39 protein-coding genes are annotated in these 45,607 nt (G+C 63.8%); 17 read left to right on the top strand and 22 right to left on the bottom strand.

The window, feature by feature from the left end; translation table 11 throughout:
* Positions 1-162: 162 nt before the first annotated feature.
* The 6 genes from P0D70_RS27725 (at position 163) to ubiA (ending at position 4,969) form a co-directional block, all read left to right on the top strand.
* Positions 163-1,122, top strand: a complete 960-nt coding sequence (locus tag P0D70_RS27725; protein WP_091796691.1) for a LysR substrate-binding domain-containing protein — start codon at positions 163-165, stop codon at positions 1,120-1,122.
* 182 nt (positions 1,123-1,304) lie between these two features.
* The gene (locus P0D70_RS27720) at positions 1,305-1,442 is read left to right on the top strand and encodes a hypothetical protein (protein WP_408186812.1); all 138 of its coding nucleotides are present in this window, start codon (positions 1,305-1,307) and stop codon (positions 1,440-1,442) included.
* 92 nt (positions 1,443-1,534) lie between these two features.
* Positions 1,535-2,989, top strand: a complete 1,455-nt coding sequence (locus P0D70_RS27715; RefSeq protein ID WP_408186811.1) for a catalase — start codon at positions 1,535-1,537, stop codon at positions 2,987-2,989.
* An 86-nt stretch (positions 2,990-3,075) separates the two neighbouring features.
* The gene (locus P0D70_RS27710; protein WP_408186810.1) at positions 3,076-3,237 is read left to right on the top strand and encodes a hypothetical protein; all 162 of its coding nucleotides are present in this window, start codon (positions 3,076-3,078) and stop codon (positions 3,235-3,237) included.
* 152 nt (positions 3,238-3,389) lie between these two features.
* Positions 3,390-3,887 carry a Dps family protein gene (locus P0D70_RS27705; RefSeq protein ID WP_012431774.1) on the top strand — a complete coding sequence of 166 codons (498 nt, stop codon included), beginning with the start codon at positions 3,390-3,392 and terminating at the stop codon, positions 3,885-3,887.
* Between the two features lie 218 nt (positions 3,888-4,105).
* On the top strand, positions 4,106-4,969 hold the full coding sequence (gene ubiA, locus P0D70_RS27700; RefSeq protein ID WP_091796688.1) for a 4-hydroxybenzoate octaprenyltransferase: 864 nt from the start codon (positions 4,106-4,108) through the stop codon (positions 4,967-4,969).
* 95 nt (positions 4,970-5,064) lie between these two features.
* Here ubiA and proC read toward each other — a convergent pair whose 3' ends face one another.
* The 6 genes from proC to P0D70_RS27670 all read right to left on the bottom strand — a co-directional run bounded on the left by proC (position 5,065) and on the right by P0D70_RS27670 (position 12,149).
* Complete coding sequence (proC, locus tag P0D70_RS27695; protein WP_408186809.1) at positions 5,065-5,880, bottom strand: pyrroline-5-carboxylate reductase; 816 nt, start codon at positions 5,878-5,880, stop codon at positions 5,065-5,067.
* A gap of 78 nt (positions 5,881-5,958) precedes the next feature.
* Positions 5,959-6,657, bottom strand: coding sequence for a YggS family pyridoxal phosphate-dependent enzyme (locus P0D70_RS27690; protein ID WP_091796686.1), 699 nt, complete (start codon positions 6,655-6,657; stop codon positions 5,959-5,961).
* Positions 6,658-6,694: 37 nt separating this feature from the next.
* Positions 6,695-7,921 (bottom strand): glycolate oxidase subunit GlcF, encoded by a 1,227-nt coding sequence (gene glcF / locus P0D70_RS27685; RefSeq protein WP_408186808.1) that lies wholly within the window; start codon positions 7,919-7,921, stop codon positions 6,695-6,697.
* An 8-nt stretch (positions 7,922-7,929) separates the two neighbouring features.
* The gene (gene glcE / locus P0D70_RS27680; protein WP_091796684.1) at positions 7,930-9,018 is read right to left on the bottom strand and encodes a glycolate oxidase subunit GlcE; all 1,089 of its coding nucleotides are present in this window, start codon (positions 9,016-9,018) and stop codon (positions 7,930-7,932) included.
* 150 nt (positions 9,019-9,168) lie between these two features.
* Positions 9,169-10,662: an FAD-linked oxidase C-terminal domain-containing protein gene (locus P0D70_RS27675; RefSeq protein WP_091796683.1), complete on the bottom strand. Its 1,494-nt coding sequence runs from the start codon at positions 10,660-10,662 to the stop codon at positions 9,169-9,171.
* Positions 10,663-10,733: 71 nt separating this feature from the next.
* Positions 10,734-12,149, bottom strand: a complete 1,416-nt coding sequence (locus P0D70_RS27670) for an FAD-linked oxidase C-terminal domain-containing protein (protein ID WP_408186807.1) — start codon at positions 12,147-12,149, stop codon at positions 10,734-10,736.
* Positions 12,150-12,356: 207 nt separating this feature from the next.
* On the opposite strand from P0D70_RS27670, the gene P0D70_RS27665 reads away from it, so the two are divergent.
* Positions 12,357-12,911, top strand: a complete 555-nt coding sequence (locus P0D70_RS27665; protein WP_408186813.1) for a cob(I)yrinic acid a,c-diamide adenosyltransferase — start codon at positions 12,357-12,359, stop codon at positions 12,909-12,911.
* Between the two features lie 75 nt (positions 12,912-12,986).
* Here P0D70_RS27665 and P0D70_RS27660 read toward each other — a convergent pair whose 3' ends face one another.
* The 6 genes from P0D70_RS27660 to P0D70_RS27635 form a co-directional block, all read right to left on the bottom strand.
* On the bottom strand, positions 12,987-13,319 hold the full coding sequence (locus P0D70_RS27660; protein WP_408186806.1) for a helix-turn-helix domain-containing protein: 333 nt from the start codon (positions 13,317-13,319) through the stop codon (positions 12,987-12,989).
* A gap of 17 nt (positions 13,320-13,336) precedes the next feature.
* Positions 13,337-13,687, bottom strand: a complete 351-nt coding sequence (locus tag P0D70_RS27655) for a type II toxin-antitoxin system RelE/ParE family toxin (protein ID WP_408186805.1) — start codon at positions 13,685-13,687, stop codon at positions 13,337-13,339.
* A 188-nt stretch (positions 13,688-13,875) separates the two neighbouring features.
* A complete protein-coding gene (gene aroG, locus P0D70_RS27650) occupies positions 13,876-14,949 on the bottom strand; it encodes a 3-deoxy-7-phosphoheptulonate synthase AroG (RefSeq protein ID WP_408186804.1) in 1,074 nt (357 codons plus the stop codon).
* A gap of 378 nt (positions 14,950-15,327) precedes the next feature.
* Complete coding sequence (gene tldD, locus P0D70_RS27645; protein ID WP_091796678.1) at positions 15,328-16,794, bottom strand: metalloprotease TldD; 1,467 nt, start codon at positions 16,792-16,794, stop codon at positions 15,328-15,330.
* Positions 16,795-16,914: 120 nt separating this feature from the next.
* Complete coding sequence (locus P0D70_RS27640; protein ID WP_408186803.1) at positions 16,915-17,766, bottom strand: carbon-nitrogen hydrolase family protein; 852 nt, start codon at positions 17,764-17,766, stop codon at positions 16,915-16,917.
* 129 nt (positions 17,767-17,895) lie between these two features.
* Positions 17,896-22,092: a YhdP family protein gene (locus tag P0D70_RS27635; RefSeq protein ID WP_408186802.1), complete on the bottom strand. Its 4,197-nt coding sequence runs from the start codon at positions 22,090-22,092 to the stop codon at positions 17,896-17,898.
* A 185-nt stretch (positions 22,093-22,277) separates the two neighbouring features.
* Between P0D70_RS27635 and glnE the strand changes: the two genes are divergently transcribed.
* Positions 22,278-25,070 carry a bifunctional [glutamate--ammonia ligase]-adenylyl-L-tyrosine phosphorylase/[glutamate--ammonia-ligase] adenylyltransferase gene (gene glnE / locus P0D70_RS27630; protein WP_091796677.1) on the top strand — a complete coding sequence of 931 codons (2,793 nt, stop codon included), beginning with the start codon at positions 22,278-22,280 and terminating at the stop codon, positions 25,068-25,070.
* A gap of 58 nt (positions 25,071-25,128) precedes the next feature.
* Here the strand turns inward: glnE and recN are convergent, their stop codons facing one another.
* Positions 25,129-26,799, bottom strand: a complete 1,671-nt coding sequence (recN, locus tag P0D70_RS27625) for a DNA repair protein RecN (protein WP_408186801.1) — start codon at positions 26,797-26,799, stop codon at positions 25,129-25,131.
* A 72-nt stretch (positions 26,800-26,871) separates the two neighbouring features.
* Positions 26,872-27,774, bottom strand: coding sequence for an NAD kinase (locus tag P0D70_RS27620; protein ID WP_091796675.1), 903 nt, complete (start codon positions 27,772-27,774; stop codon positions 26,872-26,874).
* Between the two features lie 333 nt (positions 27,775-28,107).
* Between P0D70_RS27620 and hrcA the strand changes: the two genes are divergently transcribed.
* The 3 genes from hrcA (at position 28,108) to P0D70_RS27605 (ending at position 30,793) form a co-directional block, all read left to right on the top strand.
* Positions 28,108-29,127 (top strand): heat-inducible transcriptional repressor HrcA, encoded by a 1,020-nt coding sequence (gene hrcA / locus P0D70_RS27615; RefSeq protein ID WP_091796674.1) that lies wholly within the window; start codon positions 28,108-28,110, stop codon positions 29,125-29,127.
* 179 nt (positions 29,128-29,306) lie between these two features.
* Positions 29,307-30,377 (top strand): ferrochelatase, encoded by a 1,071-nt coding sequence (gene hemH, locus P0D70_RS27610; RefSeq protein WP_408186800.1) that lies wholly within the window; start codon positions 29,307-29,309, stop codon positions 30,375-30,377.
* Positions 30,378-30,385: 8 nt separating this feature from the next.
* Positions 30,386-30,793: an RNA-binding S4 domain-containing protein gene (locus P0D70_RS27605; protein ID WP_408186799.1), complete on the top strand. Its 408-nt coding sequence runs from the start codon at positions 30,386-30,388 to the stop codon at positions 30,791-30,793.
* On the opposite strand, the gene P0D70_RS27600 is transcribed toward P0D70_RS27605, so the two are convergent.
* Positions 30,765-30,926, bottom strand: coding sequence for a hypothetical protein (locus tag P0D70_RS27600; protein WP_012431795.1), 162 nt, complete (start codon positions 30,924-30,926; stop codon positions 30,765-30,767). The genes P0D70_RS27605 and P0D70_RS27600 overlap by 29 nt on opposite strands.
* 388 nt (positions 30,927-31,314) lie before the next feature.
* Between P0D70_RS27600 and grpE the strand changes: the two genes are divergently transcribed.
* From grpE to pabB, 5 genes are all read left to right on the top strand, one after another.
* Positions 31,315-31,899 carry a nucleotide exchange factor GrpE gene (gene grpE, locus P0D70_RS27595; RefSeq protein WP_091796671.1) on the top strand — a complete coding sequence of 195 codons (585 nt, stop codon included), beginning with the start codon at positions 31,315-31,317 and terminating at the stop codon, positions 31,897-31,899.
* 45 nt (positions 31,900-31,944) lie between these two features.
* Positions 31,945-32,391, top strand: a complete 447-nt coding sequence (locus P0D70_RS27590) for a thioredoxin family protein (RefSeq protein WP_408186798.1) — start codon at positions 31,945-31,947, stop codon at positions 32,389-32,391.
* A 153-nt stretch (positions 32,392-32,544) separates the two neighbouring features.
* Positions 32,545-34,506 carry a molecular chaperone DnaK gene (gene dnaK, locus P0D70_RS27585; protein WP_091796669.1) on the top strand — a complete coding sequence of 654 codons (1,962 nt, stop codon included), beginning with the start codon at positions 32,545-32,547 and terminating at the stop codon, positions 34,504-34,506.
* A gap of 271 nt (positions 34,507-34,777) precedes the next feature.
* Positions 34,778-35,920, top strand: a complete 1,143-nt coding sequence (gene dnaJ, locus P0D70_RS27580; RefSeq protein ID WP_091796668.1) for a molecular chaperone DnaJ — start codon at positions 34,778-34,780, stop codon at positions 35,918-35,920.
* Between the two features lie 25 nt (positions 35,921-35,945).
* Positions 35,946-37,874 (top strand): aminodeoxychorismate synthase component I, encoded by a 1,929-nt coding sequence (gene pabB, locus P0D70_RS27575; RefSeq protein WP_408186797.1) that lies wholly within the window; start codon positions 35,946-35,948, stop codon positions 37,872-37,874.
* Positions 37,875-38,030: 156 nt separating this feature from the next.
* Here pabB and panB read toward each other — a convergent pair whose 3' ends face one another.
* From panB to P0D70_RS27540, 7 genes are all read right to left on the bottom strand, one after another.
* Complete coding sequence (panB, locus tag P0D70_RS27570) at positions 38,031-38,846, bottom strand: 3-methyl-2-oxobutanoate hydroxymethyltransferase (RefSeq protein ID WP_408186796.1); 816 nt, start codon at positions 38,844-38,846, stop codon at positions 38,031-38,033.
* Between the two features lie 38 nt (positions 38,847-38,884).
* The gene (locus P0D70_RS27565; RefSeq protein ID WP_091796665.1) at positions 38,885-39,565 is read right to left on the bottom strand and encodes a deoxynucleoside kinase; all 681 of its coding nucleotides are present in this window, start codon (positions 39,563-39,565) and stop codon (positions 38,885-38,887) included.
* Positions 39,562-40,110, bottom strand: coding sequence for a 2-amino-4-hydroxy-6-hydroxymethyldihydropteridine diphosphokinase (gene folK / locus P0D70_RS27560; protein ID WP_091796664.1), 549 nt, complete (start codon positions 40,108-40,110; stop codon positions 39,562-39,564). Before folK ends, P0D70_RS27565 begins: the two co-directional genes overlap by 4 nt.
* A gap of 48 nt (positions 40,111-40,158) precedes the next feature.
* Positions 40,159-41,748 carry a polynucleotide adenylyltransferase PcnB gene (gene pcnB / locus P0D70_RS27555; RefSeq protein ID WP_408186795.1) on the bottom strand — a complete coding sequence of 530 codons (1,590 nt, stop codon included), beginning with the start codon at positions 41,746-41,748 and terminating at the stop codon, positions 40,159-40,161.
* Positions 41,745-42,431, bottom strand: coding sequence for a histidinol-phosphatase (locus P0D70_RS27550; protein ID WP_091796662.1), 687 nt, complete (start codon positions 42,429-42,431; stop codon positions 41,745-41,747). Before P0D70_RS27550 ends, pcnB begins: the two co-directional genes overlap by 4 nt.
* A complete protein-coding gene (gene hda / locus P0D70_RS27545; protein ID WP_091796661.1) occupies positions 42,424-43,194 on the bottom strand; it encodes a DnaA regulatory inactivator Hda in 771 nt (256 codons plus the stop codon). Before hda ends, P0D70_RS27550 begins: the two co-directional genes overlap by 8 nt.
* Before the next feature lie 72 nt (positions 43,195-43,266).
* The gene (locus tag P0D70_RS27540) at positions 43,267-44,343 is read right to left on the bottom strand and encodes an AI-2E family transporter (RefSeq protein ID WP_408186794.1); all 1,077 of its coding nucleotides are present in this window, start codon (positions 44,341-44,343) and stop codon (positions 43,267-43,269) included.
* Between the two features lie 101 nt (positions 44,344-44,444).
* Between P0D70_RS27540 and purM the strand changes: the two genes are divergently transcribed.
* Complete coding sequence (gene purM / locus P0D70_RS27535; protein WP_091796660.1) at positions 44,445-45,512, top strand: phosphoribosylformylglycinamidine cyclo-ligase; 1,068 nt, start codon at positions 44,445-44,447, stop codon at positions 45,510-45,512.
* The last annotated feature ends 95 nt before the right edge of the window (positions 45,513-45,607 follow it).

Genomic DNA, 45,607 nt, shown 5'->3' with positions numbered 1-45,607 from the left:
GACCAAAGACCAAAGACCAAAGACCAAAGACCAAAGACCAAAGACCAAAGACCCATAACCCAAACCCCAAAAGCCCCCCACACAACCCCAGGAGGTTGGCGAACCGACCCTATAGGTGTATAACTAGAACCTATCAAACTCATCGCACTGATTGGTCCCCCAATGACGCTCACCGAATTGAAATACATCGTCGCGGTTGCCCGCGAGCGGCACTTCGGCCGGGCCGCCGAAGCGTGTTTCGTCAGCCAGCCGACCCTGTCGGTCGCAATCAAAAAGCTCGAAGACGAGCTCAACGTCCAGATCTTCGAGCGCGGCACCAGCGAAGTGAGCGTCACGCCGATCGGCGAACAGATCGTCACGCAAGCTCAACGTGTCCTCGAGCAGACGCTCGCCATCAAGGAAATCGCCAAACAGGGCAAAGATCCGCTGATCGGGCCGCTGCGCCTCGGCGTCATCTACACGATCGGGCCGTATCTCTTGCCCACGCTCGTCAAGCAGATGATCAAGCGCGTCCCGCAAATGCCCTTGATGCTGCAGGAAAATTACACGCTCAAGCTGATCGAACTGCTCAAACAGGGCGAAATCGACGTCGCCATCATGGCGCTGCCTTTTCCGGAAACCGGCCTGATGCTGCGCCCGCTGTACGACGAACCGTTCGTGGTCGCGCTGCCGTCCGGTCACGCCTGGGAAAACCGCCCGAAAATCGACGCCGACGATCTGAAGCAGGAAACCATGCTGCTGCTCGGCAGCGGCCACTGCTTCCGTGACCACGTACTGGGCGTCTGCCCGGAACTGATGCGCTTTTCGCAAAACGCGGACGGTATTCAGAAGACCTTCGAAGGGTCGTCGCTGGAAACCATTCGCCATATGGTGGCGAGCGGCGTCGGCATTACCGTGCTGCCGCGCATGTCGGTGCACGAAGTCAAGCCGCACGCCGGCGGCATCGACGCCGGCCTGCTCAGCTACGTCGCCTTCGACGAACCCGTGCCGGATCGCCGCGTCGTGCTGGCCTGGCGCAAAAGCTTCACGCGCATGCCCGCCATCGACGCGATTTGCGATGCCATCAGCGCCTGCGATCTGCCGGGCGTCAAAAAGCTCGACTTGCCGGTCGCCGTCAACTAACGGTCACACCCGCTTCCAGGCCGGTTCGCCGCGCATCTGCGGCAGCCGGCCCGGCGCCCGTCATGGGTGTCGATAGCTGCAGCGCCTATCGAATAGATAAAATTAATCAAACACGATGATTCGATAGTATTGGTATAGTTTCCTCCATGGATCGCCCGATCCCACAAGACCTGGAGGAAATCATGACGCAACTGAACCCGCAGCCCGCTCAAGCCCTCGCCGCACAATCGGTCGCCGCGTCCGGTGGCTTTGTCGCGTCGATGCTCAGCATGCGCACCGTCGCGTTGTCCCTGCTGGTCGATCGGGCCTTGTCCGCATGACGCATCACGCACAACGCATGAGCCTCTGACATCAGTGCGCCGCGCGCCTCTCCCCCCATTCTGTTTCGATAAAAGCCATTCAGGAGTCACGCATGTCCGAACGTAAGCTCACCAATGCCGCCGGGGCACCCGTCGCCGACAACCAGAATTCGATGACCGCCGGCGCGCGCGGCCCGGTTGTCCTGCAAGACGTCTGGCTGCTGGAAAAACTCGCCCACTTCGATCGCGAAGTGATTCCGGAGCGCCGTGTCCACGCCAAAGGTTCGGGCGCTTTCGGCACGCTGAAGGTCACGCACGATATCTCGCGTTTCACGAAGGCGAAGGTGTTCGCGCAGGTCGGCAAGGAAACGCCGCTTTTCATGCGCTTTTCGACGGTTGCGGGCGAGCGTGGCGCGGCCGACGCTGAACGCGACGTGCGCGGTTTCTCGATCAAGTTCTACACGGAAGAAGGCAATTGGGACGTGGTCGGCAACAACACGCCCGTGTTTTTTATCCGCGATCCGTTGAAGTTTCCTGACTTCATCCACACGCAAAAGCGCGACCCGTACACGAACATGCGCAGCAACGTGGCCGCGTGGGATTTCTGGTCGCGTCATCCGGAGTCGCTCCATCAGGTCACAATCCTCATGAGCGATCGCGGCATTCCGCAAAACTACCGTCAGATGCACGGCTTCGGTTCACACACGTACTCGTTCATCAACGCGGCCAACGAGCGTTTCTGGGTGAAGTTCCATTTCAAGTCGATGCAAGGCATCGAGAACTTTACCGACGCAGAGGCCGCACAGGTGGTCGCGCAAGACCGCGAAAGCGCGCAAAGCGATCTGCTGACGAACATCGAGCAGGGCAACTTCCCGAAATGGCGCTTCGCCATACAGGTGATGCCGGAAGCCGAAGCCGCAACGTATCGCTTCAATCCGTTCGACATCACGAAAGTGTGGTCGCAGAAGGACTATCCGCTGATCGACGTGGGCACGATCGAGTTGAATCGCAACGCGGCCAACTATTTCGCCGACGTGGAGCAGGCGGCGTTCACGCCGGCCAACGTGGTGCCTGGGATCGGCTTCTCGCCGGATCGTCTGTTGCAGGGTCGTCTGTTCTCGTATGGCGACACGCAGCGCTATCGCCTCGGTGTGAACCACCACCAGATTCCGGTGAACGCATCGCGCGTGCCGAGCCCGCATTCGTTCCATCGCGACGGCGCGATGCGCGCGGACGGCAATCTCGGCGGCAATGTGAATTACGAGCCGAACCGGTTCGGCGACTTCGCGCAGGACGCCAACGCGTCCGAACCGCCGCTCGCGGCGGGCGCGGTGGATCGCTACGATCATCGTCTCGACGACGATTACTACACGCAACCCGCCATGCTGTTCGCGCTCTTCGATACGGCTCAGCGCGAGCGTCTGTTCGGCAACATCGCACGCCATATCAACGGTGTGCCGCAGGAGATCGTCGCGCGGCAGATCGAGCATTTCCGCCGCATCGACCCGGCTTACGCACAAGGCGTGATCGCGGCGCTGGCCGACCTCGCGGAAGGCAAAAACAGGTAAGCCGCCACGCAGCAGTTCAAGTGATGCAGCAAGGTGGGACGCATCTGCGTCCCGCCGGTATCGATACGAACCGAAGGAGCACGATCATGATGCAGATGATGATGGCCACATTGGGCGGCACGCGAGCCGCGCGCGGCGCGCAACAGCAGTACGCGTTGATGGCGCGTAAGGCCGTGGGTTTTGCGATCGCCACGAGCGGGTTCGCGGTGATCGCCGCGCAGGCGCTGCAACACGCGCTGGGCGGCTGATAGAAGGCGTGCCGTGGCTGCGGCAAGTGGCCACGCGTCATACGGGCGCAGCAGTTTTCTAAGCTAAACTGTCGGGCGTTCGTTATGTCGAGTTTGCTATCCGCAAACCGTCACTTGCCGACCGGTTCGTATCACTCTTTGAAGGAGTCATCATGGCCAAAAAAGAAGCCGCAGCAGCCGTACAGCACGTCAATATCGGGATCAGCGACAAGGATCGCAAGAAGATTGCAGAAGGGCTGTCGCGCCTGCTCGCCGACACTTACACGCTGTATCTGAAGACCCACAACTTCCACTGGAACGTGACGGGTCCGATGTTCAATACGCTGCACCTGATGTTCGAAACGCAATACAACGAGCTGGCGCTGGCGGTCGATTCGATCGCTGAACGGATTCGCGCGCTGGGCGTGCATGCGCCGGGCAGCTACAAGGAATTCGCCAAGCTGTCGTCCATTCCGGAAGCGGATGGCGTACCGGCTGCGGAAGAAATGATCCGCCAACTGGTGGAAGGTCAGGAAGCCGTGGTGCGCACCGCACGCGCGATTTTCCCGTCGACGGAAGCCGCCAACGACGAGCCGACCGCAGACCTGCTGACGCAACGCATGCAAACGCACGAAAAGACCGCGTGGATGCTGCGCTCGATGCTGGCGTAAGCGGTGCGCGCAGCGGGCGTTTCGCCCGGGTTTCAACGCGGTGCTTCGGTTCGGCGCCGGCGCTGAAACGTGATGCAAAGCAAGGCAAACAAAGCCTCCCCGCGCGGGAGGCTTTGTTTTTTGCGCCGCCGACTTGTCGGACTTGCTCACGCGGCGGCGACCCGCCGTCCGCATCCCGTAAAATAGCCGCACTGTCTCGCACTTCACCGATTCCGCCCATGTTCGCCCGACTTCCCCTGTATCTGCGCCTCGTGCGCATGGACAAGCCGATCGGCAGCCTGCTGCTGCTGTGGCCGACGCTCAACGCGCTGTGGATCGCGTCGGACGGTCGTCCGTCGTTGCCGCTGCTGGTGATCTTCACGGTGGGCACGGTGCTGATGCGCTCGGCGGGTTGCGCAATCAACGACTACGCCGACCGCGATTTCGACCGTTACGTGAAGCGCACCGAGAATCGTCCGATCACGTCGGGCAAGATCAAGGCGTGGGAAGCGGTGGCGCTGGCCGCCGCTTTGTCGTTGCTTGCATTTCTGCTGATCCTGCCGCTGAATACGCTGACCAAGGAACTCTCGGTGGCAGCGCTTTTCGTCGCCGGTTCGTATCCGTTCACCAAGCGCTTCTTCGCGATTCCGCAGGCTTATCTGGGCATCGCGTTCGGCTTCGGCATTCCCATGGCGTTCGCCGCGATTCAGAACCACGTGCCGATGCTCGCGTGGGTGATGCTGCTGGCCAATGTATTCTGGTCGGTGGCGTACGACACCGAATATGCGATGGTCGACCGCGACGACGACATCAAGATCGGCATCCGCACTTCGGCTCTGACGTTCGGCCGCTTCGACGTGGCCGCGATCATGCTCTGCTACGCGGTGACGCTGGGGATCTACGTGGGTATCGGCCTGATGCTCGGTTTCGGCGTGCTGTACTGGCTGGGTTGGGCGGCGGCCGCGGGCTGCGCGATCTATCACTACACGCTGATTCGCCATCGCGAACGGATGGCGTGCTTCGCGGCGTTCCGGCATAACAACTGGCTCGGCGGCGCGCTGTTCGCCGGTATCGCCGCGCATTACGCGGCGGCGTGGGTCTGATTTTCCCCAAGGGCCTTGGATTTCTTCGTCGCTAGCGCCGCGGCGGCTTGAATCGAACCGCTGCGGCGTTCAGTTCCAATGCGCTGCTTACGCGCTTATTCCCGGCCGAGTTCGTCGCCCATTTCTCTCGCGCGGGCGTCGGCGGCGAGTGCGCCGCGCACGATCGCATCCTTGATACCGCTCGCCTCGAACGACGCCAGCGCCGCCGCCGTGGTGCCGCCTTTGGATGTCACGCGTTCGCGCAGCAGGCTCGGCGGCTCGTCGGAATTCGCCGCCAGTTGCGCCGCGCCGGTGAAGGTCGCCACGGCCAGCGCGCGGCCTTGCGCTTCATCCATGCCGAGTTGGCGCGCGGCTTCCTGCAACGCCTCGATGAAATAGAACACGTAGGCCGGCCCGCTGCCCGAGATTGCGGTGACGGCGTCGATCTTCGCTTCGTCGTCGAACCAGACCGTTTCGCCGACCGCGCCGAGCACTTGCGACGCGAGCGCTCGGCCCGCTTCGTCCACACCTGCGGTCGCCACGAGACCCGTTACGCCCATGCCGATCAGCGCCGGCGTATTCGGCATGACGCGCACGATACGGTTGTGGCCGTTCAGCCAGCGCGACATGTCGCCCATGCGAATACCCGCGACGATGCTCACAGCCAGTTGCGACGCGTTCAGATGCGGCGCCAAAGACTCCGCGACGCTCTTCAGGATTTGCGGCTTCACTGCCAGCACGACGGCGTCGTAGGCGGCGAGCGCGGCATCCGCCGCGGCGCCGGTCTTGATGCCGAATTGCTGCTCATTGCGCTTGCGTGCGTCTTCGTTGGGATCGATTGCGTAGAGGTCAGCGGGCGCGACGCCACGCTTGATGAGGCCGCCGATCAACGCGGCAGCCATGTTGCCCCCGCCGATAAAAGCAATTTTCATGATGTTCCGAAGGAAGTGCAGTGAAGAGCCCAGCAGCCGGAAGAGGCTCGTGAGGCTCACTTAGAGCGCAGCTAGCGCTCAGTTAGAGTAATCTCGCGCGCCGAAGATGGCAGTGCCGACGCGCACGATCGTCGCGCCTTCCAGCACGGCGGCCTCGAGATCGCTCGACATGCCCATGGACAGTGTGTCGAGTTCGAGTCCGTCGTCGCGCAGACGCTCGAACAACTCACGCAACTGCCGATGCGGCACGCGTTGCTCGTCGATGCCGCCGGCCGGTTCGGGAATCGCCATCAGGCCGCGCAAATTCAGCTTCGGCAGGGCGGCGATCGCGTGCGCGACTTCCACCGCCTCGGGAATGCTCACGCCGCTCTTCGACGCCTCGCCGCTGATGTTGACCTGCAGACACACGTTCAGCGGCGGCAGGTTGTCCGGGCGTTGCTCGGAAAGCCGCTGCGCGATCTTCAGCCGATCGACCGAGTGTACCCAGTCGAAGTGCTCGGCGACGGGCCGTGTCTTGTTCGATTGCAAGGGTCCGATGAAATGCCATTCGATCGTGGCGCGCAGATCGGCGAGCGCCTCGATCTTGGTGATGGCTTCCTGCACGTAGTTCTCGCCGAACGCGCGTTGGCCGGCTGCGTAGGCGGCGCGCACGTCTTCGGCGGGGAAAGTCTTCGAGACCGCGAGCAGATGGATCGAACGCGTATCGCGACCGGCCACGTGCGCGGCCATGGCGATGCGCTGCCGCACCGCTTCGAGGTTGTGAATCAGATCGGGCATGACGGATCCAGAAGTCCAGCGAAAGTCGATTACCCGATTATACGGACAGCATGTGCTCGACCAGTTCGATCCAGTGCGCGACCGGCGTGGAGGTGCCGCTTTGCAGATGCGCAATGCAGCCCACATTCGCCGATACGATCACCTGCGGCTCCTGCGCCTGTAGCCGTTCGAGCTTCTGATCCCGCAACGCATACGAGAGCTTGGGCTGGGTCAGCGAATAGGTGCCGGCCGAGCCACAGCACAGATGGCTGTCAGCGGGCAGGCGCACTTCGACACCCAGCGCGGTCAGCAGATGCTCGACTTTGCCGCGTATCTGCTGACCATGTTGCAACGTGCAGGGCGGATGAAACGCGACCGTATGAACCGAGCGGCGCCGCGTGACCGAGACCAGCGGTTCTTCGAACTCAGGCAGGATCTCCGCGATGTCGCGCGTCAATTCCACCACGCGGCGCGCTTTTTCCGCATACGCCGGATCGTGGCGCAACAGGTGCGCGTATTCCTTGACCGTCGCGCCGCACCCGGACGCATTCATCACGATCGCCTCCACGCCCTGTTCGACGTACGGCCACCATGCGTCGATGTTCGCGCGCAGGTCGTCGAGCGCGTCGTCGTTGTAGCCCAGATGCAGACGGATCGCGCCGCAGCAGCCGGCGTCCGGCGCGATCAGCGTCTCGACGCCGAGCGCGTCGAGCACGCGCGCGGTGGCGACGTTGACGTTCGGCATCATCGACGGTTGCACGCAGCCCGCCAGCAGCAGCATCTTGCGTGGATGTTTCGCGGTCGGCCATTCGAGCGGACGCTGGCGCGCGGGCACCTTGTCGCGCAGCTTCTTGGGCAGCAGCGCCCGAAAATGCTGGCCGATGCGCATGGTCGGCGTGAACAGCGCGCTGTTCGGCACGAAGCTCGCGAGCAGCCGGCGCGTCAGGCGCTGACCGAGCGGCCGCGTGACTTTTTCTTCGGTGAGCTTGCGGCCGATTTCCACCAGCCGGCCATATTTCACGCCGGATGGGCAGGTCGTTTCGCAGTTGCGGCAGGTCAGGCAACGGTCCAGGTGAACCTGAGTGCTGCGCGTGACCGGCGCGCCCTCCACCATTTGCTTGATCAGGTAGATCCGTCCACGTGGACCGTCGAGCTCGTCGCCCAGTATCTGATACGTCGGACAGGTGGCCGTGCAGAAACCGCAGTGCACGCAATTGCGCAGAATGCCTTCGGCTTCGTCGCCGTCCGGCGTGTTGCGAATGAAGTCCGCGAGGTTGGTTTGCATCGCGTCGCTCAGAAGTCGGGGTAGAGACGGCCGCGGTTGAAGATGCGGGCCGGGTCGAAAGCGGTTTTCAGGCCGCGATGGATTTTCATCATCGGCGCGGGAAGGGGAGTGAATACGCCCGCGCCGCGGTCGTAGCCGTGGCCGGTGCGGAAGATCGTGGCGTGGCCGCCGGCCTGCTTGGCGCTGATGCGCACGGTTTGCGCGTCCGTATCCGTTATCCACCAGCGCTGGGCGCCGCCCCATTCCATGAGCTGCGCGCCGGGCAGTTGCAGCGGCTCCGTAATGGACGGCAACGCGAGGCGCCAGAGCGCGGCTTTCGGCGGAATGGCGGCGAAGAACGAGTCGGTCTGTTCGCGCAGTCCTGCCCAGAAGCGTTCGGCTTCGACCGCGTCGACGACTTCGCCGCCCAGCGACGTGCGCGCCGACTTGACCGCCGCCTCGGCGCCCGCGAGGCGCACGGCCAGCGTGCCATGACGCCAGGCACTCGCGGTAATCGGCAACGGCCGGCCGCCCCATTCGTTGAGCTTGCGGACCGCGTCGGTGCCGTTCATGTCGAATTTGAGCGTGGCTTCGGCCTGCGGCAACGGCAGCACCTTGATCGACAGTTCGAGGATCAGCCCGAGGGTGCCGAGCGAGCCTGCCATCAGGCGCGAGACGTCGTAGCCGGCGACATTCTTCACCACCTGGCCGCCGAAATGCAGCTTTTGACCCTGGCCGTTCATGATCACGGCGCCGAGCACGAAGTCGCGCGCGGCGCCGGCCGCGGGTCGACGCGGACCCGCGATTCCTGCCGCGATGCAGCCGCCGAAGGTGGCCTGTGACCCGAAGTGCGGCGGTTCGAAAGCGAGCATCTGATGGTGCTCGGCGAGCGTGGCCTCGATCTCCAGCAGGGGCGTGCCCGCGCGCGCGGTGATGACCAGCTCTGCCGGGTCGTACGCGATGATGCCGCGATAAGCGCGCGTGTCGAGGATGTCACCTTCCAGCGTCTGACCGTACCAGTCTTTGGTGCCGCCGCCACGGATGCGCAACGCGTGCCCTTCGGCGCTGGCCGAACGCACACGTTCCGACCACCCGGCGACGATGTCGTCCTCTTCCATGGTGTCCTGCTTCGTTGTGTTTCGGTTGATTGTACCGGGCGGGGGCGCTCTGGCAACCAGGAGCGGACCCGCATCGGGTAATCAGGGTGAAAGCAGGCAAAGCGGCGCGCGCGCGGGCTATGCGCGATGCGTCGGCGGGCAGGGGTAATGCTAGAAACGCGGCAAGTCCGGATGCGGCAGCAAGCCACCGCGCACGTGCATCTTGCCGTACTCAGCGCAGCGCGCTCGGGTGGGAATGCCTTTGTCGGGGTTGAGGAGGCCGGGTGCGTCGAAAGCGCGTTTTACCGCGTGGAACGCGTCGCGCTCCTCGGGCGAGAACTGCACGCACATGGAATTGATCTTCTCGATGCCCACGCCGTGCTCGCCGGTCACCGTGCCGCCCAGTTCCACGCACGCTTCGAGGATGTCGCAACCGAATGCTTCGGCCCGGTGCCACTCGTCCTGATCGTTGCCGTTGAACAGAATCAGCGGATGCATGTTGCCGTCGCCCGCATGGAAGACGTTGATGCAGCGCAGGTTGTAAGTCTTCTCCATGGCCTCGATGCGCGTCAGCAACGGACCGATACTGCGGCGCGGCACGGTGCCGTCCATGCAGTAGTAGTCGGGCGAAATTCGCCCGGCTGCCGGGAACGCGTTTTTGCGCCCCGACCAGAAGCGCAGACGTTCGTTCTCCGAGCGGGAAATCTGGATGCGCGTAGCGCCGTGTTCGCGCAGGACCGCGGTCATGCGGACGATTTCGTCGGCGACTTCTTCGGGTGTGCCGTCCGATTCGCACAGCAGGATCGCCGCCGCGTCGAGATCGTAGCCCGCGTTGACGAATTCCTCGACGGCGCGGGTGGCCGGCTTGTCCATCATTTCCAGACCCGCCGGGATGATGCCCGCCGCGATGATGCCGGCCACCGCGTCGCCGCCTTTCACCACGTCGTCGAAACTCGCCATGATGACCTGTGCGGTTTGCGGCTTCGGGATCAGCTTGACGGTGACTTCTGTGACGATCGCAAACATGCCTTCGCTGCCGATCAGCACGGCCAGCAAATCCAGGCCGGGCGCATCGGGCGCGAGCGAGCCGAATTCGACGATTTCGCCCTCCATGGTGACGGCGCGCACGCGCAGCACGTTGTGTACCGTCAGGCCGTATTTGAGGCAGTGAACGCCGCCGGAATTCTCCGAGACGTTGCCACCGATCGTGCAGGCAATCTGTGACGACGGGTCCGGCGCGTAATACAAGCCGTAAGGCGCGGCGGCCTCGGAGATGGACAGATTGCGCACGCCGGGCTGGACCGTGGCGGTTCGCGCGTACGAGTCGACTTCCACGATCTTACGGAAGCGCGCGAGTGAGACCACCACGCCGTGACGGATCGGCATGGCGCCGCCGGACAGGCCGGTGCCGGCACCGCGCGGCACGATCGGCACGTCGAGACGGTGGCAGATCTGCACGATGCGCTGCACCTGCGATTCCGTTTCCGGCAACGCGACCGCGAGTGGTAGACGCCTGTAGGCCGCGAGACCGTCGCACTCGTAGGCGACGGTGTCTTCTTCCCGATACAGCAAACAATGGGTCGGCAATACGGCCATCAGCGCCTGCACGACTTCGCGCTGGCGCTGGGCGAGTACTTCGGCCGTCAGTTCAGCGGGTGCGTTCATGTGACTTGTCTCCTCGTGCCTTTCAAGTCCCACGCGGCTGCTTGTCTTATGCAGCCGCGCCTGCAGACGCCTCAAGCTGCCCAGGTGAAGATCTTTCCCGGGTTCATCAGATTGTGCGGATCGAGCGCATGCTTGATGGAGCGCATGGTGTCGACCGCGACTTCACCGTGTTCTTCGAGCAGGAAGCCCATCTTGTGCAAGCCGACGCCATGCTCGCCCGTGCAGGTGCCGTCCATGCGCAGCGCGCGTTGCACGATGCGATGGTTCAGGCGCTCGGCTTCGACCAGTTCTTCCGGCTTGTTCGGATCGATCAGGATCGCGACGTGGAAGTTGCCGTCGCCGACATGGCCGACGATCGGGCAGGGTAGCGGCGAGTCCTTCAGGTCCTGTTCCGTTTCCTCCACGCATTCCGCGAGGCGCGAGATCGGCACGCAGACGTCGGTCGTGACCGCACGGCAACCGGGCTTCAGTTGCAGCATGGCGAAATAGGCGTTGTGGCGCGCGTTCCACAGACGGCTGCGGTCTTCCGGTCGCGTGGCCCATTCGAAACCTTCGCCGGCATTTTGCGCGGCGATGTCCTGGACCAGTTCGGCCTGCTCTTTCACGCCGGCCTCGGTGCCATGGAATTCGAAGAATAATGTGGGCGCTTCACGCAGCGTGAGATTCGAGTGGCGGTTGATCGAGCGGATAGCGAGCGAGTCGACGAATTCGACGCGCGCGATCGGCACGCCGATCTGGATCGTTTCGATGACCGCGCGGACCGCGTCGCCCATTGACGGGAACGCGCACACCGCGGCGGACACCGCTTCCGGTTGCGGATACAGGCGGACTGTAATTTCCGTAATCACGCCGAGCGTGCCTTCCGAGCCGACGAACAGGCGCGTGAGGTCGTAACCCGCGGACGACTTGCGGGCGCGGGTGCCGGTTTTGATCACGCGGCCATCGGCCAGAACCACGGTCAGCCCGAGCACGTTCTCGCGCATCGTGCCGTAGCGTACGGCGTTAGTGCCGGACGCGCGCGTGGCCGACATACCGCCAATGCTCGCGTCCGCGCCCGGGTCGATCGGGAAGAACAGGCCCGTATCGCGCAATGCCTCGTTCAACTGCTTGCGCGAGATGCCGGGCTCGACGGTGACCGTCAGGTCTTCGGCGTTGATTGACAACACCCGGTTCATTTCAGACAGATCGATCGATACGCCGCCCTGTACCGCGAGCAAATGCCCTTCCAGCGAAGAGCCGTTACCGTAAGGGATGATCGGGACGTTGTACTGGCCGCACAGTTTGACGACGTTTTGCACGTCTTCGGTGGTGCGGGCGAACACGACAGCGTCAGGCAGTTGGGGATCGAACGGCGACTCGTCGCGGCCGTGATGCGCGCGCACGGCTTCGGATACGGACACGCGGTCGGCGAACGCGGCTTTGAGCGCGCTCAGCAGCTCGGCGGGAAACGGCCGGCGCAGCGGGGCCGGCGGCACGGGATGATTCACGCATGTCTCCTGATAGGTGGGGCAATGCTGGTTTGCAGCATCTGTTTCATTTTACGCCGATCGCCCACGGGCCGGCGTTGGAGCAGGCGGGCGCTTCTATAATGGCGGCGACTTCACGATGCGCGCAATATGGATAAACGCGGTGCCCGATGAGCCGCGTTGGGATACATGGGGCCGCGCGTCGTCACTGAATGCATGGGAGATATGATGGGCAACCGCTTGAGCAAGATCGCTACCCGAACGGGCGACGACGGCACCACGGGTCTCGGCGACGGCACCCGTGTGCGCAAAGACAGCGCACGGATCGCCGCGATCGGCGACGTGGACGAACTCAACTCCAACCTCGGCGTACTGCTGTGTGAAACCTTACCGGACAAGGTTCGTGCGGCGCTGGTCGCGATTCAGCATGACCTGTTCGACCTTGGCGGCGAGCTATGCATTCCCGGCTATACGATGATTACCGACGGGCATCTCGCCCAACTCGACGACTGGCTTGCGGACTACAACGCCGACTTGCCGCCGCTGAAGGAGTTCATTCTGCCCGGCGGCTCGCGCGCGGCTTCGCTCGCACATGTGTGCCGCACGGTATGCCGGCGCGCCGAACGGGCAATTGTTGCGTTGGGGGAATACGAGACCATCAACGCCGCGCCGCGCCAGTATGTGAACCGGCTGTCGGATCTATTGTTCGTGCTTGCGCGCGTGCTCAACCGTGCGGACGGCGGCACTGACGTGCTGTGGCAACACGAGCGCGGCGCAGACTAGAGTCGAGCCGTGGCGATACGTGTATGACAGCGCGATGTTGCATGCAACACCATACGCGTTGGCGATCCATACACGTTAGCCGACCGCCAGCGTGACCGGCTTGCCGATCCGGCTCATCATTTCCACCAGCGTATCGATAGTGAACTTGGTGGTCTTCTTGTTGACCACGTCGGACACGCGCGGGCGCGACACCATCAGGATCTCGGCCGCCTCGGCCTGTTTCAGATGATGCTGTTCGATCCACGTGGACAGTTCTGTCATGAGTTGCTCCTTTAGCAGCCGCGTGTCGTTGATCTGTTTCTGCGACGCCGCGTGCAGCCGCTTCGCCTCTTCAGCGGAAAAGCCGAGCTCGAGGAACAGATTGGCGCCGGGCCTGCTTACGTGACGAATTTTGGTGTCGATCGTCATTGTTAGTTTTCCTATTGTTAATGGTGATGTGACCAGAGGTGGTGTGACCTGATTGCGCGATACCGCGTTTCGGCAATCTTCCTGTCGCGCGGACCCAGCTTCTGGCTTTTCTTCTGGAAGCAATGCAGCACGTACAGTGCTTCCACGAACTTGGTCACGTACATGACGCGATAAATGCCGTCTGCTTCCCTGATGCGAATCTCGCGCGTTCCGGGGCCGATCGAGTCAAACGGCTTCCAGTCGTCAGGGTCGAGGCCTGCCTGAATTTTGCCGAGTTGAAACCCCGCTCGACGACGCATTTCCTCGGGAAAAGCGAGTAAATCGCTATAGCTGGAGCCTAGCCAGCGAATTTCTTTTTCCTGCTCCATAGCCGCCTTTCATGTACAAAATCTTATACGCAACCTTCATCCCGGTCAAGTCGCATTCGACCCGGCCATAGGTTGTTAAGGTACCGAGGCGGTTAAGGGAGCACCATTCGTCCGTTCGGCTAACAAAAAACCCGGCTCACCATCGAGCCGGGTTTTTCCGTGCATCCGCTGCTGCAATCAGTGTGGGTTCAGTTGCCGCTGCCACGCGCCACACGACGTTGCTTCACTGCGTCGGCGAGGCCTTCCAGCACGGCGACGCTTTCGTCCCAACCGATGCACGCGTCGGTAATGCTCTGGCCGTACGTCAGCGCGCAGCCTTCCTGCAGATCCTGGCGGCCCGCCACCAGGTGCGATTCCACCATCACGCCGACAATCCGTTCGTCACCCGAAGCAATCTGGCGGCCGATATCCGCGCACACCGGAATCTGGTTCTCGTGTTTCTTCGAGCTGTTCGCGTGGCTCGCGTCGATCATCAGACGCGCGGCGAGACCGGCCTTGCCGATGTCCGCGCACGCGGCGTTCACGCTGTCCGCGTCGTAGTTCGGCGTCTTGCCGCCACGCAGGATGATGTGGCAGTCCTCATTGCCCGCGGTCGAGACGATCGCCGAGTGGCCGCCCTTGGTGACCGACAGGAAATGGTGCGGCTGGGAGGCGGCCTTGATCGCGTCGACGGCGATCTTGACGTTGCCGTCCGTGCCGTTCTTGAAGCCGACCGGGCACGACAAGCCCGAAGCCAGTTCGCGGTGCACTTGCGATTCCGTGGTGCGCGCGCCGATCGCACCCCACGAGATCAGGTCGGCGATGTACTGCGGGCTGATCATGTCGAGGTATTCGGTGCCGGCCGGCAGGCCGAGTTCGTTGATGCGCAACAGCAACTCGCGCGCGGTGCGCAGGCCGTCGTTGATCTTGAAGCTGTTGTCCATGTGCGGGTCGTTGATGAGACCCTTCCAGCCCACCGTCGTGCGCGGCTTCTCGAAGTACACGCGCATCACGATTTCAAGTTCCCCGGCAAAGCGCTTGCGCTGCTCGACCAGCCGCCCCGCGTACTCCATCGCGGCCTTCGTATCGTGGATCGAACACGGTCCGATGATGACGATCAGACGATCTTCCATGCCGTGCAGAATGCGATGCATCGCGGTGCGCGAGTTGTAGATCACGTCGGACACCGTTTCGTCGCAGGCGAATTCGCGGATCAGGTGAGCGGGCGGCGTGAGTTCTTTCAACTCGCGGATGCGGACATCGTCGGTATTGTGCGGGGGCATGGTGTTCTCCAATCGGTTCGTAGCGTGTTCGCGCGGGCAGTCAGGATTGCGATGAAGCAGCGATGCCAGAGCGGACAATCATCAAAAATAAAGTTTTAAAGACATGAGGCGAAAAAAAACCGCCAGGCTGGCTGGCGGTTTTTCGGGAATTCTCGGTGTTCTGCGTGCACTAACACCCCTCTCGATCCGCCAGCGGTCTGAGATGCCAAAAAAAGTAAAAATAAAACTTGGCGGACATGACGAATGAGGTCGCAGGTCAAAAAGGGTGAGTGACTTTATAACCCGGGCAGGCTGAGCTTGCAAGCCGCGGGGCGTAAAAATGCGGGAAATCCGCATACTTCGCGCAATGCATGCACGAAGTATGCGTTTGCTGCAAAATCAGGCAGTACCGCCGACTGTCATCTTCTCGATGCGCAGCGTGGGCTGGCCGACGCCCACCGGAACGCTTTGGCCTTCCTTACCGCAGACGCCGACGCCCGAATCGAGCTTCATGTCGTTGCCGATCATGGTCACGTATTTGAGCGATTCCGGGCCGCTGCCGATCAGCGTCGCGCCCTTCACCGGGTACGTGACCTTGCCGTTTTCGATCATGTACGCCTCGGACGCCGAGAACACGAACTTGCCGTTCGTGATGTCGACCTGGCCGCCGCCGAAGTTCACCGCATACAGCCCGTTCTTCACGGAGGCGAGGATTTCCTGCGGGTCCTTGTCGCCGTTGAGCATGTACGTGTTGGTCATGCGCGGCATGGGCAGCGCCGCGTACGACTCACGGCGCGCGTTGCCCGTAACCGGCATTTTCATCAGACGCGCGTTCAGCGTGTCCTGGATGTAGCCCTTCAGAATGCCGTCTTCGATCAGCGTGGTGCACTGGGTCGGATTGCCTTCGTCGTCGATATTGAGCGAGCCGCGGCGGTTCGGCAGCGTGCCGTCGTCCACCACGGTCACGCCCTTGGCGGCGACCTGTTCGCCGATGCGCCCCGCGAATGCCGACGAACCCTTGCGGTTGAAGTCGCCTTCGAGACCGTGGCCGATCGCCTCGTGCAGCAGCACGCCGGGCCAGCCCGGTCCGAGTACGACGGTCATCGCGCCGGCCGGCGCCGGACGCGCGTCGAGGTTGACCAGCGCCGCATGCACGGCGTCGTCGACGTAGCCTGACAGCACGTCGTCGGTGAAATAGCCGTAGTCGAAGCGGCCGCCGCCGCCGCCGCTGCCGATTTCGCGGCGGCCGTTCTGCTCGGCGATCACGGTGACCGACACACGCACGAGCGGCCGGATGTCGGCCGCGAAGCCGCCGTCGCTGCGTGCGACCAGCACCACGTCGTATTCACCGGCGAGGCCGGCCATGACCTGCTGGATGCGCGGATCGCGGCCGCGCGCCATCTTTTCGATGCGCTCGAGCAGCTTGACCTTGGCGGTGGCGTCGAGCGAATGCAGCGGATCGGCCGGCAGATACAGATCGCGCCCGGCGATGCCGGTCAGCGACGAGGCCACCTTGATCTTCTGCTTGCCGCCGCCTGCCTTGGCGATCGAACGGGTGGCGAGCGCCGCCTGGCGGATCGCTTCGGGCGACAGGTCGTCCGAATAGGCGAAAGCCGTGCGGTCGCCCGACACGGCGCGCACGCCGACGCCCTGGTCGATGCTGAAGCTGCCGGACTTCACGATGCCTTCTTCGAGACTCCACGCTTCGCTGCGCGTGTACTGGAAATACAGGTCGGCGTAGTCGATCTTGTGCGTGAAGATTTCGGCGAGCGTGCGGGTGAGCAGGGCTTCGTCGAGACCGTAGGGCGTCAGGAGAATGTCCTTGGCGGTGGCGAGATTACGGATACCGGGTTCGATGATGTTCATGCGAAGTATGTTCTGCTCGATACGAAGGATTCGGTTAGCGCGTCTGTCACTCACCAGATGAGTCCAGGGCGCCGCACTTTCAATGTCACACGAGTGGGTTGATCAATGTGGTCAGGGGAGTCAACTGAGTACGCGATGACGCCAGGCGGGCAGACTCTGTCGCACTTCGTCGATGCGCGCACGCTCGAGATTGCCGGCGACCACGCCTGCGCCTTCGTCGCGCACCGCGACGATTTCGCCCCACGGGTCGATCAGCATGCTGTGGCCCCAGGTACGGCGGCCATTTTCATGTTTGCCGCCTTGCGCCGCGGCCAGCACATAACACTGGTTTTCGACCGCCCGGGCGCGCAGCAGCATTTCCCAATGCGCGCGGCCGGTCGTGTATGTGAACGCCGACGGCACGACGATCAGCGCGCAGTCGCCCATGCGCCGGTACAGCTCCGGAAAGCGCAAATCGTAGCAGACCGACAGGCCGACACGGCCGAACGGCGCTTCGAAGCTGCGGACTTCGCCGCCGGGGCAGATGGTGCGCGCTTCGTCGAACGATTCCTCGCCCTTTTCGAAGTTGAACAGGTGGATCTTGTCGTAGCGCGCGGCCTTGTTGCCTTGCGGGTCGAACACCAGCGTGGTGTTCAGCACGCGCGACGCTTCTGGCGACATCAACGGCAGCGTGCCGCCGATCACCCAGACCTGGTGGCGGCGCGCGGCGTCGGCGAGAAAGCGCTGGATCGGGCCGTCCTGATAGGGTTCGCGCACGGCGAGCTTGTCCGTGTCCTTGAAGCCCATGAAGCAGAAGTACTCAGGCAACAGGACGAGTTGCGCGCCGCCGGCGGCGGCCTCGGCGATCAGGCGCCCGGCTTCGGCGAGATTACGGTCGCGATCCGGGGTGCTCACCATTTGCAGCGCGGCGACCCGGAAGGCGCTTTCCAGGGAACCGCTGGAGACGGTTGAAGAGACGTGTGTTTCGCTCATGAGCGTTTCGGAAAACTCCCGGCAAGGCGGCGGCGCGAACCGCTTGCGCCGCATACGTCGTTCAAGGCTGGCTGGGACCGATCGTGCCGTACGGCGCCTGTCTGACCGGGCAAAGGGTCGGAGACAGGCTCAGTGCGCTTCCACGGTCGAAGCCGGAGCGTCCATCTTACCGCGATCGCTCTTCACCCGCTCGACGTGCGGTTTCGACCACGAACCGGTGATCGCATACTCGCGGGCGAAGGCGTGCGAGACCGACTGGGTGAACGCCAGATCGGCCACCAGCGCGCCCAGCCCGAGCAGCGGATTGATGACTGTCGCGGCGATCACGGCGGCGCCGGCGCTGACCGTCGGCACGACCTGAACGTGCAGATCCTGGGTCTCCTGGGCGAGATCGACCGAACCCTTCATCTCGACGCGCGCCGGGGCGGTGACCATCTCGAAGTTCTCGGTACGGCCAATGCCGTTGTGAATCTGCGCCGTGCCGGTGACGTGCTCGAACGGCAGGCCTTCGCCGATCACGTCGCGAAAGTTCAGGGTGGCGAAGCGCGCGAGACTTTGCAGGCTGAGCACGCCCAGCAGCTTGGCGACGCCCGGATCGACCTTGAGGATCTGGCCGTGGCGCAGATCGACGGCCAGATTGCCGTTGAAGGTCGGATAGTCGATCCTGGTCGGACCGCCTTGCCACATCATCTTACCCGAGAGCGAGCCGCTGCCCGCCTTGAGCGTGCGCGGCTGGCCGAAGCGTTCCAGCAGCGCGCCGGCGTCCTTGATGTCCAGCTTGAAATCGAACACGGTGCGGCGCGGCGTGGCTTCGTCGGCGCTGCTGCCGAGCTCGGTCGAGGTCCGCCAGTTGGCGGTGGCGGTCAGCGTGGCGGCGGGGTTGGTGATATCGAGCTTGTCGAGTTGCCAGACCGGCACGCCGTCTTCGTCGAAGTTGTGCGCGTCGACTTCGAGACGGCCAATGTTGTGGTCGCGCACGATCAATTCGTTGACCACCAGGTCGATGGACGGCATGTTCTGCGCGGGCGCCGAGATCGCCTGGCCGAGCAGATCCTTGTCGGTGGCCGACGGAATCACCACGCGGGCAAAGCGCGCCTGCAGCGTGCCGGGCGAGTCTTTGGTCGGGCCAGGCAGCCAGGACACGTGGCCGGACACCTGATTCGACGCGATGTTCGCCTGCCATGTGCGATCCGCATGCGACGCGCCCACGATCACGCTGTCCCAGTGACGCTTGAGCAGCGTCAGCGTGTCGATGTGCACCGCAAAGCGGCTCGGCAGGAATTGCGCGACGACCGGATTCGGCGCGGGCGGTGTCGCGGTGGCCGTGGCGGGCGCGGGCGCATCTTTACTGCGTAATTGCGTGACCAGCGCGCGCCACGCGTCCGCGTCGAATGCGTCCAGGTCGACGGCGGCGATCACGCCTTCGGACGGCAGGTCGGCGGGTCTGTTCACGCCGACCGCGCCGCGCACGACCGTGGGCGGCGTTTTCGGCTGATAGCGCAGCAGATAGGCGGCGGCGATCGGGCCGAAGGTGAGATCGGCGCGCTCCAGTCCCGTTTCGCCCGACGTAGTGGACGGGCCGACGGCGAAGCGCAGCGGCATCGGCGTGCCGACGGGCTTGTTGAACGGCGCGGGGAAGTCGAGCGCGAGGCCGGTCAGATCGGAGTTCGCCGTCACTTCGGGCAAACGTCCCTTGGCGCCGCGCACGTTGAGCGCGTACGGCGCGCTGCCGCTCATGCGCGTCAGTACCTGCGCGGTCGGGCCATGCAGGTTGAGTCCGCGTGCCGCGTCGACGGCGATATGGCCGCCGAGGTCGAGCGCATACGTGCCGTCCTGCTTCAGACCGCCATTGGCATGCATATCGCCGCCGAGGAATTGCCCGGAGAGCCGGTCCACTTGCGCCGTGTGCTCGGTGAAATGCACCTTGCCCTTCAGTTGCGACAGCGGCGGCACGTTCTCGACGCTCAGGCGGTTGTTCTGGAAACCGACCGCGCCTTCCACGGCGATATGCGGCTTGGGCGTGCGCGGCACCGTCAGTTTGAGCGCGAGCGACGCGGGCCCTTCGGCGCGCACCTTCTCGGTCTCGTGCTTCGCCATGATGCCGAGCGAGCTGGCATTCACATAGTCGAGCATGTCGGCGAGCGGACCATGGCCATCGCCTTTGATGACGAGGCTCGACGCCTTGGTGCCGAGGTCGTCGATCCGGCCGTTGACGCCGGTGAGCGCGACCTGCTTGTAATGCGCCCGGTCGATGTCGAAGCGCATCACGTTCTGCTTGAGCTCGAACACGCCGTCGATGCCGTCGAGCGCCGGCCACACGTTCGGCGTGCCGTTCTTCATCTTGCGCGGCGGGTAGGGCGTCGGATCGAACTTGCCGCCCTTGAACGGCGCCACGATATGGAACTGCCCGGCGCTCGGGTCGCGCGAATAGGGGAACTTGGTCAGATCGCCGTGCACTTCGATCGTCGCGCCGTGCGACATGCCGGCCTGCAAACCGTGGCCCAGATAGATGCGCAGCTTTTCGCTGATGCTGGTGGGCAGATAGCGGGTGATGCGCGTCACCTTCGCGCGCTGGAAGTCGGCTTTCAGATCGAGCGAGCCTCGCCCGTGGCCCGGGTTGCTGTAGTCGGCGCTGGCGGTGGCTGCGACGTCGGCGTTCGAGACGCCGAAATCGGCCAGCTTCACGGTGAACGCAGGGCGGTTCTCGCCCGGCGCTTTCGGCGTAATCGTCCAGTCGGCGCGGCCGTGCAGGCGGTCGAGCTTCAGGCGCGGGTCGTCGAACACGCCCGGCAGCGTAATGGCGACGTTGGAGGTGTCGAGCAGGGCGGTGCCGTGGTTTTCGTCGGCATCCACGCTGCCCCACAGATTCTCGATACCGGGGATCCCCGCGCGCGGGTGATTCAGCGGCGTGAGCCCCGGCGGCGGTTCCTGCGCGGCGACGCTGATGCCTTGCAGATCGCCCTTGAAGCGATAACGCTCGATCGGCTCGGCGCCGCTCGGGCGATGGTCGCTACCCGCTTCGCCGGACTCCGGCTTGCCGCGCTCGACTTCGATCAGATAGTTGGCCACCAGACCGCGCGGGTTGTAGCGCACCAGATTGTTCAGGAGGCGCCCCGGCAGCGGCAACGCGCGGCTGAATTCGGCGAGGACGCCGAGGTCGACGCGATCGCCGCTCACGCTGACGAGTTGTCCATGCTGCTGCGAGGCAGTCCGGAAGCGTCCGTTCAGCGTGTCGAACGCGAGCATGCGCGTGAGCGGCGTGCCGTCGTCGAGCGGCGGCTGGCCGAGTTCGGCGTGCAGCTGGCTCAGTTGCAGCCTGTAGTCGCCCTGTTCGGCCTCGAGGCGCCACGAAAAGTTGGCCACCGGCACTAGCAGCTTCGGTTGGGTCGGACGTACCCGCATGGCGACGTCGGCGCCGGCGAGCTGTCCGCCGGCCGACTTCATGCGACCCTCGGCGAAGTCGATCCAGATCGCGTTGTCGATCCTGCCGGCATACATCTCGAATGGCGAATTGACGTAACGCGCGAGCGTCGGCAGATCGACCGGGCCGGTCGAGACGTATACCTGGCCCGTCCAGTTGATCGGCTTGCCGATTGCCGAGAGCGGCGCGTGTCTGAAATGGGTGCGGAAATCAAGCGGACCGTGCAGGACATGCCCTTCGGCGGGCGCCTGTAGCGCCAGCCGGTGATCGTAGCCGTCGTTGAGAATCGCGATCCGGATATCGCGCAAGGCAAGCTCGGGTGCGTCACGCTGCGCATCGCGCCAGCGCAGCACGCCGCCGCGCACCACGATCGCCTGTTGACGCAACAGCCAGGTGGACAGGACATCGTTGCCGCTGTGGCGCGTCGGCACCGGCACGCCCGCCACCGAGAGCACGCCGTCGCTGCTGCGCGACACCAGCACGTCCGGCTGATCGACGATCAGGCTGGAGAGCGCCGGATGAAACTGCCAGAGCGATTTCCACGAAAGCGTGGCGGTGGCGTGCGGAATCGTCAGCGCGGTTTTGCCTTCGTGATCGCGGATCACGAGGTTGGTGACGTCGAGGCCCGGCTGGAAGCCGCTCCAATATGGCGCGAGCTTGCCGATGGTGAACTGCGCATGGAGCTTTTCTGAAACGATCGCCTCGATGCGCGGGCGGAACGAGTCGGCGCGCGGCAGCACCACATAGCGCAATGCGAGAAACAGACCCGTGGCAACGAAGTACAGGACGAGCGCGATCGCGAGGACCACGTGAAAGGTCCGACGCAGCACGATGTGGTCGCTTCCGCTCACAGGCCGGACCTGCCCGGTTTCGTGAGGGTCGGCGGATTCGTTTCGCTCGGACATGCTGCGGCGGGTGGGCGTATGGTAGTTTTGCGAATTAACGACGAAATGTAACACACGGAATAGCGTGGACGGACTTCCTGCAAACCCTGTCTGCGCGCCGTCTCGCGACCTGCGCGAGGCTGTCGCGCCGTGTGCTGCTGCGAATTGAACCAAGCTGATCAAGCAACGAGCGAGCCAGACCCTTGATGACAGACGCCACTCTCCTGAGTTCCAGCTATTCACACTACGCGGCGCGCGCCGCGGCGGCCCGCCCGCAACTCGTCGCGCAGGTGGCGGCGCTCGCTTCCTTGCCGCTGACCCGAGACCGTATCGACGCCCGTTTCGACGCATTGTGCGCCGAGGCGGCTGGCGCGACCGGTGCGCCATTGAGTGAAGATGCACTCAAACGGGCGCTGCGCCAGTTGCGCACCGAGGTGTTTTGCGCCGTGATGGAGCGCGATCTCGCCGGCGCGGCGGATGTCGCCGAAGTCACCGGCACGATGACCGATCTGGCCGAGACGACGATCCAGCGCGCTCTCGCCGTCCTGTCCGCCGAACTCGAAGCGCTATACGGCGAGCCACGCGGACCGCACGGCGAGCGGCTCGCGCTCGGCGTGGTAGGCATGGGCAAGCTCGGTGGCCGCGAACTGAACGTGTCGTCGGATATCGACTTGATCTTCATTTATGAAGAGGACGGCGAGACTGCGGGCGGCCAGCGTTCTCCGATCGCCACCCAGGACTTTTTCACACGCCTCGGCAAACGCCTGATCGGCGCCCTCGCCGAAGTCACCGCCGACGGCTACGTGTTCCGGGTCGATATGCGGCTGCGGCCGAACGGCGATTCGGGGCCGCTCGTATGCAGCCTCGGTATGCTCGAAGAGTATTTCTACGTGCAGGGCCGCGAGTGGGAGCGCTACGCGTGGATCAAGGGCCGTCTCGTGTCCGAAGGCACGAGCGACGCGGCGCAGCGGCTACAGAAACAGCTCGACGCGATCGTTACGCCGTTTGTCTACCGCCGCTATCTCGATTTCGGCGTGATCAGCGCGATTCGCGCGCTGCATCTGCAGATTCGCCAGGAGGCGCAGCGTCGCGCGTCCATGCGGCCCGACAAGGCCGACGACATCAAGCTCGGGCGCGGCGGCATCCGCGAAATCGAATTCAGCGCGCAGGTATTCCAGTTGATCCGTGGCGGCCAGGACGCGGGCTTTCGCGTGCGGCCGACCCTCGCCGTGCTGCGCCATGCGGCGACGCACGGGCTGATCGACACGTCGGTCTGCGTGAAGCTCTCGCAGGCTTATCGTTTCTTGCGCGAACTCGAACACCGTCTGCAATACCGCAACGACGCGCAGACCCATGCCATGCCGGTCGCGCCAGAGGAGCGCGCGGCGCTCGCCCACGCCATGGGCTGCGACGATTACGCCGCGCTGATGGCGAAGCTCGATGAGCATCGCGAGTTCGTCGAACAGCAGTTCGATCAGATTTTCGCCGACAAGGTGAACGGTCGCGACGGCTGCGGCGCACCCGAAGACGGCGCTGCCGCATGGGTCTGGAGCAGCGCACTCGCCGACGACAGCGCCGACGAAGTCCTGCAGGCGCGCCTGATCGAACTCGGCGTGGCCGAGCCGGGCGAACTGCTCGCGCGGCTGCGCGCGGTATGGCAGTCGTCGCGTTACGCGGGGCTGGCCGAGCGCAGCCGGCAACGCTTCGACATCGTCGCGCAACGCGCGCTCGAAGCCGCGCGCACACTGGAGCCCGCCGCGCGGCGCGGCGATACGGTGGCGCGCTTCTTCGACCTGCTGGAAGCGGTCAGCCGGCGCGGCGCGTATCTGGCGCTGCTGACCGAATATCCGCAGGCACTGCACCGCGTGCTGTCGGTGCTCGGCGGATCGCGTTGGGCGGCCGGTTATCTGATCCGCCATCCGCAATTGCTCGACGAGTTGCTCGACGACGAAGCGATGGATAGTCCGTTCGACTGGCCCGAATTCAAGCGCACCTTGCGCCTGCGTCTGGCCGCCGCCGACGGCGTGGAACAGCAGATGGATCTGCTGCGCCACGCGCACCAGGCCGAGGTGTTCCGCATTCTGCTGATCGATCTGGCCGGCAAGCTGAGTGTCGAGCATGTGAGCGACCGGCTGTCCGAACTCGCCGACGCCGTGCTCGACGTCACGCTCGAAGCGGTCTGGAAGCAGTTGCCGAAGCGCCATCGCGAAGTGCCGCGTTTCGCGGTGATCGCGTACGGCAAGCTGGGCGGCAAGGAGCTGGGCTACGCATCCGACCTGGACGTGATCTTTCTCTACGACGACACCGACGACGCCGCAGCCGACGTCTACTCCACCTACACCCGGCGCCTCATCACCTGGCTTACGACAGCGACCGGCGCGGGCACGCTGTTCGACGTCGACTTGCGGTTGCGGCCGAACGGCGAGTCGGGCCTGCTCGTCACCGATCTGGATGCGTTCCGCCGCTACCAGTTGCGCGAGGGCGACGCGGCCAATACGGCGTGGGTATGGGAACACCAGGCATTGAGCCGCGCCCGTTACTGCGCGGGCGACGCCGAGATCGGCGCGAAATTCGAGGCCATCCGCGAACAGGTGCTGACCACGCCGCGCGAAGCGGCGCCGCTCGCGAAGGAGATCGTCGAGATGCGCGAGCGCGTCGGGGCGGGGCATCCGAACCATACGGCGCTGTTCGATCTCAAGCACGATCGCGGCGGGATGGTGGATATCGAATTCACCGTGCAGTACTGGGTGTTGCTGCACGCGGCGAGCGACCCCGAGCTGATCCGCAACACCGGCAACATTGCGCTGCTACGGGAAGTGTCGCGCTTCGGCCTGATGAGCGAGGCGGAAGCGGAGACGGTCGGCGCGGCATATCGCACTTACCGCAAATTGCAACACAAGCTGCGGCTGGACGGCATGGAGAAGGCGCGCGTCGAGCCGGCGCTGGTGGCCAACGAGCGTGAAGCCGTGCTCGGGTTGTGGAAGCGCGTGTTCGGGTGAGGGCGCGCGGATTGATCGGCTCGCGGCGACGGGGGGATGCCCCCCGGCTGATCAGCAATTAGGCTGCCAGCATTTCCTTCGCGTGCTTGCGGGTGGTCGGGGTGATCTCCAGGCCGCCGAGCATCCGTGCCACTTCTTCGATGCGGTTCGCCTTGTCGAGCGAAGTCACGCTGCTGACCGTGCCGCCTTTGCCATTGCCCGCTTTGGCCACCTGGAAATGGTGGTCGCCGCGCGCGGCGACTTGCGGCAAATGCGTGACGCACAGCACCTGGCGCTGCTGGCCGAGCTGATGCAGAAGCCGCCCGACTACTTCAGCGACGCCACCGCCGATGCCGGTATCCACTTCGTCGAAAATCAGCGTGGGTGTCGGGCTGGCGGCGCTCGCGATTACCGCTAACGCGAGGCTGATACGCGCCAGCTCGCCGCCCGAGGCGACCTTCGCGAGCGGCCGCAGCGGCACACCCGCATGACCGGCGACCCGGAACTCGACCTGTTCGAGCCCATGCGCGCCACCTTCGGGCAGCGGCACCAGCGCGACTTCGAAGCTGCCGCCTTTCATCGACAGTTCCTGCATGCCGGTGGTGACTGCCGCGCCCAGCGCCTTGCCGGCCTTGGCGCGCGCCTTCGACAGTTTCTTTGCCTCGGTCAGGAAGGCTTCTTTGGCTTTGGCCTCGGCGGCGTGCAGGCTGTCGAGGTCCGCGGCGGCGTCGAGCGCGGCCAGTTGCGCGCGACGCGCCTCGTGTTCTTCGGGCAGCGTTTCCGGCTGCAGGCGGAATTTTCGCGCGGCCGAATGCAATGCATCCAGACGCTTTTCGACCTGCGCGAGCCGGTCCGGGTCGAGTTCGAGCTTTTGCGCGTAATGGCTCAACGAATAAGCCGCTTCCTGCAACTGGATTTCGGCCGGTTCCAGCGCGGCCAGCACGTCGTTCAAGGCCGGATCGATCTCCGCCAGATCGCGCACCTTCGACACGATCGAGGACAGATGCGTGATCATGGCCTCGTCCGATTCGGACAGCGCGCCGAGTGCGCCTTGCACGCCGTCGATCAGATTGGCCGAATGCGACAGCCGCCGATGCTCGGCGTTGACCTCTTCCCACTCGCCCGGCTGCGGCGCGAGCTTGTCCAGTTCGGTGAGCTGCCAGGCGAGGCGCTCGCGTTCCAGTTGCAGTTCACGGTCACGCGTTTGCGCATGCTCGACCGCCTGAACCTTCTCGCGCCATGTGCGCCATGCCCGCGTGACGATGGCCGCCGTGTCGGACAGGCCGGCGTGGGTGTCGAACAGTTCGCGTTGCGCGTCGGGGCGCATCAGCAACTGGTGCGCGTGCTGGCCATGAATATCCACCAGCATTTCGCCGACCTCGCGCAACTGCGCGAGCGTCGCCGCCGTGCCGTTGATGAAGGCGCGCGAGCGGCCGTTGGCATCCACCACGCGCCGCAGCATGACGGTGCTGCCGTGATGGCCGTCGGCGCCGATTGTGCCGAGCGCCTGCTCGTCGAGCCAGTGCTCGACCTGCGCATGCGTTTCGAACTCCGCGGTGATGTCCGCGCGGCTTTCGCCCGTGCGCACGACGTTCGCATCGGCACGGGCGCCGAGCGCGAGCGCCAGCGCGTCGATCAGGATCGACTTGCCGGCGCCGGTTTCGCCGGAGAAAACAGTGAAGCCGCTGTCGAATTCGAGATCGAGCGCGGCGACGATGACGAAGTCGCGTATCGAGAGGTGGCGAAGCATGGAGGTCGTCTGGTGAGCTGGGTAGTCAGGGTTCGGCAGCGGCGGCGTTCGCGTTCCGGGTGTCCTTGCCGCTCAGGGCTTGGGGTCTTCTTCGTGCGACGGGTATTCGTTCCAGTGCAGCTTCTTGCGCAGCGTGGCGAAGTAGCTGTAGCCGACCGGATGCAGCATCGGCACCGTATGACGCGAGCGGCGCACTTCGATCGTGTCGCTCAGTTCGAGCGAGGTGAACGACTGCATGTCGAAATTGACGTTCACTTCGCGGCCCGAGACGATCTGGATGCTCACCTTGGAATCGTCCGGCAGCACGATCGGACGGTTCGACAGCGCGTGCGGCGCGATCGGCACCAGCACGATGCCCTGCAACTGCGGATGCAGAATCGGCCCTTGCGACGACAGCGCGTAAGCGGTCGAGCCGGTGGGCGTGGCCACGATCAGGCCGTCCGAGCGCTGGTTGTACATGAAGCGGCCGTCCACCGAGACATGCAGTTCCGCCATGCCCGAGAAGCCGCTGCGGTTGACCACTACGTCGTTGAAGGCCAGTGCGTGATAGATCGGGTTGCCGTCGCGCATGATGCGCGCTTCGAGCAGCACCCGTTCTTCGCGCTCGAAATTGCCGGACAGCATTTGCGGCACGATCTCGCGCATGTCGGAGATCGGAATGTCGGTAATGAAGCCGAGCCGCCCATGGTTGATGCCGATCAAGGGCGTGCGATACGGCGCGAGCTGTCGGCCGATACCGAGCATCGTGCCGTCGCCGCCCAGCACCACGGCCACGTCGGCGCGCGCGCCGATCTCGGCGGGACGCAGCGCCGGGTAGTCGGTGACGCCGATCTCGGCAGCGGTGTCGGCTTCGAACACGACCTCGAAGCCGCGCTTCGCGATGCACAAGGCGAGCGCGGTCAACGGCTCGGCGATACCCGGCGTATTGTTGCGCCCGACGAGCGCGACGGTCTTGAACTGGCTGGTCACTTGCATGCCGGCATTACACCATAGGTAGGGCCTGAAAAGAACCGTAGACAGACCCGGTGACGGGCCGGCGCGCGCGGGCCGCCAGCGCCTCTCGCGATTATCGTTAGAATGGTGAAGCCTTGATGACATGCGCGCCGGCTAAAGTGCGGCGGGGTGCCGCCAGCCGGGCCGCCCGGAAGGCGGCCCGCAAGGTGCTCCGCAACGCGCCGGACTGAACGCCGGCCAATGATGTGCCGGACCGAAGGCAACGTGCCGCAGCGGCAAGCGGTGGCGCGTTCGTCAGGGATGGGCGCCCCTAGCGCTCGCGGTAGTCGTGCCATTGAGCTAAAATTTTCCGTCATGCTAGATCCTCGCGCACAAACCCTCCTCAAAACGCTGATCGAGCGCTACATCGCCGAAGGTCAGCCGGTCGGCTCGCGCACGTTGTCGCGCTATTCGGGCCTCGAACTGAGCCCCGCCACCATCCGCAACGTCATGTCCGACCTCGAGGACCTGGGGCTCGTGATCAGCCCGCACACTTCCGCGGGCCGCATTCCCACGCCGCGCGGCTACCGCCTGTTCGTGGACACCATGTTGACGGTGGAGTCCGCCGCGGACGAAGAAGCCGTGATGCGTACCGTCAAGACCACGCTGAAGGCAGGCGAGCCGCAGAAAGTCGTTGCTGCCGCGGCGAGTGTGCTGTCCAACCTGTCGCAGTTCGCCGGCGTGGTGCTCACGCCGCGGCGCAGCCACGTGTTCAAGCAGATCGAGTTCATGCGTTTGTCCGACAAACGCATTCTGCTGATCATCGTCACGCCGGAAGGCGATGTGCAGAACCGCATCATGGCGACCCAGCGCGATTTCTCGCCGTCGCAACTGGTCGAAGCCTCCAACTACATCAACGCGCACTTCGCGGGCCTCTCGTTCGACGACGTGCGCCGCCGCCTGCGCGAAGAAATCGACGAACTGCGCGGCGACATGACCACGCTGATGCACGCCGCCGTCACGGCCAGCACCGACGAAGCCGACACGGGCGAGACCGTGCTGATTTCCGGCGAGCGTAACCTGCTCGAAGTGGCCGACCTCTCGTCGGATATGGCGCGCTTGCGCAAGCTGTTCGATGTGTTCGACCAAAAGACCAGTCTCCTTCAATTGCTCGACGTGTCGAGTCACGCGGCGGGCGTGCAGATTTTCATTGGCGGCGAGTCGAATCTCGTGCCGATCGAGGAAATGAGCGTGGTCACCGCGCCTTACGAGGTGAACGGCAAGATTGTCGGCACCTTGGGCGTGATCGGACCGACCCGCATGGCCTACAACCGCGTGATTCCGATTGTGGACATTACCGCGCGCCTGCTTTCCCTCACGCTCAGCCAACAGTAAATAGCTTTCTTTTCGACTCCTCGCCGCGCCGGTTCCTGCCGCAAATAATGCGTCACGGCGCGCGGCTTGCCAATTGGCCGAATGGCCAGGGGTGTCCGGCGGACCGGTGCATGAAGCTCGCCGCTATAATGGTTCCCACTTGAACCGCCACTCCGCCTAACCGGTTACTTCTGCTGCCTATGCGCTTCGACCTCGAGCGGCCTTCACAGAACGCCACATCACACCGCGTCGCCGTGCTCCTGATCAATCTCGGCACGCCCGACGCGCCGACGCCGCGTGCGGTTCGCCGCTATCTCGCGCAGTTTCTTTCCGATCCGCGGGTGGTCGAAATTCCGGCGCTGCTCTGGCAGATCATCTTGCGCCTGTTGATTTTGCCGTTCCGCGGCCGCGCCTCCGCCAAGAAATACGCCACAGTGTGGATGCCCGAAGGCTCGCCGCTGCGCGTGTACACCGAGAAGCAGACGGAAGCCTTGCGTCATCTGCTGCAACTGAACGACTACACGGTGCTCGTCGACTACGCGATGCGTTACGGCACGCCGGGCATTCCGGCCATGCTGAACCAGCTCAAGCTGGCGGGCGCCGAACGCGTGCTGCTGATGCCCATGTATCCGCAGTATTCGTCGTCCACCACGGCCACCGCGTTCGACGACGCCTTTTCGGCGCTCAAGCGCATGCGCAATCAGCCGGAAATCCGCACGGTGCGCCAGTACGCCGATCATCCGGCCTACATTGCGGCGCTCGCCGCGCAGGTACATCACTATTGGCATCAGCACGGCCGGCCGGATTTCGCCTCTGGTGACAAGCTGGTGCTGAGCTTTCACGGCGTGCCCAAGCGCACGCTGGATCTCGGCGACCCATACCACGAGCAATGCCAGCAAACCGGCGCGCTGCTGATGCAGGCACTCGAACTGACGCCGGTGGAATGCCGCATCACGTTCCAGTCGCGCTTCGGCAAGGCCGAGTGGCTGCAGCCGTACACCGCACCCACGCTCAAGGAGCTGGGCTCGGCGGGCGTGCGGCGTGCTGATCTGTTCTGTCCGGGCTTTACGGCCGACTGCCTTGAAACCATCGAGGAAATCGGCATGGAGGTGCGCGACGAATTCCTGCACGCGGGCGGCCAGGATTTCCATCGGATTCCCTGCCTGAACGCCTCGCAGGCGTGGATTGCCGCGTTGGGCGAAATCGTTGCGCAGAATTTGCAGGGCTGGCCGGTGCAGGCGCTACCGGTGCCGCACACGACAGGAGCTTGAGCAGGCTCATGAATTACAGGATTTCAACCGAAGCCGGCGCCAAGTTGCGCATCGACAAATGGCTGTGGGCGGCGCGCTTCTTCAAGACGCGTTCGCTCGCGGCGGCGGCCGTCGAAAAAGGACATGTGCGCATTGACGGCGCCAGCGTCAAGCCGGCCAAAGACGTGCGGGTCGGTGACCTGGTCGAGATCGAGATCGAACGGATCGTGTGGCAAGTGGAGGTGCTGGGCGTGTGCGACGTGCGCGGCCCGGCGAGTGTCGCGCAAACGCTTTATGCGGAAACCGAAGAGAGTAAGTTGAAGCGGCAGGTCGAACAGGAGCGGCGCAAGACGTATCGCGAGCCGGCGGCCGCATTACACGGCCGACCGACCAAGCGCGACCGGCGCACTATCGACAAACTTTCAGGTGGGGATTGAACAGTTGTTCCATGGTCGCGTGCACGCCACCATATTCGGTAGTGTGATCGTTGACAGCCCCGGACATGCAGATGGTCGTGGTGCCCGCAATCAGAACCAATGCGACCACCGAGATTGCAAAGGTCAGTTTCACGGTACTCCCCTCGGGAAGGTTCAGGATAAAGACGGGCGAATCGGGTGAAATTGCAAGATATCGGAAAGGATTACGTCAGATTAGGGTTAACGCGTCTTTTCCGATGCTTTGTTGGAGCATAGGCCACTTGCCGCCCGCACTCAATCTCAATCTGATTGCGTCGCATTAATGGTTGTAACCAGGCATTTCCGCTGCCCGGCCGTGGTGCGAAAAGATCCGGGAGAACCGCTTGAAATGGTTCTTTCCGGCCTCATCTGCCGTGTTGATTTGCGGTGACTCGCGAAGTTGTCTGTCGCGATTTTGCAACGCACAAACCGCACCAGGCTTAATGCGCTGCCGCCGCCCTCGGCTTTTACCTCGCTTTCACTTTTTAACGACTTTCAGCGACATGGAAAACACGCAAGAGAACCCGACGAGCCAGAATTCCAAGCCCGCCGACGAAACCGCGCGCCAGGCCGCCGAGGCCGCGGCACCTCAGCAGGAAGCCGCTGCGAACGCGGCGACCGACTCGCCGGCAAGCGCCGAGCAAGCGGCACTGGCCGAGGCTCAGGCAAAGATCGCCGAGTTGCAGGAAAGCTTCCTGCGGGCCAAGGCTGAGACCGAAAACGTGCGCCGCCGCGCTCAGGAAGACGTCGCCAAGGCGCACAAGTTTGCGATCGAGACTTTTGCCGAGCATCTGCTGCCGGTGATCGACAGCCTCGAAGCAGCTGTCGCGCACTCCACCGACGATCTGCCGAAAGTGCGCGAAGGCGTCGAACTCACGCTGCGCCAGCTCACTGGCGCGCTGGAAAAGGGTCGCGTCGTCGCCCTGAATCCGGTTGGCGAGAAGTTCGACCCGCATCGCCATCAGGCCATTTCCATGGTTCCGGCCGACCAGGAGCCGAACACCGTGGTGGCCGTGCTGCAAAAGGGCTTCGTAATCGCCGATCGCGTGCTGCGACCGGCACTCGTGACCGTCGCGGCCCCGAAGTAAGCGCGACGAGGCGTTCAGAAGCCGTTTAGTCTGGCAGGCGTCGCCATGGCCAATATTCCCGTCGACGCCACCGCGTTCGCGGCCTTCGAGATGCAGGCGCTCAGCGCGGAGTCATTCGACGCCGGGCTCGCCGGAGCGGGCGATGAACTGGCCGTGGTGTTTTTCTGGGGTCTCGACTGCTTTAACTGCGAGATTGCCAAGAAGGCCATGCTGGCGCAGCCGGACGCGATTCGCGCTCTCGGTCTCAAATGGTTTCACAGCAACGTTTACGAGCATCGCGAACTGGGGCGGCGCTTCACGCTGCACGGCGTGCCCACATGGTTCTTTTTTTACCGCGGCAAGCGGCTCGGCCGGGCAACCGGCTGGCATGGCCTCGGGCAGTTCCAGGCCGCGGTTGCGGCCGCACGGGAAAAAATCCGGGTGGCTGATGCTGCAAAAACCGCCGGCCCGCAAGCCGATGGAACAATTTCGGGCGAAAGTTCGCCCGATTGAAAAAAATTAAAGACCGCATCGTAAAAGAGGTCTTGAAAACGATGCGGACGCACTTATGTTGAGTGCAGGTAGGAATTGAGAGCGGATCGCCTTACCGCCAGCAGGGCAAACAAGGCGCTTCCCGCAGCGATCAAAGTCAGGAGATTAGTAAAAATGGGCAAAATCATCGGCATCGACCTCGGCACGACCAACTCGTGCGTGGCGATCATGGAAGGCAATTCGGTCAAGGTGATCGAGAATTCGGAAGGCGCGCGCACCACGCCGTCGATCATCGCTTACATGGAAGACGGCGAGATTCTCGTCGGCGCGCCTGCGAAGCGTCAGTCGGTCACGAACCCGAAGAACACGCTGTACGCGGTCAAGCGCCTGATCGGCCGCCGCTTCGAAGAAAAAGAAGTGCAGAAAGACATCGGCCTGATGCCGTACAAGATCATGAAAGCCGACAACGGCGACGCATGGGTCGAAGTGCGCGATCAGAAGCTCGCTCCGCCGCAAATTTCGGCGGAAGTGCTGCGCAAGATGAAGAAGACCGCTGAAGACTACCTCGGCGAGCCGGTCACGGAAGCCGTGATCACGGTTCCTGCGTACTTCAACGACAGCCAGCGTCAGGCCACCAAAGACGCAGGCCGCATCGCCGGTCTGGAAGTGAAGCGGATCATCAACGAACCGACCGCAGCCGCTCTGGCATTCGGTCTGGACAAGGCCGAAAAGGGCGACCGCAAGATCGCGGTGTATGACCTGGGCGGCGGTACGTTCGACGTGTCGATCATCGAAATCGCCGACGTTGACGGTGAAATGCAGTTCGAAGTGCTGTCCACGAACGGCGATACGTTCCTGGGCGGTGAAGACTTCGACCAACGCATCATCGACTACATCATCGGCGAGTTCAAGAAGGAACAGGGCGTCGATCTGTCGAAAGACGTGCTCGCGCTGCAGCGCCTGAAGGAATCGGCTGAAAAGGCCAAGATCGAGCTGTCGTCGAGCCAGCAAACCGAAATCAACCTGCCGTACATCACAGCCGACGCGTCGGGTCCGAAGCATTTGAACCTGAAAATTACGCGTGCGAAGCTGGAAGCGCTGGTTGAAGAGCTGATCGAACGCACCATTGAACCGTGCCGCGTGGCAATCAAGGACGCAGGCGTGAAGGTCGGCGAAATCGACGACGTGATTCTGGTCGGCGGTATGACCCGTATGCCGAAGGTGCAGGAAAAGGTTAAGGAATTCTTCGGCAAGGACCCGCGCCGTGACGTGAACCCGGACGAAGCCGTGGCCGTTGGCGCCGCGATTCAAGGCCAGGTTCTGTCGGGCGACCGCAAGGACGTTCTGCTGCTCGACGTGACCCCGCTGTCGCTCGGCATCGAAACGCTCGGCGGCGTGATGACGAAGATGATCAACAAGAACACCACGATCCCGACCAAGCACGCACAGGTCTACTCGACGGCTGATGACAATCAGGGCGCCGTGACGATCAAGGTGTATCAGGGCGAACGCGAAATGGCAGCTGGCAACAAGCTGCTGGGCGAGTTCAACCTCGAAGGCATTCCGCCGGCACCGCGCGGCACGCCGCAGATCGAAGTGAGCTTCGACATCGACGCGAACGGCATTCTGCACGTCGGCGCGAAAGACAAGGCGACCGGCAAGGAAAACCGCATCACGATCAAGGCGAACTCGGGTCTGTCCGAAGCCGAAATCGAGAAGATGGTGAAGGACGCCGAAGCGAACGCGGAAGAAGATCACAAGCTGCGTGAGCTGGCCGACGCCCGCAACCAGGGCGACGCGCTGGTCCACAGCACGAAGAAGGCGCTCACCGAATACGGCGACAAGCTCGAAGCTTCCGAGAAGGAAAAGATCGAAGCCGCGCTCAAGGACCTCGAAGAAACGCTGAAGAGCGGTTCGAGCGACAAGGCCGCGATCGAAGCCAAGATCGAAGTGGTGGCCACCGCCTCGCAGAAAATGGGCGAGAAGATGTACGCCGACATGCAGGCTGCGCAAGGCGCGGAAGCCGCGGCAGCAGGCGCGGCGGGTGCGGGCGGCGCAGGTGCATCGGCGGGTGGAGCGAGCCAGCAGCAGGACGACGTGGTCGACGCCGAGTTCAAGGAAGTCAAGAAAGACTAAAGCCAGGTCGCATTTCGACCGTAAAGCCGCACACAGCAATGTGTGCGGCCCGGCTGCACAAGGGATTGCGTCCAACCGGGCGACATGAACGTGCGAAAGCGGTTATCGCGCCTGGCGAGCCTTTTGGGGCTCTCCGGGCACATTTGTTTTATGGAGGGCGTTGTTTTCAGGCCATGTTGAAAGGGCATGAAACAGCGGCCGGACGAGTCGTTAGACTCCAGCATTCAAGAGGAGCCACCGCGTCGCATTGCGCGAGTGGCGTTGAACCGATATGGCGAAACGGGATTACTACGAGGTTCTGGGCGTCGCAAAGAACGCGAGCGACGACGAAATCAAGAAGGCTTATCGCAAGCTCGCGATGAAGCACCACCCCGACCGCAATCCGGGCAACAAGGATGCGGAAGGGCATTTCAAAGAGGTGAAGGAAGCCTATGAAATGCTGTCGGACTCGCAAAAGCGTGCCGCGTACGACCAGTACGGCCACGCGGGCGTCGATCCGAACATGGGCGGTGCCGGAGCGCAAGGCTTTGGCGGTTTTGCCGACGCATTCGGCGATATTTTCGGCGACATCTTCGGCCAGGCAGCCGGTGGCGCCGCGCGTGGCGGCGGCGGCCGCGCGGGCCCGCAGGTGTACCGCGGCGCCGATCTGCGCTACAGCATGGAAATCACGCTCGAACAGGCCGCACACGGCTACGACACGCAGATCCGCGTGCCGAGCTGGGTCTCGTGCGAAATCTGTCACGGTTCGGGTGCCAAGCCCGGCACCAAGCCGGAAACCTGCCCGACCTGTAGTGGTTCGGGTTCGGTGCGGATGTCGCAGGGCTTCTTCAGTATTCAGCAAACCTGCCCGAAGTGCCACGGCACCGGCACCTACATTCCCGACCCGTGCGGCCACTGCCACGGCGCGGGTAAGGTGAAGGAAACCAAGACGCTGGAAGTGAAGATCCCGGCAGGTATCGACGACGGCATGCGTATCCGTTCCGCCGGCAATGGCGAGCCGGGCATCAACGGTGGCCCGTCGGGCGATCTGTACGTCGAAATTCATATCAAGCAGCACTCGGTGTTCGAGCGCGACGGCGACGATCTGCATTGCCAGATGCCGATTCCGTTCACCACTGCGGCGCTCGGCGGCGAGATCGAAGTGCCGACCCTTGCGGGCCGCGCCAGCTTCACGGTGCCGGAAGGCACGCAATCGGGCAAGACGTTCCGTCTGCGTGGCAAGGGCATCAAGGGGCTGCGTTCGAGCATTGCCGGCGATCTGTACGTGCACGTGCAAGTCGAAACGCCGGTCAAGCTGACCGAGCCGCAGCGCGATTTGCTCAAGCAGTTCGAAAAGGCGCTGGTCGAGGGCGGTTCGCGGCATAGCCCGCAAAGCAAGAGCTGGTTCGACCGGGTGAAGAGCTTCTTCGATTAATGACAGTTTGATTTTGGCGGTAAGCATGACGGCAGATGAGCACGGCGCGGTTTTCGCATTGCTCGACGATTGCGACGCGTTGCCGGCGCGCCCTTCGAGTCGTCTGTACACGGGCTTTGTGCAGGAATGGGTGTGTGCGGATGCCGCGCAACTCGAAGCCGTGTGCGAGCGCGTGGCTGCGGAAACCCTGCGTGGTTTGCATGCCGTCGTGCTCGCCGACTACGAGTTCGGCCGGGATCTCCTCGGCGCCGAGGCGCATTGGTCTCTGAAAACGCAGCGTGGCGATGCCACGCTGCGTTTTTTATTGTTCGAACGTTGCGAGAAGCGTTCGCGTGAAGAGGTCGACGCGTGGCTCATGGCACGCGACCAGGGCGCGGCCGAGCCATCGGTGGCGGGCACGGCCAACGTGCGCGCGAGCGTCGATCCGCGGCAGTTCAACGCGGCGATCGACGGGGTCCACGCAGCCCTGCGCGCGGGCGATTCCTATCAGGTCAACTACACGTACCGGCTCGGCTTCGACGTGTTCGGCTCGCCCGTCGCTTTGTATCGGCGGCTGAGAGCGCGCCAGCCGGTTCGCTACGGTGCGCTGATCGCGTTGCCGGACGGCGATTGGGTGTTGTCGTGTTCGCCGGAACTCTTCGTCGAAAAGCAGGGCGAGACGTTGCATGCGCGGCCGATGAAAGGCACCGCGCCACGATCCGACGACCCGGCGGCGGACCGGCGCGCTGCCGAATTCCTGGGCAACGATCCTAAAAACCGTGCCGAAAACGTGATGATCGTCGACCTGTTGCGCAACGATCTGTCGAGGGTGGCGCAGACGGGCTCGGTCAAGGTGCCGGCGCTCTTTTCGGTTGAGCCGTATGGGACGGTCTGGCAGATGACGTCCACTGTGCATGCGGCGTTGCGGCCCGGCACGTCGTTCGCCGGGATACTGCGCGCGCTGTTTCCCTGTGGCTCGATCACGGGCGCGCCGAAGCATCGCACGATGCAATTGATCGATGAACTCGAGAGCACGCCGCGCGGGCTCTATACCGGCGCCATCGGCTGGCTGGATGCGCCCTCGGCGGCCGCGCACACCACGAGTGCCGGCACATCCACACCGGCTGCGAACGAAACCGCCTGCGGTGACTTCTGCCTGTCCGTCGCGATCCGCACGTTGACGCTGAGCCGGTCGGCGCAAACGGGGCAACTGGAAGGCAAGATGGGCATCGGCGCGGGGATCGTGCTCGACAGCGTCGCCGCCGACGAATACGCGGAGTGTCAATTGAAGGCCCGCTTTCTGACCCATGCCGAGCCGGGTTTCGAACTCTTCGAAACAATGTATGCGACGCGCGAAGAGGGCGTGCGGCATTGGTCGCGCCATCTTGCGCGACTCTCGTCGAGCGCGGCGGTACTCGGCTTCAAACTCGACGATACGATCGCCAACGCCCTTCGCGCGGAGATCGCGGCGAAGTGCGCGGCGCTGCCCGCACAAACTCCGCATCGCATGCGGCTCGCGTTGAGCAAGAACGGCACGGCGAACATCACCGCGGCCGTGCTGACGCCGCTAGCCGACTCCACTGTCGGCGTGTTGCTCGGACCCGATCACGCCTTCCCGGCAACCGACGCCTACGACTTGCTGCTGCGTCACAAAACCACTCGCCGCGCCGAATACGATCGCGGCTGGCGCGAAGCCGAAGCGAAGGGCGCGTTCGACACGCTGTTCTTCAACGGGCAGGGCGAATTGACCGAAGGTGGCCGGTCGAATGTCTTCGTGAAGTTGGCGGGGCGCTGGTGGACGCCGCCGCTTGCGTCGGGCGTGCTGCCAGGCGTGATGCGCAGCGTTTTGCTCGAGGAGGCGTCGGGTCTGCAGGCGGCCGAACGTGTGCTCACCCGGACCGATCTGCAAAACGCCGAAGCGCTGATGGTGTGCAATGCACTGCGAGGCGCGCTGCCGGCACGGATCGTGGACTGAGAGAGGCGCGCCGCCACGGGCTGGGACAGGTCGACCAGTCGCCAGAGAAAGACAACCGGCCTTGTATGCGTTTGAACGCGATATCGGATACGCGCCAAAGCGAACGACAACGGGCACGAAACGGCCCGTTCCGCTCGATCCTCTAACGCTCGAAACTCAGAACGTGTGCTCCGGCCCAGGGAACGAGCCGTCCTTCACCGCAGCGACATAAGCTTCCACGGCCGCGAGAATACTCGGCTGCCCCTGCATGAAATCCTTCACGAAGCGCGGTCGCTTGCCGGGGAAAATACCCAGCATGTCGTGCAGCACCAGCACCTGACCCGAACAGTCCAGTCCCGCGCCGATACCAATCGTCGGAATGCGCAGTTGCTTCGTGACGTCGCTTGCGAGCAGCGTCGGGATCGCTTCCATCACGATCAATTGCGCGCCGGCCGCCTGCACGGCGAGCGAGTCGCGCAGCAATTGCGTCGCGCCCGCTTCGGTCTTGCCTTGCACCTTGAAGCCGCCGAACGCATGCACCGATTGCGGCGTCAGGCCGACGTGAGCGCACACGGGAATCGAGCGCTCCACGAGGAAGCGCACCGTGTCCGCGAGCCATTCGCCGCCCTCGAGCTTCACCATTTGCGCGCCGGCGCGCATCAATTCAACCGAGCTTCTGAATGCCTCTTCCGGCGTGCCGTAAGTGCCGAACGGCAAGTCGGCCACGATCAGCGCCGCGGGCCGCGCGCGCGCCACGCTAGCCGTGTGATACGCGATGTCGGCGAGCGACACGGGCAGGGTGGTCGTCTGGCCTTGCAGCACGTTGCCGAGCGAGTCGCCGATCAGCAGCACGTCGACGCCCGCGCGGTCCAGCAGCGCGGCGAAGCTCGCGTCGTAACAGGTGAGCATGGCGATTCTTTCGCCGGCGTCGCGCATTGCCTGCAGTTTCGGCACGGTGATAGCGTTCCGGCTCGCTTCCTGCAAATAGGTCATGGGTCAATCCGTTGAGAAAAAAGAGGTGGCCACGCCGCTCAGAGCGACGTGCCTTTGACAAAGAATTCCTTGCGGCCGCGCATGGTTTCAATGCGTTCTGCGAGCAGCGCAAGGTCCGCGTCGGAGTCGAGCGGATTCAGGTGTTCGGCGTTGACCGTTAGCACGGGCGTGCGGTCGTAGTGATAGAAAAACTCGTTGTACGCATCGCACAGGGCGTGCAGATAGGCGTCGGAAATCTGCAGCTCCATCGGCACGGCGCGCTTCTGGATACGCGCGAACAGCACCTCAGGGCTCGCCTGCAGATAGACGACGAAGTCCGGCGCCGGCGCGCTAGCTTCGATACGCGCGGCAAGCGCGCGATACAACTGCCACTCGTCTTCCTGCAGCGTCAGACGCGCGAAGATGTCGTTCTTCTGCGTCATGAAATCGGCGATCAGCGGCGTGCCCGACACGTGCGCCGCGCTTACGTCCTGAGCCTGCTGCGCGCGTTGCAACGCGAAGTGCAGTTGTGTGGGTAACGCGTAACGCGCGGTGTCGCGGTAAAAACGTTCGAGAAAAGGATTGTCCTGCGGCCGTTCGAACAGTTCCTGCATCGACCAGCGCTGCGCAAGGCGCCGTGCGAGCGACGTCTTGCCGACGCCGATCGGCCCTTCGATCGCGAGATAGCCGAACGGCGGCCGCAGTTGCGGTGCCGTGACGGTGAGCGGCGATGAATTCATTCGCAGGGGCCCTTGCCGGCAGTGCCTTCACCGGCGGTCAATGCATTGAGCATAGGACACTGGCAAGGCCCTTTCACCTTCTCGATGCGCTGATCGCTCACGCCGCTGAGCAGCGCCTCGGCGCGGCCATGTTGCGGAATGACCAGTGCGGCGTCGATCTCGACGAGCGGCACCAGCGCGAAGGCGCGTTCAGTCAGGCGAGGATGCGGCACGATCAGATCGGCTTCGTCGATCGATTGATCGCCGAACAGCAGAATGTCCAGATCGAGCGTGCGCGGTGCGTTGCGAAACGGCCGCTCACGGCCGAACTGATGTTCGATCTTGTGGCATAGCGCAAGCAGATGCCGCACGGGGAGCGTCGTATCGACCTTCACGACGCAGTTGAAATAGTCGTCACCGCCCGCGTCGATCGGGGCAGTGCGATACAGGCTCGACTTGGCGAGCACGGTGATGGTGTGCTGTTGTGCGAGGCACACCACCGCGTCTTTCAGGGTCTGGCGCGCGTCCCCGAGATTCGCGCCGAGGCCGAGATAAGCAACCGTCATGGCATAACTTCCTGCAACTATCGTTCGACGGCAACAGCCAACGCTGTGTCAGTCGTCGTGCGAGCCGTTATGGCCTGCTTCGTCGGCTGTGCGTTCGGCTGGCGTGCCGCCCTCCAATCCGTCGCCCGGCTTGCGGCTTCGGGCGCCACTGCTGCGCCGCCGTCGTTTTCTGGGGCTTCGGTCCTTCCCGCCTTGCGTGAGCAATGTCTCACGTGCGGCGATGTCTCCGTCTATGAACTCCGTCCACCACGCACCGACCGACTCATCGAGTTCGCCCGATTCGCAGCGCAACAGGAGGAAATCATACCCCGCTCTAAATCTTTGGTGTTCCAGCAGCTTCAGCGCGCTTCTTCCCGAGCGTTTCTCGAGGCGTAACTGCAGACCCCAGATCTCGCGCATATCCGATGAAAAGCGCTTGTGGATCGCGAGTTTCTCGGTTTGCATGTCGAGCACCTCGTCCATTGCGCGATGCAGTGCGGGGACCGGATATTCGCCGTTCGCTTCGAATTTTTGCCAACGCTGCTGCACGTCGTGCCACAACAACGTGGCGAACAGGAAGCCCGGCGACACCGGTTTGCCGGCGCGCACGCGGGCATCCGTGTTGTTCAACGCAAGCGTGATGAATTTCTCGCCGATGGGTTGTTCGAGCACCACGTCGAGCAAGGGCAGCAGGCCATGATGCAGGCCTTCCTGCCGGAGGCGTTTCAAACACGCGAGCGCATGGCCGGAGAGCATCAGCTTGAGCATCTCGTCGAACAGGCGCGCGGCGGGCACATTGTTGATCAGATCAGCCATGTTGGCGATCGGCTCGCGGGTGCTGTCCTCGATCTCGAAGTCGAGCTTCGCCGCGAAACGCACCACGCGCAGCATGCGCACCGGATCTTCGCGGTAACGCGTGGCCGGGTCGCCGATCATGCGCAACAGACGCGCGCGCATGTCGGCCATGCCGTTGTGATAATCCAGCACGGTTTGCGTGGCCGGATCGTAGTACATCGCGTTGATCGTGAAGTCGCGGCGCGTGGCGTCTTCGTGCTGCTCGCCCCACACGTTGTCGCGCAGCACGCGGCCGCTTGCATCAACTGCATGGGTGCGGCGATCGAGTTCGTCGCGCTTCAGGCGGCGCGGCGGCGCCGCGTCTGCCGCGGGCGGATCGACCAGCGCGCGGAACGTGGAGGTTTCGATGATTTCCTGGCCGAACTGCACATGCACGATCTGAAACCGCCGACCGATAATGCGCGCGCGGCGGAACAGCTTCTGCACCTGTTCAGGCGTGGCATCGGTCGCGACGTCGAAGTCTTTCGGTTTGATGCCGAGCAGCAGATCGCGCACCGCACCGCCGACGATGAACGCGCGGTGCCCCGCCTGTTGCAGACCCTCCGTCACGCGAATCGCGTTCCGCGAGATCAGCGACTGGTCGATGCCGTGCACGTCGTGCGGAATGATGACCGGCACGTCCGGGTCGCGTACGGTTTTCGCGGGCACGCTGGCGCGGGTGGGCTTGCGGCGCGCTTTGCTCGCGCCTGACGGAGTGCGCGCCGGCGCGTTGCCGGTTTCGTCTGCTTCGGCTTCGGCGGGCAGGGTGTCGTCAGCGGGTGCCGCGTCCTGGCCGAATAGCTTGCGGATAAATTTTTTGATCACGAGGGTTGGAAGAGTTCGAGGATGCGCCAGCCTTTGGCCTGCGCATGGGCGCGCAATGTGTCGTCGGGATTGGTCGCGATCGGGTCCGTGACTTTTTCGAGCAGCGGGATGTCGTTGTGCGAATCGCTATAGAAATAGCTGTGCTCGAAGTCGCTCCACGTCTTGCCGAGCGAGGCGAGCCACGCTTCGGTGCGCACGATCTTGCCTTCCTTGTAGCTCGGCGTGCCGGTGGGGCGCCCGGTGTACGGCGAATGGGGCTCGCCGTCGACGGTTTCCGCTTCGCAGGCGATCAGCGTGTCGACGCCGAATGCCTGCGCGATCGGGCGGGTGATGAATTCGTTGGTGGCGGTGACCACGCAGCACAGGTCGCCGGCTTCCTGGTGCTGCTTCACCAACTCCTGCGCCACGGGGAAGATCGCCGGCTTGATGACTTCGTGCATGTACTGCGCGTGAAAGTCGGCGAGTTGCGCGCGCGTGTACTTCGACAGCGGCGTGAGCATGGCGATCAGATAGGCGTGAATGTCGAGCCGGCCGGCTTTGTAGTCGGCGAAAAAGCGGTCGTTTTCACGGGCGAAATTTTCGGCGTCGACCATGCCGTGTTTCACCATGAAGCGGCCCCATTCGTGGTCGCTGTCGGTGGGGATGAGCGTGTGGTCGAGGTCGAAGAGTGCGAGGTTAGCCATGGGGGCCTATTTTACTTGAAGCGGCGGATGAAGCGGATGAGGTCGCCGAGTTGGGCGCGGCGCGCCGTTCTTCGGCGTCCGGCGAGGCCAGCATGGTGCGCAACAGCGGCAGCGTGACCGCGCGTTTCTGTTCGAGCGAAAAGCGGTCGAGCGCGTCGAGCAGCGCCATCAGACTCGGCATGTCGCGGCGAAAATGGGTGAGCAGGTAGGCCGGCACGTCGTCGGCGAGCATGATGCCGCGCTCGCGTGCCGCGTGTTTGAGGACCGCGGCCTTGCCTTCGTCGGGCAGCGGCGCGAGATGGAACACGAGGCCCCAGCCGAGGCGCGTGCGTAAATCCTCGCGCACCGTCATACCGATGGGCGGCGCGTTGCCCGCGGCGACGAGTGCGCTGGTGGGATGCGCGCGCACTTCGTTGAACAGGTTGAAGACGGCGATTTGCTGTGCGGCGGAGAGTGCGTCGCAATCGTCGATCGCATACAGGGCGACGCGCGGGTCGAAACTGAAGGCGGCGAGGCTGCTCTGCGGGCCGGCGAAGCGCGCGTGCCCCGGCGACGCTTCGTGCACGAGCGCCTGCAGCAGATGCGTGCGGCCGCTGCCGGACTCGCCCCAGATGTAGAAGGTGCGATCGGCGACCGGCCCGGCGGCGAGCGCGTTCTCGAGCTCGCGCAGGCGCGTGACCAGCTCGGCGTTGGCGCCGGCGAAGAAATTGTCGAATGTCGATGGCGGCGGGGTGCCGAGATCGAGCGTCAGTTGACGAAGCACAGTAGGTTAATGCCGAAAATGAGGCCAAGCCGCAGATGGCCCGTCACGCGGGCCGGAATAGTCAACAAGCAGTCAGTTCTTATAAAGCGTGCTCGCCAGATAGCTTTGGCGCAGCTCGCGCATGGCGACCGACAGGATCGCGCTGACGGGCAACGCCAGCAATACGCCGAAAAAGCCGAACAGCTGCCCGAACGCGAGCAACGCGAAAATCACCGCGAGCGGGTGCAGGCCGATCCGTTCGCCCACCAGACGCGGTGTGAGAAAGAAGCTCTCCAGGATCTGGCCGACACCGTAAATCAGCGCGACCGCGCCGAAGCCGTACCAGTCGCCGAATTGCAGCAGCGCCGCGAGCAGCGCCAGCGCGAGACCGGTGGCAAACCCGATGTACGGGATGAACACCGCGAGCCCCGTGAAGATCCCGACCGGCAACGCGATCTCGAAGCGCGCAAGGCTCAGCGCAATCGCATAGTATGCGGCGAGCACGCCCATGACGAGCAACTGGCCGCGCAGATATTGCGACAGCATCTGGTCCATGTCGCGCGCGAGTTGCAGCGTCTTGTCGAGCCAGCGGCGCGGCACCACGACCTGTATGCGGGCGAGCATACGGTTCCAGTCGTACAGCAGGTAGAACAGCACGAGCGGCACCATGACCACATTGCCGACCACCGTCATCATGACATTGCCGCTCGTGCGGATGGAGGTCCACGCATACATCGCCACCGTCTGCGCGCTGCCTTCGAGCTGCCCCATCACGAGATCGCGGATGCTGGCGAAGTCGAGCGAATCGGCGAGGCCCAGCATGGCCAGCTTGGGTTGCAGCCAGGCGTTCACGTGCGCGAACAGCACCGGCACCTGCTGCCGCAACTGCGGCCCTTCTTTCTGGATGACGGCGAGCACCAGCAGCACGAGCAAGGTCATCAGCAGCGTGAAGAGCAGCATCATGAGCAACGCCGCAAGACCGCGCGGCACGCGCCGGCGCACCATCCACGCGACGCCCGGCTGCAGAATGTACGCGAGAATCGCACCGAGCAGAAACGGCGTGAGAACCGGACTCAGCAGCCAGAGCAGTATGCCGATGCCTAGCGCAATGGCAAGCCAGGTGAAGGCGCGGCGCTGGACAGGCGTCGGAATCGAGGAGTTCTCTTGCAAAGTTGTTTCCCAGGTGTCGTTCGGGACCGGATGATTCAAATTCCAGCCAGTCGGCCGGCATCGGGTAAAATCGCATTTTACCGACCTTCGAGCTCGTCCCCATGAATCAACCGAAATCCGCCCCGAATTCAACTGGTTCGGCCCAAGGGTTGTCGTATCGCGACGCCGGCGTGGACATCGACGCGGGCGACGCCCTTGTCGACGCGATCAAGCCCTTTGCCAAAAAGACGATGCGCGACGGCGTGCTGGGCGGCATCGGCGGGTTCGGCGCGCTGTTCGAAGTGCCGAAGAAGTATAAAGAGCCGGTGCTCGTGTCCGGCACCGACGGCGTCGGCACCAAGCTGCGCCTCGCCTTTCAACTGAACAAACACGACACCGTCGGCCAGGATCTGGTGGCGATGAGCGTGAACGACATTCTCGTGCAAGGCGCCGAGCCGCTGTTTTTCCTCGACTATTTCGCTTGCGGCAAGCTGGACGTCGGCACGGCGGCAACGGTCGTGAAGGGTATCGCGCACGGCTGCGAACTGTCCGGTTGCGCGCTGATCGGCGGCGAGACGGCGGAAATGCCGGGTATGTACCCCGACGGCGAATACGATCTGGCCGGTTTCGCGGTCGGCGCGGTGGAAAAGAGCAAGATTATCGACGGCAGCACGATTGCCCCGGGCGACGTGGTGCTCGGTCTGGCTTCGAGCGGCATCCATTCGAACGGGTTTTCGCTGGTGCGCAAGATCATCGAGCGCGCGCAGCCTGATCTGAACGCTGATTTCGACGGCCGCTCGCTCGCCGACGCGCTGATGGCGCCCACGCATATCTACGTGAAGCCGCTGCTGGCGCTGATGCAGCAAGTCGCCGTCAAGGGTATGGCGCACATCACGGGTGGCGGGCTGGTCGAGAATATTCCGCGCGTGCTGCGTGAAGGTTTGACGGCTGAGCTGGACCATCGCGCCTGGCCGCTGCCGCCGCTGTTCTCGTGGCTGCAAAAGCACGGCGGCGTGGCGGATGCGGAAATGCACCGTGTGTTCAACTGCGGTATCGGCATGGCCGTGGTCGTGTCGGCTGCGGATGCTGACGCTGCAATCGGTTTGCTGTCCGCCGCCGGCGAGCAGGTCTGGAAGATCGGCGTGATTCGCGAAAGCGCGGCCGGTGAGGCTCAGACCGTAGTGGTCTAAAGGCTTCGGAGTCTGCGCGGCGCGCGGTGCTAGTGGGGCCCCCCGGGGCGCCGCGGGCCCGCGCCATGCGGCACCATAACCGCGGCACCACCACC

The organism is Paraburkholderia sp. RL17-381-BIF-C (genome assembly GCF_046026435.1).
Lineage (GTDB): Bacteria > Pseudomonadota > Gammaproteobacteria > Burkholderiales > Burkholderiaceae > Paraburkholderia.
Note: the sequence above shows the minus strand (reverse complement) of the source record. Positions and strands in the feature narration are given on the sequence as shown.

Coding starts and splice junctions, on each gene's coding strand:
- P0D70_RS27725 (WP_091796691.1), top strand. CDS start 163: ATGACGCTCACCGAATTGAAATACATCGTCGCGGTTGCCCGCGAGCGG.
- P0D70_RS27720 (WP_408186812.1), top strand. CDS start 1,305: ATGACGCAACTGAACCCGCAGCCCGCTCAAGCCCTCGCCGCACAATCG.
- P0D70_RS27715 (WP_408186811.1), top strand. CDS start 1,535: ATGTCCGAACGTAAGCTCACCAATGCCGCCGGGGCACCCGTCGCCGAC.
- P0D70_RS27710 (WP_408186810.1), top strand. CDS start 3,076: ATGATGCAGATGATGATGGCCACATTGGGCGGCACGCGAGCCGCGCGC.
- P0D70_RS27705 (WP_012431774.1), top strand. CDS start 3,390: ATGGCCAAAAAAGAAGCCGCAGCAGCCGTACAGCACGTCAATATCGGG.
- ubiA (WP_091796688.1), top strand. CDS start 4,106: ATGTTCGCCCGACTTCCCCTGTATCTGCGCCTCGTGCGCATGGACAAG.
- proC (WP_408186809.1), bottom strand. CDS start 5,880: ATGAAAATTGCTTTTATCGGCGGGGGCAACATGGCTGCCGCGTTGATC.
- P0D70_RS27690 (WP_091796686.1), bottom strand. CDS start 6,657: ATGCCCGATCTGATTCACAACCTCGAAGCGGTGCGGCAGCGCATCGCC.
- glcF (WP_408186808.1), bottom strand. CDS start 7,921: ATGCAAACCAACCTCGCGGACTTCATTCGCAACACGCCGGACGGCGAC.
- glcE (WP_091796684.1), bottom strand. CDS start 9,018: ATGGAAGAGGACGACATCGTCGCCGGGTGGTCGGAACGTGTGCGTTCG.
- P0D70_RS27675 (WP_091796683.1), bottom strand. CDS start 10,662: ATGAACGCACCCGCTGAACTGACGGCCGAAGTACTCGCCCAGCGCCAG.
- P0D70_RS27665 (WP_408186813.1), top strand. CDS start 12,357: ATGGGCAACCGCTTGAGCAAGATCGCTACCCGAACGGGCGACGACGGC.
- P0D70_RS27660 (WP_408186806.1), bottom strand. CDS start 13,319: ATGACGATCGACACCAAAATTCGTCACGTAAGCAGGCCCGGCGCCAAT.
- P0D70_RS27655 (WP_408186805.1), bottom strand. CDS start 13,687: ATGGAGCAGGAAAAAGAAATTCGCTGGCTAGGCTCCAGCTATAGCGAT.
- aroG (WP_408186804.1), bottom strand. CDS start 14,949: ATGCCCCCGCACAATACCGACGATGTCCGCATCCGCGAGTTGAAAGAA.
- tldD (WP_091796678.1), bottom strand. CDS start 16,794: ATGAACATCATCGAACCCGGTATCCGTAATCTCGCCACCGCCAAGGAC.
- P0D70_RS27640 (WP_408186803.1), bottom strand. CDS start 17,766: ATGAGCGAAACACACGTCTCTTCAACCGTCTCCAGCGGTTCCCTGGAA.
- P0D70_RS27635 (WP_408186802.1), bottom strand. CDS start 22,092: ATGTCCGAGCGAAACGAATCCGCCGACCCTCACGAAACCGGGCAGGTC.
- glnE (WP_091796677.1), top strand. CDS start 22,278: ATGACAGACGCCACTCTCCTGAGTTCCAGCTATTCACACTACGCGGCG.
- recN (WP_408186801.1), bottom strand. CDS start 26,799: ATGCTTCGCCACCTCTCGATACGCGACTTCGTCATCGTCGCCGCGCTC.
- P0D70_RS27620 (WP_091796675.1), bottom strand. CDS start 27,774: ATGCAAGTGACCAGCCAGTTCAAGACCGTCGCGCTCGTCGGGCGCAAC.
- hrcA (WP_091796674.1), top strand. CDS start 28,108: ATGCTAGATCCTCGCGCACAAACCCTCCTCAAAACGCTGATCGAGCGC.
- hemH (WP_408186800.1), top strand. CDS start 29,307: ATGCGCTTCGACCTCGAGCGGCCTTCACAGAACGCCACATCACACCGC.
- P0D70_RS27605 (WP_408186799.1), top strand. CDS start 30,386: ATGAATTACAGGATTTCAACCGAAGCCGGCGCCAAGTTGCGCATCGAC.
- grpE (WP_091796671.1), top strand. CDS start 31,315: ATGGAAAACACGCAAGAGAACCCGACGAGCCAGAATTCCAAGCCCGCC.
- P0D70_RS27590 (WP_408186798.1), top strand. CDS start 31,945: ATGGCCAATATTCCCGTCGACGCCACCGCGTTCGCGGCCTTCGAGATG.
- dnaK (WP_091796669.1), top strand. CDS start 32,545: ATGGGCAAAATCATCGGCATCGACCTCGGCACGACCAACTCGTGCGTG.
- dnaJ (WP_091796668.1), top strand. CDS start 34,778: ATGGCGAAACGGGATTACTACGAGGTTCTGGGCGTCGCAAAGAACGCG.
- pabB (WP_408186797.1), top strand. CDS start 35,946: ATGACGGCAGATGAGCACGGCGCGGTTTTCGCATTGCTCGACGATTGC.
- panB (WP_408186796.1), bottom strand. CDS start 38,846: ATGACCTATTTGCAGGAAGCGAGCCGGAACGCTATCACCGTGCCGAAA.
- P0D70_RS27565 (WP_091796665.1), bottom strand. CDS start 39,565: ATGAATTCATCGCCGCTCACCGTCACGGCACCGCAACTGCGGCCGCCG.
- folK (WP_091796664.1), bottom strand. CDS start 40,110: ATGACGGTTGCTTATCTCGGCCTCGGCGCGAATCTCGGGGACGCGCGC.
- P0D70_RS27550 (WP_091796662.1), bottom strand. CDS start 42,431: ATGGCTAACCTCGCACTCTTCGACCTCGACCACACGCTCATCCCCACC.
- purM (WP_091796660.1), top strand. CDS start 44,445: ATGAATCAACCGAAATCCGCCCCGAATTCAACTGGTTCGGCCCAAGGG.